Here is a 56,001-nt window from a genome sequence, read left to right as displayed (position 1 = left end):
GTCGTCGTCGCCGAGGGCGTGGGCCGCCGTCGCCTCCGCCAGCCGGATCCGACCGTGGGCGCGGACGTCGTCGGGGAGCGACTCGACGAGCGCGAGGGCCTCGCGCGGGCGGTCCGCCCGTTGGAGTGCGGCCAGGGTCTCGATCGTCAACTCCCGGAGCTCGGGGAGGAGTCGGTGCGCCTGGACAAGCAGCTCGGCCGCCTCCGCAGGCTCGGCGGCCAGGAAGGCGAGGGCGCGTAGGGCCCAGGGAGTCTCCCGCTCCGCGGCGGAGCGCTTCCACGCCTGCCGGGCGCCCTCCTCGTCGCCGTCGGCGAGGCGCAACAGCCCGAGCTGGTAGCTGGCGTGCCAGTCCGGTGCCTGCCGCTCCAGCCGTTCCAGCCGCTCGCGCCAGTGCGCTCCCGTGACCGGCGCTGCGGGCGGGTCGCACACCGGCAGGACTCCGGCAGTCAGCAGCTTGCGCCAGGGCTCCTGGGCCTCTCCGCACAGCCCGAACGGCAGCAGGGGCGAAGCGGGCAGCTCCCCTGCCGCGATCTCCAGCGCGGCCCAGCCGTCACCGGCCGAAAGCATCTCCTCGGGCTCCGGCAGAGCCGCGCCCCAGGCCAGCGCCTCGGTCAACACGCTCTCCGGGACGAGCCGGGCAAGGGCTTCGCCCGCTGCCGTGCGAGCCTGCTCCCACTCGCCGTGGACGGCGTCCGGGTCGGTCTCCAGCAGGCCGTAGGCCTCGGTCCACTCCCAGGTGGCGCCGCCGGGCATGGGCAGGTGCTCCAGTTGGGTGCGGGCGAGCCCGGCCTGGATCTCCAGGTAGGCGGCGTCCGGTCCGGAGAGCCACTCCTGCCAGTGCTTTCCGCCGGTCGAGGCGCCCCAGCAGAACAGCTTCCGCCCGCGCAGCAGTCGGGTCGACGCCTGCACCAGGCCCGCGCCGTTCGCGTCGAGCGCGGCGATCCAGCGGCGTTGACCGGCCGGAAGGTCGAGGAAGTAGTCGGCGGCCCGCCGCACCCGTCCCGGGTAACTCGCGTCGGCTCCCTCGACGTCAGGGAAGGGGACGTGCCGCAGGTCGCTGACGTAGTCGCAGTGGAAGGCGTGGTCGGCCGGGGCGAGCACGCGGGTGCCCGCGTCCTCGGGCACGGCGATGTTGGACCACCAGTACACCGGCGTCTCGGTGGGCGCGGGGTTGTGGATCGAGACGCGGACGAGGAGCACCGGCGACCCGGCCGGGAGCCAGGTGTCGATCCGCAGCACCAGACGGCGCAGCCGCTCGAAGGCGTACATGCGCAGCACCGGCGTGCCGTCCTCGGCGACGACGCGGGCGGCGTGCAGGGGTTCGCAGGTCAGCGGCCAGTGGCCGGTGGTGCCGAGGTTCCACTCCACTCCCCCGGCCAGCCAGGCGTCGCGCAGGGCGAGGTTGGCGGGCTGGAAGAGCCGGTTGCGGTGCAGGAGTTCACATCCGGAGGGCCGGTGGACGAGCGACCACAGGCGTCCGCCCTGGGAGGGCAGGAACGTGGCGGTCAGCGTCTCGTTCTCCAGCACGACGGTGGGGAGGTCGCGTTCAGCGCGCAGGCGGTCGTAGTCGCTCTGGCGGGTGTAGGGCAGCAGCGAGTGCGGCGCGCCGTAGGCGAGGCCGAAGCGCATCTCCTCGTCGGCGCCGACGCCTTCGGCGGTCTGCTTGGGGATGCCGTGCAGGATCGGCAGGACTCCGGGGGCCGGATGGCCGGTGCCCTCGATCCGCAACACGCCGGTGCGGAGCGTGGAGCCGTGCGTGGAACGGAGGGTGGAGGAGGTCAGAAGGCGTCCGGTGCGGGTCATTTGCCGATCCCTACGGTCATGCCCGAGATGATCCGCGAGCCCATCCAGGAGAAGAGCGCGATCATGGGGGCGAGGATGATGCAGACGCCGGCGAACATCGTTCCGTAGTCCATGCCGTTGTACTGCTGGGAGGCAACGAACTCGGCGAGCGCCACCGGGAGGGTGATCTTGTTCTGACTGTTCGTCAGGACGATGGCGAACAGCGTCTCGTTCCAGTTGGCGATGAACTGCAGCAGGAACGCGGTGATCAACCCGCCCCGCGCGACGGGCAGCACGACCTGCACGAAGCTCCGCAGCGGTCCGGCCCCGTCGAGGACCGCCGCCTCCTCCAACGCGCCTGGCACGGAGGCGAAGAAGCCGGTCAGCAGGAAGACGGTGAACGGCATCGCCAGACCGACGTAGACCAGGGCGAGGCCGAAGTCGTTGTCGGTCAGGTTGAGGTTCGCCATGCCGACGAAGAGCGGCACCACCAGCACCTGGCCGGGAACGCCCAGCCCCAGCGCGAAGGTCATCGTCAGCGCCGACGAGGTGCGCGAACGTCGCCGCGCCAGCGCGTACGCGGCCGGGGCGGCGAGTGCCACCGCGACGGCCGCAGCGGCGACGGAGACGAGCACGCTGTTGAGGGCGGCGCGGCCAAAACCGCCGTAGTCGAGCGCGGTGGTGTAGTTGCCGAGCTTCGGGCTGGTCGGCAGACCGAAGCCGTGCCGGAGGATGTCGGGTCCACTGCGCAGCGAGGTCAGGAAGACCCACAGCAGCAGCAGGAGGTCGGCGGCGACCAGGACCCACACGACGGCCGTGCCGATGCGTGTCGCCGGTCCCGGTGAGCTGCGTCTGCTTCGCACGGGTGATCGCCTTTCTGGTACGGGTAGTACGGGTGGTTCGAGGGCACGGCGGGCGTCGTGACGGTCGGTACGCGGCCGGCACGCGGCCAGTACGCGGTCAGTACTCGATCGGCTCACGGCGCAGCAGGCGGCGCAGCACGAGCGTGACGACGGTGACCATGAGCAGGCTGACCACCGCGGCGGCCGTGGCCATGCCCAGCCGGGGGACGCTCGCCTGCGGGAACGCCTCCGCGTACACGTACAGCGCGGTGTTCCAACTGCTGACCGGCGGATAGGCGTTGGTACTGCCGCCGAAGAGCAGGATCAGTTCGAAGATCTTGACGGAGCTGACCGTCCAGAGCACCGCGCAGACCGAGATCACGTCCCACGCGCACGGCAGGGTGATGTGCCGGAACCGCTGGAAGGCGTTCGCGCCGTCGAGTTCGGCGGCCTCGTAGAGGTAGGGCGGGATCTGGTCGACCGCGGCCATGATGATCGAGGTGTAGTAGCCCGTCGCCGTCCACACCAGGGTGCCGAGGATCATCGGCAGCAGGTTGTCCGTCGACAGCCACTTCGGCGGCGTGGTGACCCCGAGGAACTCCAGGGCGTGGTTGACCGGACCGGAGGGCGAGAAGAGGAATCCGGCCGCGATGCCGAACACCATGCCGTTGACCAGCGAGGGGAAGAACAGCACCGAGCGGGCGAAGAGCCGGGCCCGCATCTCCCGCAGCACCAGGGTCAGCGCGAAGGAGATGACGAAGGTGATCACGCCGCCGACGACCATCAGCTCAAGGGTGTTGACCAGCGAGCTGCGGAAGTCGGGGTCCAGGAACAGCATCTGGTAGTTCGTCAGGCCCCGCCACTGCATCGCGCTCATGCCGTCCCAGCGGTAGAGGCTGGTGTAGAAGGCGAAGGCGACCGGGGCGAGGAAGAGCGTCGCGTAGACGATGAGAGCGGGGGCGGTGAAGGGCCAGAACATCCGTCGGCGCTGACGCTCCATCGGACCGTCGGCCGATCGCTTGCGCTTCGGAACGCGGGGGGCTCCGCCCCGGACGGCGGCGGTCCGGGGCGGGCGCTGAAGGGTGACCATGTTCAGCCCTGCGTCTGCCAGTAGCTGACCTGTGCGGCCTTGCACGCGGCGACGAACTGCTGCGGCGTCAGCTGGCCGTGCCACAGGTTCAGGTAGTTCTCGTCCAGGACCTTGGGCGACCAGTCCCCGGCCATGCCGTCGAACGGAAGCCGGACGCTGGGGGCGCTCAGCAGCTTCTGCGCGTCGGCGAGGTCGGCGGGGGCCGGGATGTCGGTGCGCGGGGTGATGTTCAGCGCGGTCGTCGCGATGCCGGACATCTCCTTCTTCTGCATGAAGAAGTCGATGAACTGCTCAGCGGCGGAGACGTTCTTGGCCTGCCGGGGAATCGCGAAGCCGAACAGGCCCACGTCCGGGGTGGTCGCGGTGGGCGGCAGCATCGCGGACATCTGCCAGGTGGCCGGGACCTCCTTGGACACCTCGGAGGTGACGTAGTCACCGTCCATGTAGAAGGCGGCCTTGCCGGAGGCCCAGTTGGTCTCCTGCGCCGGGTACTTCGTCGCGTCGTAGCCCGGGATCAGGTCGCCGCCCTTGACCAACTGGTCGACCTCCTCGGCGGCCTTCAGCACGGCCGGGTTGTCCCACGCCGCGCCCGACTTGTCGTTCGCCAGCTGGTTGAAGTCGACCCCGGCCCCGTTGAGCAGGTAGTCGAAGTACAGCTCGTTGGTCCAGGGGTCCTCGCCCTCGGAGGCGATGCAGGAGGTGCCCTTGGCCTTGAGCGCGGAGCAGGCCTTGAGCAGGCCGTTCCAGTCGGTCGGCGCGGTCGGCATCGCCGCCTTGACCGCCGGGTCGGCCGAGTTGAAGAACATGCCGTTGACCGCGACCTCGTAGGGGATGAGGTAGTGGTTCGACCCGTTCGGGTCCTTCGGCAGCATGGCGAAGTACTTGGCCGGGATCACGCTGGAGACCGGCACGTTCTCCCCCGGCACCTGCTGGGACAGGACCGGGGAGAGGTCCAGCGCCTGGCCTGCGGAGGCCGTCGAGCCGTAGACCACGTCGTTGGACTCGTCCCACAGGTCCGGAGCCTGGTGCCCGGCGATCGCCGGTCCGATCTTCTTGGCGATGTCGCGGCCGATCCAGTCGACGTTGACCTTGATGCCGGTGGAGGCCGTGAAGTCGGCGATCGCGGCCTTGAGCACCTGCGCCTGCGGCTCGTCCGCACGCCACATCGACCAGTACGTGAAGCTGCTTCCGGCTTTGGCGACGCCTCCCGACGACGTCCCGCCGCCGCTGCCGCAGGCGCTCAGGCCCAGAACGAGCGCGGAAGCGGCGGCGATCCAGGCCGCGCGCCTGGCGGTGTACATGGCTCTACCCATCACGGGACTCCTCGGCTCCGGTGCGACCTGTCTGCCGCTGGCGGTGAACGGTAGTGGGCATTTGACCGCTAAAACAAGAGCAAAGGCGCGGCCAATCCGGAGCGAACCGGCGCGGCTCCGGCCGGATCAGTGGCTCCACCTGCACAGAGGGCCAACCGCCACCCCTCACTCGGACTTGACCCCACCCGGGCAGATGGTTAGCTTGCAGGGCAACTTCATTTGTCCGGTCAAACTCTGGGGCCCCATGGTGACCATGAAGGACGTCGCGGAACGCGCCGGCGTCACGAAGCAGACGGTGTCCAACGTGATCACCGGCAGGGTCCACGTCAGCCCGGCGACGGCGGCGCGCGTCCGCGCGGCCATCGACGAACTCGGCTACACGCCCAACCTGGTGGCCCGTTCCCTGGCGACCGGCAGCACCCGGACGGTCGGGCTGATCGTCCCGACGGTCACCGGATCCTTCTACTCGGAGCTGACCGAGGAGGTCGAGGACGTCCTCGCGGTCCACGGCTACCACCTGCTGCTGGGCACCACCCGGCTCGACGGCGAGCGGGCCAAGCAGCACCTGACCGGCCTGACCAGCCGTCTGGTGGACGCCCTGCTGGTGGCCGGCGACGTCGGCCTGACCGAGCACCTGCCGGTGCTCGCGGACGCGCGCTTCCCGGTCGTGCTGTGCGCGTGGGAGGGCGAGGCCCCCGACACGCTGCCCGTGGTCACCATCGACTACGAGCGGGCCGGCTTCCTCGCGGGCCGCCACCTGCGGGAGCTCGGGCACGAACGGGTGGCCGTCCTCGGACACCCGGCCCACGCGCCCCGCATCGCCGGCTTCCGGCGCGCGTTCGCCAAGGACGGCATCACCGTGCCCGACCGTGCCGTCCACTTCGCCCCCGAGCCGACCCCGGCCGGCGGAATCGCCGCAGCGAACGCCGCCTTCGCGGCCGATCCGGACCTGACGGCCCTCTTCACCACCGAGGACCTGCTGGCCCTCGGCGCCCTTGAGGCGGCGAGAGCCGCCGGTCGCTCGGTACCGGACGACCTCTCCGTCGTCGGGCACGACGACACCATGGAGGCACGGCAGCTCAGCCGCCCCGCACTCACCACGGTGTCCCTGCCCAAGCGGGAGATGGCCCGCCAGGCCATCGAGGTGCTGATGCGCGCGGTCACCACATCCGAGGCCCCGACCAACGCGCTCCAACTGCTGCGCCCGACCCTGATCGTCCGCGCCAGCACCGGCCCCGCGGCCCCGGCGGGGCGCGGCCAGTAGCGGCAGACGTCGAAGCCCAAGACCTGAGCAGCCGTTCATCTGCACCAGGCGATCCCTCATGCTTCCTCGACGCCCCGCCCTCCCGCCCTGGCTTGCGCCCGCCACGAACCCGATGATGTGACCCACGTCACGCCGGAACGATCGAACTTCCCCCGCTTCCTCTCGTCTTGGCGGTGCCGTAGGCCATCGACCAGAGGGAACAGAGGGAGCAGTCATGTCGTCTCCGCTTCGAAGCGAGACTGCCGGGACCGAGACCGGGACCGGGACCGAGACCGTGGAAACCGTGCGAGGGCCGGTTGCGGCCGAGGAGCTCGGCACGGTTCTCGCGCACGAGCACGTCTTCGTCCTCGACGGCGAGGTCCACCGCAACTACCCGGAGCTGTGGGACGAGGAGCAGATCGTCGCTCAGGCGGTCGAGAAGCTCGGTGAGTTGGCCCGGCTGGGAGTGTCGACGATCATGGATCCCACAGTGGTGGGCCTCGGCCGCGACGTCGCGCGTGTGGCCCGGGTCAACGCGCAGGTGGACATCCACGTCGTGGTTGCCACGGGCCTCTACACCCTCAACGATGTACCCAACCTCTTCCGTTACCACGGGCCGGGCACACTGCTGGGGGGCGAGGAGCCGATGGTCGCGATGTTCGTCAAGGACCTCACCGAAGGAATCGCGGGGACCGGCATCCGTGCGGCGTTCCTGAAGTGCGCGATCGAGGAGTCACTGACGCCCGGCGTGGAGCGCGTCATGCGGGCGGTCGCGCGGGCGCACCTGATCACCGGCGCGCCGATCATGGTGCACACCAGCGCCGCCCACCGGACCGGGCTGGTGGCCCAGGACGTCCTGCGCGAGGAGGGCGTCGATCTCGGCGCCGTGGTCCTGGGCCACAGCGGCGACACAGCCGATGTGGACTACGTCCGCAGGCTGGTCGACCGGGGGTCGTACGTGGGCATGGACCGGTTCGGTCTGGATCTGCTGCTGCCGGGCGACGCACGCGTCGCGACGGTCGCGCGGCTCGCGGAGGAGGGCCTGGCGGAGCGGATGATGCTCTCGCACGACGCCTCCTGTCACATCGACTGGTTCCCGCCGGGGGTGCGCGAGGCGATCGCCCCGAACTGGAACTACCGCTACATCCACCAGTCGGTCCTGCCCGCGCTGCGTGCGGCCGGCGTCGGCGAGAAGCAGATCGAGACGATGCTGGTCGACACCCCGCAGCGCTTCCTGACGGCCGGGCGCACGGGCGCGCAGCAGGCACGTGCAGAGGGGCAGGGCCGTGGAGCAGCCGGCCGGTGATCGTAGTTCGGCGGACGCCATGACGCCCCTCGGCTCGACCGCTGTCGGCGCCGAACCCCTTGTCGGCGCCGAACCCCTCTTCGGCCGCGAGCGGGACCTGGCCCGGGTCTTGGGACACCTCGCCCGGGGCCCGCTGCCGGTCGGCCCGCTCGTGCTGTTGGGAGAGCCAGGCCTGGGCAAGACCGCCTTGCTGGCGGAGGTGGGCCGAAAGCAGGCGGCAGCGGGCGGACGAGTGCTGTACACCTCCGGAGTGCCCTACCTGGCCCAGCCCGGCTACTGCGCCCTCGCGCAGTTGCTGCACTCGGTGGGCGGCGGGCAGGCCGACCGCGGCTTCGGCGGCTCTCTCGCGGTGGCGCTCGGTTCGGACACCGGCGCCTCGCCGGAGTACGAGGCGGTCGCCCGTGACGTGGCGTCACTGGTCACGGATCTGGCGCGGGTTCAGCCGGTGCTGCTGGTCGTCGACGACGTGCAGTGGCTGGACCGCGCCAGCGCGGTGGTCCTGGGTCTGGTGGCGCGTCGGCTGGCGGGCACGGAGGTCGGGATGCTCTGTGCGGCCCGGCCGGGCGCGGAGACCTTCTTCGATCACCGTGGCCTGCCTGTCCACGAGTTGGGGCCGCTCGCCGATGCCGCGTCCGAGGAACTGCTGGCGCACCGGTTCCCGGCGCTGGTCCCTCGGGTGCGGCGGCGGCTGATGGCCGAGGCGCAGGGCAATCCGTTGGCGCTGCTGGAGTTGCCGGTCTCCCTGACCGACTCCCAGTGCGCCGCCTCCCGGCCGCTGCCCGAGCGGCTTCCGCTCAGCCGCAGGCTTCAGGACGCGTTCGCCTCCCGCGTCACCGCGCTGCCGGCGGCCACGCGGCACCTGTTGCTGATCGTCGCACTGGAGGGGAGCGGTGATCTTCAGGTCCTTCGGCGAGCGGTCGCGGGGCGTTCCCACCTCAAGCAGCTCGCCCCGGCCGAGAGCGCGCGGCTGGTCCTGGTCGACGATGCCTCCGGGCGGGTGCACTTCCGGCACTCGCTCACCCGTGCCGCCGTGGTGGAGCTGTCCAGCAGTGACCAGCGGCGCAGCGCGCACCGCGCCTTGGCGGACGCGTGGGCGGCGGTCCCGGAGCGTCAGGCGCGCCACCTGGCGCAGGCCGCGACGGCGCCGGACGAGGGCATTGCCGTCCTGCTCGAAGGCGCCGCCGCTTCGGCCGGGCGGCGCGGGGACGGTCAGGAGGCGGTCACGGCGCTGCTGCGTGCCGCCGATCTGAGCCCCGAGCCGGGAGCCAGGGCGCGGCGGCTGGCGGAGGCGGCGTACCTGAGCGCGAACATCACCGGGGACCTTCGCGACGTGCCGCGGCTGCTCGACGATGCGCGCCGGGCCGCGCCCGGAGCGGGCTCGGCGGTCGCGGCGGTGGCCGGCTCCGCGTACCTCCTCAACGGATCCGGCGATCTGGACACCGCGCACCGACTGCTCTCCGGCACCGTCGCGTTGGCGCCCGAGCCGCTGGGACCGGACGGACCGCTAGGACCGCCCGGACCGCCCGGACCGGACGACGCGACGCTCTTCGAGGCCTTGTACACGCTGATGATGGTGTGCTTCTTCAGCGGAAGGCCCGACATGTGGTCGGCGTTCGACGAGGCGCTCGGCAGGTGTGCCGACCCGCCTGCCCTGCTCACGCTCTCGCGGAGCACGTTCGGCGACCCGGCACGCGCACGGCCGGGCGACCTGCGGCAGTTGGACGCGGCGATCGCGGAGCTGTCCGGGGAGGGTGATCCGATGCGGATCGTCAGGGTCGCCACGGCCGCGGCCTACCTCGACCGCCTGGACGGGTGCATGGAGCCGCTCGAACGCGTGGTCCGCTCGGCTCGGAGCGGGGAGGGGGTGGTACCCGCGATCAACGCCCTGTTCCTGGTGGGCAACCATCTGATGCACACCGGGCAGTGGGAGCGGCTGCGTGAGGTCGCGGGCGAGGGGCTGGAGCTGTGCGAGGAATACGACTACCCGATGCTCGCCTGGGTCGGGAGGTTCGTCCTGGCCTTCCCCGCTGCGGCGTGCGGCGACTGGTCGACGGCCCGTCAGCTGACCGATCAGATGGATCAGTGGGCCGGACCCCGGCGGGTCGAGGTGGTGCGCTCCTACGCCGCCCACGTGCGCGCCGTCGCCGCGCTCACCCAAGGGGATCCGGAGGAGGCATACCGGCAGGCGGCTCTCGTCGCGCCGGCCGGAAAGCTGCCGGCTCTGGTACCGCACGCGCTGTGGCTGGTCCTTGACCTGGTCGAGGCGGCGGTGCGCAGCGGACGCCAGCGGGAGGCGCGGGAGCATGTCGCCGCCGCGCAGGAGGCGCGCATCGAACAACTCTCGCCCCGGCTGCGGATGTTGCAGTCGGCTGCCTCCGCGTTTGCCTCCGGTGACGTGGACCACCCCGGCTTCACCGACGCCCTGACTGTCGACGGAGGCGCGCGCTGGCCGTTCGACCTTGCACGCATCCAGCTGTACTACGGCGAGCAGCTGCGCCGGAGCAAGGCCGTCGCCAGGGCACGCGACCAACTGACCGCGGCAGCAGAGGGTTTCGTCCGGTTGGGTGCCCGGCCCTGGGCGGAGCGCGCCCGGCAGGAACTGCGCGCCTGCGGTGGCCGAGGGCTTCCGTCGTCCGATCCGCGCCCGGCGCCGTTGACGCCGTTGACGCCGTTGACGCCGTTGACGCCGCAGCAATGGGAGATCGCGCGCCTCGCCGCAGCCGGCCTGTCCAACAAGCAGATCGGTGCACGGCTCTTCCTCTCGCCGCGCACCGTCTCCACCCATCTCTACCAGCTCTTCCCGAAGCTGGGGGTGACCTCCAGAGCCGCCCTGCGCGACGCACTGCAGGAACTGGAGCTCGGCTGAATGGATCTGGGGCTCGGTCGACGCGGATCGAGACTACGTCGAATGGCTCAATCCCCGGTGCCCGCACGTGTCCTACCGTTGGTCCTCGAGACCGTGCCGTGCAGCCGGCTTCCGGCCCTGGGAAGCAGCGGCAAGGCGGCGAGGAAGAGGGGGTGGCGATGCGCCAGAACTCGGGTGCGGGCACAGCGGATCAGGATTCGGCACTGACACGGGCGGCCCAGGCCGGCGATGTCGTGGCGCTGGGACTGCTCCTGGAGGAGCACCGGGCGGGGATGCGCGCGGTGGCGTTGAGCATCCTCGGTCCCGGCCCGGAGGCAGAGGACGCTCTCCAGGAAGCGGCACTGATCGCGCTGCGCAGCATCGCGACCGTACGCAACCCGGAGGCGGTGGGTGCGTGGCTTCGGGCCGTCGTGCGCAACCGGTGCCGCGACGCGCTCCGCGAGGCGCGACGGCACGTGCCGCTCGACACACTGGCGCCGCCGCCGGACCCCGGCGCGGGCCCGGAGCAACTGCTCGAACACCACGCGATGCGCGACTGGGTGTGGGCGGCCATCGAGGAACTGTCGCCCGCCCTGCGTCTGCCGATGGTCCTACGCTACTTCACCGAGGGCCTGACGGAGTACCAGCACATCGCCCAGGTGTGCGGGGTGCCGCTGGGAACGGTGCGCAGCCGTCTGAGCCAAGGGCGGGCCAAACTCGCCGAAGCCCTGGCGGCGACGGCCGCCACCGCGCACAGCGACGCCCGCATGCGCGCCGGAGCCAGCTGGGACGAGGCGTTCGACATGCTCTCCGCCGCCGAAGCCGGGCACTTCGGCAGAGTGGTCGACACGCACTGGTCCCCCGACGCGTCCCTGATGAGCGGCCTGACCCGGTTGGGCGACCGGGCGCTGGTCCGCGACGCCATGGACGGCTCCCTGGCTGCCGGGGTGCGCCAGAAGCCGGTCGGCGTGGCAGCCGGGAGTTCCGTGGTGGTGTGGGAGATGGACATGATCAACCCCGCCGACGCCCCGGACCACTGCCCGCCCGCCCTGGCCTGGGTCATGTCCCGGAAGGAAGGGCGGGTCGCCGAACTGCGTCTGTACCACCCCCTGCCGCTGGACAGCCCCTTCACGCCCGACCTCTACGCCCAGACCTGGCGCGATGTGGCCCACCCGGCACCGGTCGACTAGAACTCCCGGCCTGGATTAGGTCCGTTCAGCTGATCGCCTCGGCGGCCTCCACGATGAGATCGGCGACGATCCTCGGGTGGCTGATCATCGCGACGTGGGACGAGAGCGGCACCTCGACGACCTTGCGCGCGTTCGCGCGGCTGTACATCCAGCGCTCGCACGCCGGCGGGATCGCCTTGTCCTGTCCGGCGACCAGCCCCCACGACGGGATCGTCTTCCAGGCTGCCGCCGTGGTCGGGTAGACGAACGAGTCGGCGTCGAACGGCCGCTGCGTGGCCTGCAGGACCCGGAAGGCAGCGGTCGTGAGGTCGGCCGCGAAGGCCGCCTGGCCGTCCTTGCTCAGGTACAGATCGGTTCCGGTCGTGCCGTCGGCCTTCGTGTACGGGACCGGCACGCTGACCGGCTCGACCTCGCTGCCGGGGAACTTGGTGATGAGCTCCCCCTGCGTCTCGCCCACGTCGGGCACGAACGCGGCGATGTAGACCAACGCCTTCACGTTGGCCTTCCCTGCGGCGGCGTTCGTGATGACCGTGCCGCCCATGGAGTGTGCGACCAGCACGACCGGCCCGCTGATCGAGTCGAGCAGACTCCCGATGTACGGGGCGTCGGTCGGGATACCCCGCAGCGGATTCGACCCGCAGACCGTGGTGTAGCCCTGGTCCTGCAACTCCTGGATGGTGGCGTTCCAGCAGGACGAATCGGCGTAGCCGCCGTGCACCAGCACGACGGTCGGCTTCGCGGCGGGGCTGCCGCCACCACTGCGGGGTGCCTCGGCGGCGGAGGTGGCGGAGGCGGCAGAAGCCGCAGAAGCAGCGGCGAACTGCCCGATCACGGCGGCCGATCCGGCCAGCGCCGCGCCGGTGGCGAGCACTCTGCGGCGGGTGAGGTCGTCGGCCATCACTTGCCTCCCGCAGCACGGACGATGACCGCGGCCACGGTCGCCGGGTCGGAGACGTAGATCGCGTGGCTGCCGGGGGCCTCGCTGACGGTGGAGCCGGCACGCTCGGCCATGGCGCGCTGCGCGGGCGGCGGGATCATGCGGTCGTCGGCGGCGACCAGGTACCAGGACGGCTTGGTCCGCCAAGCCGGCTCGGAGACCACGCCACCCAGTGCCTCCAGGCCCCACGGCACTTGGGAGTCGGCCATGAACGCGGCCAGCCTCTCGGGGACGTCGGCGGCGAAAGAGGCGGCGAACTTCTCCCGGTCCAGGAAGAGGAAGCCGTCCTGCGGCGGCAGGATGGGCGGCACCGGCGCGCCTGGCGCGGGGTCGGCGATCAGCGTGTTCACCGACTCGCCCTTGTCGGGCGCGAACGCGGTGATGTAGGCGAGGGCGGCCACGTTGGGGTGGTTGCCGGCCTCGGAGATGACGGCCCCGCCGTAGGAGTGGCCGACCAGCACGGCGGGCCCGTCCAGACCGTCCAGCACCTGATGGGTGGCGGCGACGTCCCCGGCCAGCGAGACCGTCGCGTTCTGCACCACCGCCACCCGGTACCCCTGCTCGGCCAGCGCGTCGTAGACGCCCTGCCAGCCCGACCCGTCCACGAACCCGCCGTGCACCAGCACGACGTTCCTGGCTTCCTGACCTGCGCTCACAGCACTTCCTCCATCTGAGTGGGAGTCAGTGCCACGGTAGACAGCGGGACCTCGCCGTCGATTGCGTCAAATGACGTACTTCCAGGGCCGTTCCCGCGAACGTTCTCGACCGGGACGGCCACCGGTGGTGCGAGGCGGGGCGGGGCTTGTGCGGGTGTGGGTGCTACTCGTTGGTGTCCCAGTGGTCGAGGACACGCTGGCGGATGTGGGCGGGGTACGCCTCGGCGAACGAGCTCTGCGGCATGCGTCCCTGTCCGCGGGCGGGTTCGAGCCCGTCGTGGACGACGACGGGGCCGGTCGCGGCCTCCCGTTCGCTGTCGAGGTAGCAGTGCAGCAGCGGAAAGACGAAGCCGTTCCAGGTCTCGGCCCGCTGGGTGGGGTGGATGCGGGTGGCCAGGGCCCACAGCAGGTCGGCGTCGTCGGCCGGGTCGATGTCGTCGTCGAAGACGAAGATCCGCGAGTTGAGCCTTCCGGTGCGCGCCTCCTCGTTGACGACCTTCCCGATCCGGTGGGTGAACTCCTGGGAGTCGACGCCGGGGAGCAGCTCTCGCCAGTTCTCGGGGACGGTGACGACGAGCCAGTGGGTCGCCGCGCGCAGCGGGGACCAGGCGGTGGTGATCGGGAGGCCGGCGGCGCGCAGGTCGTGGAGGACCTCGGCGGCGATGCCGGTGCCGGTGACGGTGTGGTACTCGTCCACCGGGCGGCCCTCGGGGACGATCGGCCAGATCGGGTCGTCGCGGTGGGTGATGCACTCCACGGTGTAGACGGGCTGGAGAGCCGTCTCCAGGGGGATGTAGCCGGCGAACTCCCCGAAGGGGCCCTCGACGGCGGTACGTTCGACGGACAGGTGACCCTCGATCACGATCTCCGCGCTCGCGGGGACCTTGAGGTCGGACAGCTCGCACGTGACGACTTCGAGGGGCTCGCCGTACAGCGCGCCGATGTAGCCGGCATCGTCCATGCCCTCCGGGATCGAGATGCCGCCCACGACGGGGATCGCCGGGTCGCCGCCCTGGACGAGCGCGTACGGCATGGGCTTGCCGATCTTGACCCATTCCTGCCAGACGAGGGCGATGTGCTGGGGCAGCGTGACCATGCCGGTCATGTGCTTGCCGTCGATCATCATGACCCGGGCGATGGACCAGTTGGTCCACCCGCCGTCGGGAGTACGGGCGACCAGGACGCCCCAGGTGTTGGCGTAGCGGCCGCCGTCCTGCTCGTGCACGCGCGGCACGGGGAAGCGGTCCAGCGTGGCGTCGTCACCGGTCAGGACGTTCTGCTTGCACGGGGCCTCGTCCCGCGAGACCAGCTTCGGCGGCACCGGCGGCAGGTCGCGGGTCTCGACGAGGTGGTCCACCAGCTGAGCGGGGGTCAGGTCCGGGGACAGGCCCAGGGACAGGGCGACGCGCGCCAGCGGCTTTCCGGGGACGGAGCTGAGCGCCGCGGGCCCGCCCAACAGGCGGAAGCCCGGCTCGACGCCGGCGACGTTCTCGAACAACGAGGCGGGGGCGGTGCGCTCGCACCCCAGGCGGGTGATGGCGGCGGCCTCCAGGTCCCAACTGACCTCGCGCCGCACGCGCGTGAGGTCGCCGATGGCTTCGAGTGCCGCGATGTACTCGCGGAGATCCTTGTGGCGGTTCACCGTGAAACTTCCTCTCTGACGTTCCTTCCCTGCGCCGTGGGCCGGTGGGTGGCTGCGGAGCGCATGCCCTCCCAACGCCGGGCTCGGGAAGCCTTGATGTCGAACTGGTCCAGGACGCGCGCCACGATGTGGTCGACGATGTCGTCGACTGTCGCGGGGTGGTTGTAGAAGGCGGGCATGGGCGGCACGATCGAGGCGCCCATGCGGGCGAGCGCGAGCATGTTGTCCAGGTGGATCTCGCTGAGAGGGGTCTCGCGGGGCACGAGGACGAGCTTGCGGCGTTCCTTGAGCGTGACGTCCGCGGCGCGGGCGACCAGGCCGTCCGCGTACCCGGTGCGGATCCCGGCGAGCGTCTTCATGCTGCACGGGATGATCACCATCCCGTCCGTGCGGAACGAGCCGGACGAGATGGACGCCCCCTGGTCGTCCGGGGTGTGCACGACGTCGGCCAGTTCGGCCACGTCACGGGTGCTCAGACCCGTCTCCAGCTCGATGGTGGCCCGTGCCCAACGGGACAGCACCAGGTGGGTCTCCACATGGTCCTGGTCGCGCAACTCCTCCAGGAGCCGCACACCCAGCACGGCCCCCGTCGCCCCGGTCATCCCGACGATGAGCCGCATATTAGTCTCCTTCTACAACCTTCAGTGGACTGAGCGTCTGTGTACTGAATATAATCGGTTCATGGCTACGGAGACAACCCCGGACGGGACGAAGAACGAGATGAAGGTGGAGGACGCCCTGCCGCACCAGCTGCGGCGCGGCATGCAGGCGTGGACCACGATGTGGCAGCAGCACTTCCAGGAACTGACCACGCCCCAGTACGCGGTGCTGGCCCTGCTCGACGAGCACGGCTCGCTCGACCAGTCCGCTCTCGGCGCCCTCGCCGCCATGGACCGCTCGACCCTGAGCACCCTGCTCGACCGGCTGGAGACCCAGAAACTCGTCAGCAAGGCCGTCGAGCCGACCAACCGCCGCCGCCGTATCGTCACGCTGACGGACGCCGGGCGGGCACGCCTGAACGAGGCCACCCCCAAGATGGCCCGGCTCATCGAAGACCTTGAGCAACTCTTCGGCCCGGACGACATGCGCCGCCTCGTACTGCTTCTGCGCAGGCTCGGAGACGTGCCTTCGCTGCAGCCCGACTCCTGACGTGCGCCCCCGCGCAGCCGTCCCGCAGCAACGCGCGAGGGCCCCCTTCCGGAGCGGAAGGGGGCCCTCGCGACGAACGCAATCAGATCCGGGTGGTCATGGAGGTGGTGCCTGAGTCGCTACGGTTGAGCCGTGACCGCGAAGCCGGGCCCGCCGCCGCAGGAACCCTCCGGCCACGTCCCTGCACCGGCCACGACCGATCCTGACCACAGCCGAACCGAACAGGGGCCGGACGTGCACATCGAAGACGTCCTCGAATCCGCCGCAGAGCTACTGCCGAGCGGCCGAGCCGAAGTCGCCCGTGCCCTCGTCGCCAAGGGCGACCACGCTGCCGCCCTGAGTGCCCTCGCCGAAGCCGCGGACCAGTACCCCGCACCGTCGCGCTTCTGGGAGTTCCTCACCGACGCCGCCGAACAACTGCCCGGCGAACCCGACGCCGAGTGGTACCGCTGGCGCACCACCGAGGCGCTTCGCGGGCAACTGCGCATCGAGCTCACCCTCGTCACGGACGCCGGCATCGCGCCGATCCCACCGGGACGAGGGCTGCAACCCCAGTGGGACCTGGGCGAGCAGGCCGTCAGCAGCTACCGCGCGGTGCGCGTGGCGGCGCTGTGGCTGGAGGAGGGCGACGAGCCCCTTCGCAGCGGTGGCCGAGCCTTCGGACGGCTGCTCCCCCTGGACGAAGCGGACTGGCACAACCTGATGCCGGGCGATGTGATCACCATGCGCGACGGGGAACGAGCCGTCGGCAGCGCCACCGTGCTCGACGTGACCTGGCCCGATCCCCCCGCCGAGCAGGCACCCGCCCTGTTGCCGCCCGGCCTCGGCGACCTTCCCCTCCCGCCGCCGCCGACCCGTCGGGTCCGCACCAGGTCCCATACCGAGCACACCACCTGGCCCAACCCCGACTGCCCCGTCCAGGTCTCCGCCCTGATCCCGAACCTGCGGTATCGGTACGTCCGCGTCATGCGCGCGAACGGCTCCGTCGGCCAGCCCTACCCGTGCGCCACCCAGGCCGAGTTCGTCCGCCACGTGACCCAGGAGCGCCCCGACGTCGATCCCCAGAACCCGGCCGAGGTCCATTGGGACGACCACCCCGACATCTGGCCCGGGCAAGGTTCTCGGCGTGGTAGCGACTGAGCAGGCGCCCTTCCGGGCTCGGAAGGGCGCCTGTTCGACTGACGCAATCAGGCCACTGACCTGCTCTTTTATCCCTACGGCAGGTTGCGCGCCATGACGATGGGCTGGACCTGGTTGGTGCCCTCGTAGATCTGGGTGGTCTTCGAGGTGGGGTTCCTCGGCCCGGGCTTTTGGCCCAAGCCAAGGCCCTGACCAGCAGAAATGCCTCTCGCGGTCGTCTGTTGCTTCGACCCGCCGGCGAAAGACCCAGTCCTCCTCGTCGTGGCCGTCCCCCACCAGCGTCCAAGTCCCGGGCTACTTTGGCTGGCTCTTGGGTCCGCGACGGCACCTTCTACAAGCCCCGGCCTGCCTAATCAGCTTGATTCATCCAACTGCGGTGTGTGCTGGATGATCTGGCGTGCTGCGCGGATGAGGGCGGCGTTGCCTGAGGCGGAGGTGCCGTCGGGGAGATGGAGGACATCTTCCAAGCCGATACGGGCATCCAGGCGGCGGGAGGCTGCAAGTCGCAGGATCGGCCAGGCGCTGGCGTCTTCACCGTGCAAGAGAATCGGCACGGCAACCGCTTTGAGTTCATCCAGCAGGCCAGTTGCGGCGTGGAGCGCGTCCCGCGGGGGTGGCCTCGGTGCCCCGAGCGCCGCAATCGCCTAGCCGGACGCCGGGCCTGCGGAGATGCTCAGTCGGTCGTGACGCCAGTCGGACTTCATCGTCCAACGGCGCTGTGGGGAGCGCATCGCCCGAACGTTCGGGATCTCGCCTCGTGCGCTCCCGAGCAGAACGTCGACCATACCCATCTCGAACCGATAGGTAGTCACGAGCCCACGCGCCCACATCACCACCGGCCACCGATCGGGATCGCCATCCGAAGTGAGCCAGAAGTACAGGTCGCCCTGCTCGTTCTCGCCCCAGATCAGCAGGCCTTCGCGTTCCGGGAACATCCGGTACGCCGGCTTGGTGTCGTCTTCCTCGTCCAGCTCCGAGCCGAAGAGGTCGTCCATTTCCGAGGCATGCCACTCGACGTAGCCCTTGAAGCCGGTCTCGTGCCGTCCCGGAAGCAGACATGAGGTGGGTGCGTGCACGTGGCAGGCCAGAGAATCAGGCGTGCCGAACCCGCCCGCACCGTAGAGGTCGACGAAGGCCCGGTAGTCCGACGGAAAGTCCATGCCGATCTCTGCCCGGGACCGCTCCCACGGAGGGGAAGCCACCGGCACAGCAGGGGGCGGAAACAGCTTCGCGAGCTGGCTCAGGGCGTTCGGCATGCTGCCCTCCTGCTGGTCGCTCTCGGTCGAGGATGAGGCGACAGCGTACAAGGCCTTGGAAAGGCGAGATTGCCAGCCCAGGCCCGCCACCCATGGCCAACACGACGGACGTGGACATGCTGCGAGCCGCCCGCACCCGGTACGAGCACATGTATCGGTCCGCCGGCGGGGTCGCGACCAAGGGTCGTGTCGTCGGGTTCCTGACCGGGCACACTGCACCGCTGCTGCGTGGCTGCTACAGCGACCAGGTCGGCCGGGAGCTCTACCGCGCGTCCGGCGGGTTAGCCGCGATCGCCGGGATCTGCGCCTACGACAGTGACGCCCAGGGCCTGGCGCAACGCTACTTCCATCACGCGCTACGCCTCGCGAAGGCCTCCGGGGACCGGGCGTTCGGCGGCTACGTCATCGCGCTGCTCGTCAACCAGGCTGTCTTTCTCAAGGACTACCGCCAGGCTGTCGCGTTCGCCGAGGCAGGCCTGCGCACGGCGGGGGCCCACATCAGCCCGGCGCTGGCGACGGACCTACACGCCATGCAGGCGAAGGCGTTCGCCCGGATGGGCGACATCGGCAGCGCTCGCCGGGCCATGGAACGCGCCGAGCAGGCCGCCGCCCGTATCGGCACGCGTGAGGAGCCACCGGAGACGGGGTACGTGCAGCCGGGATTGGTCGAGGCGCAGTTCGCGGAGGCACTCATCAGCATGGAGGACTGGAGTCCCGCGCACACCTACGCCGCTGAGGCCGTCCGCACCCAGGCGCACGCCCGCGGGCGCGTGCACCGCCTCGCGACCCTGACCACGGTGGACCTCGGCCGAGGTGACGCCGAGCAGGCTGCGGCACACGCCGTCGAGGCCCTGGACGCCGCGGCGGGCATGGAGTCGCAGCGGCTCCGGGACCCGTTCCTCGCGCTGCGCCTCAAGCTGGTCCGCAACGGCGGCAGGGCGGCGACAGATGTCGTCGAGCAAATCGACGCTTCCCTGTCCGTACCCATGTAGCCGCAGGCGGCTGCGGTAGCGTCGGGGCCACCAGAACCGGGTGGCAAGGGCGGGAGCACGGGCGTGTCGGTGTGGAAGAACCTCGGCGAACAGACGGTTTACGCGAACCAGTGGTTCAAGATCAACCTTGCTGACGTTGAGCTCCCAGACGGACGCCACCTCGACCACTACCTGATGCGGCTACGCCCCGTCGCCTTGACCGCCGCGGTGAACGCGGACGACGAGGTGCTGCTCCTGTGGCGGCACAGGTTCATCACCGACTCCTGGGGCTGGGAGCTCCCGGCCGGTGTCGTCGACGACGGCGAGACCATCGAGCAGGCCGCCGCGCGTGAGCTCCTGGAAGAGACCGGCTGGCGCATCGGCCCTCTGCACCCGCTGCTCACTGTCGAGCCGTCGAACGGGCTCACCGACGCCCGGCACCACGTGTTCTGGGCCGAGGGCGCGGAGTACGTCGGTCACCCGCAGGACGACTTCGAATCCGAGCGCCGCGAGTGGGTTCCGCTGGCTCGGGTGCCGGAGATGGTCGAGAAGGGCGAGATCCGTTCCGCGAACGCGGTCGCCGCGCTGCTCCTGCTGCACAAGCGGCGGTGCCGCTGACGCTGGATCACGCGGGACTGCTGCCGGGAAACGTCCGGGTAGCACGTCGGCACCGTGATCGGGCCGTCGGCGGGACGAAACGGCAGGGTGGCGGTCCGGTTGGGGCCGCCCTTGCGTGGCAGGCGGCGGGGGCGCCTTGGCTTGCCCGAGCGGGCGCGGTGCCAACGCAGCATTCTGATACGCCGAGGGCCCGGCCGAGAGATCGGCAGGGCCCTCCTACGCATAGCTGCTGACGTGCTGTTACGGCAGGTTGCGCGCCATGACGATGCGCTGGACCTGGTTGGTGCCCTCGTAGATCTGGGTGATCTTCGCGTCGCGCATCATGCGCTCCAGCGGGTAGTCACGGGTGTAGCCGTAGCCGCCGAGGAGCTGGACCGCGTCGGTGGTGATCTCCATGGCGACGTCGGAGGCGAAGCACTTGGCCGCCGCGCCGAAGAAGGTCAGGTCGGAGTCGACGCGCTGGGACTTGGCCGCCGCCGCGTACGTGAGCTGACGGGCCGCCTCCAGCTTCATCGCCATGTCGGCGAGCATGAACTGGATGCCCTGGAACTCGGCGATCGCCTTGCCGAACTGCTTGCGCTCCTGGACGTAGCCCTTGGCGTAGTCCAGCGCGCCCTGGGCGACGCCGAGGGCCTGGGCGGCGATGGTGATGCGGGTGTGGTCGAGGGTCTTCATCGCGGTGGCGAAGCCGGTGCCCTCGGCGCCGATCATGCGGTCGGCCGGGATGCGGACGTTGTCGAAGTAGACCTCGCGGGTCGGCGAACCCTTGATGCCGAGCTTCTTCTCCGGCGCTCCGAAGGAGACGCCCTCGTCGCCCTTCTCGACCACGAAGGCGGAGATGCCCTTGGAGCGCTTCTCGGGGTCGGTGACGGCCATGACGGTGTAGTACTCCGACACGCCGGCGTTGGTGATCCAGCGCTTGACGCCGTTGAGCACCCAGAAGTCGCCGTCGCGCACCGCGCGGGTCTTCATGCCCGCGGCGTCGGAGCCCGCGTCCGGCTCGGAGAGGCAGTAGGAGAACATGCCCTCGCCCGCGGCCAGCGGGGAGAGGTACTTGCGCTTGAGCTCCTCGGAGCCGGACAGCACGACCGGCAGGGAGCCGAGCTTGTTGACGGCCGGGATCAGCGAGGAGGACACGCAGACGCGGGCCACCTCCTCGATCACCAGGACGGTGGCCAGCGCGTCGGCGCCGACGCCGCCGAACTCCTCCGGGACGTGCACGGCGTGCAGCTCGGCGGCGGTGAGCGCGTCGAGCGCCTCCTGCGGGAACCGGGCGTGCTCGTCGACATCCGCCGCGAACGGGGCGATCTTGGCCTCGGCCAGGGACCGGACCGTCTCGCGGAGCATCTGGTGCTCTTCGGAGATCTGGTACAGGTCGAAGTCTGCGCTCACGGTGGCTCCCGAGAAGGTGATGGCACTCAGTACCCTCGATTATGCACACTCAGTACCCCCCATGGGGAGCTCAGTGCCGGGTTCCAGTGTTACGTTCTGCACATGGGTGCAGCAGCAGCGGGAGCAGACGCGACCAAACCGGCTCCGACCATGCGGGATTCGCTGGTCAAGGCCGCCTTCCAGCTCTTCCTCGACCGGGGCTTCGAGCAGACCACCATCGACGACATCGTCGCCCTCGCGGGCGTCGGCCGACGCTCGTTCTTCCGCTACTTCCCCAGCAAGGAGGACGTGGTCTTCCCCGACCACGAGGGCTGCCTGGTCGAGATGACCGAGTACCTGCGCGACGCCCCCGCCGACGGCGATCCGGTGCAGCAAGTCTGCGAGGCGGCCCGGCTGGTGCTGCGGATGTACGCGGCCGACCCGCTCTTCTCGGTGCAGCGCTACCGGCTGACCCGCGAGGTCCCAGGGCTGCGCGCGCACGAACTCTCCGTCGTCTGGCGCTACGAGCTCGCGCTCGCCGAGCACCTGCGCGAGCGCGGCGCGGGACGTGCCGACGGCGCGCTGCGGGCGGACGTGGTGGCGGCGGCCGTGGTCGCCGCGCACAACCACGCCCTGCGCACGTGGCTGCGCGCGGACGGCGAGGGCGACGTGCAGGCGGCGATGAACGAGGCGCTCGGCTACGTCGCGCGCGCCTTCTCCGACACGGCGGAGCCGCGCGACGCGAGCGCTGATGCCGGCGGTGCGGCGAGCGTCAGCGGCGGCGGTGTCAGGGGCGAAAACCCGGACGAGGAGGTCGTGGTGCTGCTGGCCCGCAAGGGCACGCCGCTGTGGCGGGTGGTCCGCGACGTGGAGGATGCGCTCGGCGGCAGTTGAGCGAAGCACCCGAGAGCAAGGGAACGAACCGGGCGAAGCGGGCGAGGGCACTGAGTGCCTTTACGGGAGGCACTCAGTGCCATACAGTCGGCGTGGCATCAGCCGCTGAACGTCCTCCCCTCACCGTTCGCTGGAGCCCTCATGCCCGCAACCCTGACCCTGCCGTCCCTCGCGCCTCTCGCCGACCTGCCGTGCGACGAGCCGGAGCTGCGCTACCACCGCTGCCCCTGGTGCGGTTCGGCCACCGGACGGGCCGCGCTGCTCTGCCCGATCTGCGGCTGCCCGGAGCTGGTCGAGCGCGTCAGCGCCGGAACCGGCACCGTGCACCGGGTGCTGACGCCGCGTCACCGACAGTTCGGCTTCTACGAGACGCACTGCCTGGTCGTCATGGACGAGGGCTTCACCGTCCAGGCCTCCCTGGACGACGCGCTGCCCGGCACCGTGCCCGAGGGCACCCGGGTCCGCCTGGCCGACCCCGCTGACCAGGGACACCTGCCGATCTTCCGCGCCTGCGCCTGACGCGAGCCGCCGCGCCGCCCGGTTAAGCTCCTCACTCAATATCGGCGGAGATATCTGCGAGATATCGACGGAGATACCGGCGAAGCGCCGGCGGAGGCTGACGCGACGTGAGTTTCACGACCCTGGCGGTGATCTCGGCGGTCGCGCTGCTCGGCCCCCTGCTGGCGCTGCCGACGCAGTGGCGGTTGCCGGTGGTGCTGGGCGAACTGGTCGCCGGCGTGGTGCTGGGGCCGACGTTCCTCGGCTACCTGGACGCGAGCAACCCGACCTTCGCCTTCCTCGCCGACATCGGCTTCGCGCTGATCATGTTCGTGGCCGGGGCGCACGTCCCGGTCCGCGACCAGGCGCTGCGCAGCGGCCTGGGCAAGGGCTTCCTTCGGGCCGCGGCGATCGGCGCGATCGCGGTCGGCCCGGCCTTCGCCCTCTCGCGCGGCTTCCACACCGGGCACACCGCGATGTACGCGGTGCTGATCGCCTCGTCGTCGGCCGCGCTGATCCTACCGATCATCGACTCGCTCCGGCTCGGCGGCCCGCAGACGCTGGAGCTGCTGCCGCAGATCGCGCTCGCCGACACGCTCTGCATCGTCGCGCTGCCGCTGGCCGTGGACCCCGCGCACGCCGCACGCGCGGCGGTCGGTGCGGTGGCGGTCCTGGCCTGCGCGCTGGTGGTCTTCCTGATCCTGCGCCAGGGAGAGCGCTCGGGCCTGCGGCGGCGGATCCACCGGCTGTCCCAGCACCGCAAGTTCGCCCTGGAGCTGCGGATCAGCCTGACCATCCTGTTCGCGCTGGCGGCGCTGGCGACCCACACGCATGTGTCGATCATGCTGGCCGGGTTCTCCTTCGGCCTCGCCGTCGCGGGGACCGGCGAACCCCGGCGGCTGGCCAAGCAGTTGTTCGCGCTCTCGGAGGGCTTCCTCGGGCCGCTCTTCTTCGTCTGGCTCGGGGCCTCGCTCGACCTCAGCCAGCTCGTCGACCATCCGTCGGCGATCCTGCTCGGCGTGCTGCTGGGCGTCTCCTCCGTGGTCGCCCACGGACTGATGCGCCTCACCGGGCAGCCGGTGGCCTACGGCGTGCTGGCCTCCGCGCAACTCGGCGTCCCGGTCGCGGCGGCGACGCTCGGCACGCAGCTCCACCTGCTCGCGCCCGGCGAGGCCGCCGCCCTGCTGCTCGGCGCGCTGATCTGCATCGGCGCGGCGACCGTCGCAGGCGCCCTCGCCGCGCGCAAGGCCGGGAGCGCGGGAAGCGCGGCCGACTCGGGCAGCGGCTCAGGCGACCAGCCGAGTGCGCCCGCTCCTGCCTGACGGCCCGTCCGACCGCGAGTCCATCCCGTCCGTCAGTCCGCGTACTCCTCCGGCGTGCTGCGGGCGATGCGGAGCAGCGTGTCCAAGGCTTGCGCCAACACCGGCAGCTCCGGCGACGCGAGGCCGATCCGGACCGCCGCGGGTGCCGCGCGGTCGCCCGCGACGTAGGCCGCCGCGGGCGTGATGCCGATGCCCTCGCGCGCTGCCGCCGCGACGAAGGTCTCGGCCCGCCACAGCGACGGCAGCTCCCACCAGCAGAAGTACGAGCTCGGGTGCGCACGGAGCGTCTGCCCGGCGAGGTGCTCGCGCGCCAGCAGCTGGCGTGCCGTCGCGTCCGCCCGCTTGAGGTCGGCGATGCGGGCGAGCGTGCCGTCCCCGATCCAGCGCACCGCCGCGTCCAGGGCGAAGCCGCTCGGCATCCAGCCGCCCGAGCGGAGCGCGGTCGCCACCGACGGGCGCAACGCGTCCGGCACGACGGCGAAACCGGTGCTCAGGCCGGGGGCGAGGCGCTTGGAGAGGCTGTCGACGAGCACCACCCGCTCCGGCGCGAGCACGGCCAGCGGCGGGACGTCGGGCTCGAGGAAGGACCAGATCCCGTCCTCCACGGCGTACAGGTCCAGGCGGTCCAACTCCCCTGCCAGACACGCCCGTCGCTGCTCCGGCATGGTGACGCCGAGCGGGTTCTGCACGCGCGGCTGCAGGTAGACCGCGCGCAGCGGCGACGAGCGGTGGGTGGCGGACAGCGCCTCCGGCAGGATGCCGTGCTCGTCCATGGCCAGCGGCACCAACACAATGCCGAGCCGCTGCGCGATGGCCCTGACCAGCGGATACGTCTGCGCCTCGACGCCGAGCCGCTGGCCCGGCGCGACCAGCGCGGAGAGCACCGCCGAGATCGCCTGCCGCCCGCCGACCGCGAAGAGCAGCGACTCCGGATCGGGACGCCAACGCGCGCCTGTCCCCAGCAGCGTGGCGAAGGCCTCCCGCGCGGCGGGCGTCCCGGCCGCGCGGGCCGGACGCAGCGCGGCGTCCAGCGCGTCGGCGCGGAGCAGCGGGGTCAGGCCCTCCGCCAGCAACACGGACTGCCCAGGGACGACGGGGTAGTTGAGCTCCAGGTCGATCCGGGCCCGGGACGGCTCGCCGAGCGGAAGGCCCGCGCCCGGCACCGCGGGAGCCGCGCGGACGAAGGTGCCGCGTCCGACCTCACCGACCACCAGGCCGCGCCGGACCAGCTCCGCGTAGACGCGCCCGGCCGTCGAGGCGGCGACGCCGCGCCGCTTCGCGAAGATCCGCTGCGGCGGCAGCCGGTCCCCTGCGCGCAGGCGTCCGTCGGCGATGGCGGCGGCGAACTCGTCGGCGATCAGCCGGTAGTCGTCGCCCGCTCCCCCGTCCGTCATGCTGTGCTCTCCCTTCCCGGCTGAGCGCGGCACACGCGGCACAATCAGCCACTATTGCACCGAGGGCAAGATAATTATTGCACCGAGCTCTCGCCCCACCCTAGCCTCGGGCCATGGACGCAGTCGCCGCCTTGCACGCCGTCACCCTCCACGCCGAACTCGGCATCTCCGCAGTGGCCCTGGGCCTGGTGCTCACCCCCGGACCGAACATGATCTACCTGGTCTCCCGCTCGATCACCCAGGGCCGTCACGCCGCGCTGGTATCGCTGGCCGGGGTCGGCACCGCCTTCTTCGTCTACCTGGCCGCCGTGACGGCAGGGATCGCCACGGTCTTCGCCGTCGTCCCGCTCCTCTACACCGCGATCAAGCTGGCGGGCGCCGCCTATCTGCTCTGGCTGGCCTGGAGCGCGGTCCGTCCGGGCGGCACTGCCGTCTTCGCGCCCCAGGACCTGCCCGCCGACCCGCCGCGCCGCCTCTACGGGATGGGCTTCCTGACCTGCCTGCTCAACCCCAAGCTGGCGATCCTCTACATCTCGCTGCTCCCGCAGTTCGTGGACCCGTCCCGCGGCCACGTCCCCGAGCAGAGCCTGGTGTTGGGCCTGACCCAGATCGCCATCGCGATCACGGTCAACGGCCTGATCGCGCTCGGCGCGGGCGCCATCGCCGCGTTCTTCGTCCGGCGGCCGGCCTGGCTTCGCGTCCAGCGCTACGTGATGGGCACCGTGCTGGCCGCCCTCGCCGTGCACATCGCCGCCGACCGGGCGGGCGCGGCGGTCGCATAGGCGGTGGCGCAGTCGCCGCGCGAGCGGTCACACAGGTGGTCACACAGTCTCCGCACGGCCAGTCAACCCGCCGCCAGGCTCTTACGATCCGCTCTTACGATCTTCAGCTCCCCAGCCTCTGGACATTTGCCTCTCACTGAGAGGTAATTGAAGCGTGACCATCGAAGATCCCATCGCCGAACTGGCAGAGCTGCTGCCCGCGATCCAGCGGCAGGTCCGGCGCAGGCTCCAGTCCCAGACGCCGCACCCGCGGCTGCGCGGGGCGCAGACCGAACTGCTGCGCCTGGTCGTCGCACGTCCTGGCCTGCGCGTGAGCGAGGCCGCCCAGGAGCTGTTCCTCGCGGGCAACTCGGTGTCCACACTCGTCAACCAGCTGGTCAAGGCCGGTCTGCTGCGCCGCGAGCCCGACCCGCAGGACGGGCGCGCGGCACTGCTGCACCCCGAGCCGGAGGCGGTCGTCCGCCTGACCGACTGGGACCGGCGGCGCGGTGCGGTGTTGACCGAGCAGCTGGACCGCCTGGACGACTCGGACCACCAGGCGCTCACGGCGGCGCTGCCCGCGCTGCGCCGCCTGGCCGAGGGACTGCGTGAGGAGAGCGCGCCATGACCGAGACCGCGACCACCCTTCCCGAGCAGGGGCCGATACCCCCGCCCGACCCGGCGGCCGGTGCCGTGCCACCGGCCCTGCGCTGCACGGGACTCGACTACTCCTTCGGCACCACCAAGGCCGTCGACCACATCGACCTGCAGGTCGGCCAGGGCGAGGCCTTCGGGCTGCTCGGTCCGAACGGCGCGGGCAAGACGACGGCGATCCGCGCGATCACCACGCTGCTGCCGGTCCCGGCCGGGAAGATCGAGGTCTTCGGCCTCGACTGCGCGACCCAGAAGATGCGGGTCCGCCGGATGCTCGGCTACGTGCCGCAACAGCTCTCCGCCGACGGCGGCCTGACGGGCCGTGAGAACGTCGAGCTTTTCGCCCGCGTCTTCGACGTCTCCCGCTCCGAGCGCCGCGCCCGCGTCGCCGAGGCGCTGAGCGCCGTCGACCTGCTGGACGTCGCCGACCGGCTGGCCGCCACCTACTCCGGCGGCATGGTCCGTCGCCTCGAACTCGCCCAGGCCCTGGTCAGCGCACCGAAGTTGCTGATCCTGGACGAGCCGACGATCGGCCTTGACCCGCTGGCCCGCGCCAGCGTCTGGGAGTGCATCGGCCAGGTCCGTGCCGCGACCGGCATGACCGTGCTGGTCACCACGCACTACATGGACGAGGCCAACGAGCACTGCGACCGGATCGCCCTGATGCACAAGGGCACGATCCGCGCCGAGGGCACGCCCGAGCAGCTGCGCGCCGACCTGGCCGCCGAGACCGACGCGGACCTGGACCGGGTGAGCCTGGAAGACGTGTTCCGCCACCATGCCGGAGCCGGCCTGGTGGGCGGCGAACGCACCGACGAGGGAGGGAACTTCAAGGATGTCCGTCGCACCCGCGCCGCCGCGAACCGCGTCCGCTGAGCTCAGCCTGCTGCTCACCCCGCCGCCCGCGCGGCGGGCCTGGCGACTGCTGCTCGCCCGGGTGGGGGCGATGTGCATGGTCGAGCTGCAGAAGCTGCGGCACGACCGGAGCGAGCTCTACACCCGCGCCGTCCAGCCGGCCCTCTGGCTGCTGATCTACGGCGAGACCTTCACCCACATCCGGGCGATCCCTACCGGCGGCATCCCCTACCTGGACTACCTGGCACCGGGGATCATCGCCCAGTCGGCGATGTTCATCGCCATCTTCTACGGCATCATGATCATCTGGGAGCGCGACTCCGGCGTGCTCACCAAGCTGCTGGTCACGCCGACGCCACGGGCCGCGCTGGTCACCGGCAAGGCCTTCGCGGCCGGGGTGAAGGCCGTCGTCCAGGCGGTCGTGGTGATCCTGATCGCCGCCGTCCTCGGCGTCGCGCTGACCTGGAACCCGCTGAAGCTGATCGGCGTCGCGGCCGTGGTCATCCTCGGCTCGGCGTTCTTCTCCTGCCTCTCCATGACCATCGCCGGGATCGTCCGCACCCGCGACCGGCTGATGGGCATCGGGCAGGCGATCACCATGCCGCTCTTCTTCAGCTCCAACGCCCTCTACCCGGTCTCGGTGATGCCGGGCTGGCTGCAGCCGATCAGCCGCGCCAACCCGCTCAGCTACGAGGTCGACGCGCTGCGGGGCCTGCTGCTGGGCACGCCCGCCCACCTGCTGACGGACTTCGGAGTGCTGGCACTGGCCACCGCGCTGGGCGTCACCTGTGCCTCGATGCTGATGGGCCGCCTGGCGAAGTAGGCTCCCCTCAACTGTCCCTGCCTCTTCTCTCGGTTGCGGAGTCCTCGGTGACCCTCGTCTGGCGTGAACGACCGGCTCGACCGGGCGCCGTGCTGCTCGCCATGCACGGCGGCGAGGAGCATGACGAGCGTCCGCCGTCGTGGCTGAACCCGCCGATCCAGCGCCTGCGCCCGTTCGAACGCGCGGTGCGGCGGGCGCCGTTCGGCGAGACGATCGCCGTCGCCGAGGTCCGCTACCGGCACCGGGGCTGGAACGGCACACGTGCGGAGGCCGCAGTCGACGCGGAGCGGGCGCTGGAACTGGCAGTCCGCGACGTCGGCGCGGCCACGCCGGTGATCCTGCTCGGCCACTCCATGGGCGGGCGCGCGGCGCTGCGCGTCGGCGGCCATCCGTCGGTGGCGGGGATCGTCGCGCTGGCACCGTGGTGCCCGCACGGCGAGCCGGTCGAACAGCTCGCGGACCGACGGATCGTCATCATCCACTCCGACGTGGACCGCACCACGCCGCCGGACGAGTCGCTCGACCTCGCCCGGCGGGCGCGTGCGGCGGGCGCGTCGGTGGCGCGCTGCGTCATCCCCGGCAGCGACCACGCCATGCTGCGGCGTGCCAACGCCTGGCACCGGCTGACGGCGCTCACGGTCGGCGGACTGCTCGGCCACTGGCCACTGCCCGACCCGGTCGCCAAGGCGCTGGCCCGGACGGGCGACGACGGCGAGGGCCTCGACCTCGCCCTCCCGCTCTGGTCACCGAACCCGGGAAGCACGCGATGAGTGACTCCTCGGGTCCCCGCACTTCTCTCCAACTGCGCATCGAGGGCCACACCCTCCCCGGCCGCTCATGCGGTGTCGGCCCCGACTTCCCGGGCGCGCACGACATCCACGTCGCCGTCCAACGCCGGGACCGCCCGGCCGAACTGCTCGACCTGCAACCGGGTGACGCGCCGTCGGCCTCCTGGACGCTGCCGTGCAAGGTCACGCCGTCTGGCGAGATCTCCGGCCCCTACATCCAGAACCGGCTCGGCGGGCGGTTCGTCTACCTCTCCTGGGTCGACCGAATGCCGGACCCGCAGCCGCCGAAGCTGTTCCGGCGCGCGAAGATCATGCTGAGCGGCGTCCCGGCCGACGTGCTCGCCGATGCACTGCGCCGCGGCGCGTTGGTCGGCCGACTCCCCCTCACCGACCCCAAGGGCAACCCGCTCTGCGCCCGGGTCGTGCCACCGCTGATCGAATGGTCGGCGGCCGACCCGAGCGAGTGATCATCTGATCGCCCCAGCGATCGAACCAAGCGATCGAATCAGATGTCGCGGAAGGTCTCGATCCGCGCGCCGATCGAGTTGAGCCGGTCCGCAAGGTCCTCGTAACCGCGGTTGATCACATAGACGTTGCGCAGCACCGAGGTCCCCTCCGCCGCCAGCATCGCGAGCAGCACGACGACCGCCGGGCGCAGCGCGGGCGGGCACATCATCTCGGACGCGCGCCACCGCGTGGTCGGGCCCTGGACCAGCACCCGGTGCGGGTCGAGCAGCTTGACGTCCGCGCCGAGCCTGCCCAGCTCGGTCAGGTAGATGGCGCGGTTGTCGTAGACCCAGTCGTGGATCAGGGTGTCCCCGTGCGCGACCGCCGCGATCGCGGCGAAGAACGGCACGTTGTCGATGTTGATGCCGGGGAACGGCATCGGGTGGATCTTGTCCGCCGGGGCGGTCAGCTTGGACGGACGGACCGTCAGGTCGGTCAGCCGGGTGCGGCCGTTGCGGGCCAGGTACTCGTCGCCGCGGTCGTAGTCGAGGCCCATCTCCTCCAGGACGGTGAGCTCGATCTCCAGGAACTCGATCGGAACCCGACGGATCGTCAGCTCGGAGGAGGTCACCACGGCGGCGGCAAGCAGGCTCATCGCCTCGACCGGGTCCTCTGCGGGCGCGTAGTCGACGTCGCAGTCGATCCGCTCGACGCCGTGCACGGTCAGCGTCGTGGTGCCGACGCCCTCGACCTTGACGCCGAGGCGCTCCAGGTAGAAGCAGAGGTCCTGGACCATGTAGTTGGGGCTGGCGTTGCGGATCACCGTGACGCCGGGGTGCCGGGCCGCCGCCAGCAGCACGTTCTCGGTGACGGTGTCCCCGCGCTCGGTCAGCACGATGGCCCGGGTCGGCACGACGCCCGCCTCGACGTCGGCGTGGTAGTGCCCGTCGGTGGCGTTGACCCGCAGGCCGAACTGGCGCAGCGCGGCCAGGTGCGGGCCGACGGTCCGGGTGCCGAGGTCGCAGCCGCCCGCGTAGGGAAGCTTGAAGTGCGACTCCAGGTGCATCAGCGGGCCGAGCAGCATCAGCGCGCTGCGGGTGCGGCGGGCGGCGTCGGCGTCCATCGCGTCCAGGTCGAGCCGGGACGGCGGGGTCAGCTCCAGGTCGGTGCCGTCGTTGATCCAGCGGGCCTTGACACCGATGCTGGTGAGCACCTCCAGGATCCGGAAGATCTCCTCGATCCGGGCCACCCGGCGCAGCGTCGTCTTGCCGGTCGTGAGCAGGGACGCGCAGAGCAGCGCGACTCCGGCGTTCTTGCTGGTGCGCACGTCGATGGACCCGGTCAGCCGGCGTCCGCCGGTGACGCGCAGGTGCATCGGCCCGGCGTAGCCGAGCGAGACGATCTCACTGTCCAGGGCGTCGCCGATCCGGGCAATCATCTCAAGACTGAGATTCTGCTGGCCGCGCTCCATCCGCACGACCGCGCTCTGACTGGTGGTCAGTGCTTCTGCCAGCTGCGCCTGGGTCAACCCCTTGTGCTGGCGCGCGGTACGGATGAGCTTGCCGATACGGACGAGGTAGTCATCTGTCACACGGGTCACACTATCTCAGATCTGAGATAGCAACCACGCGCGCCCCGCTTGGGCCGCGTCAGCTGCCGCCACCAGTGTGAACCTTGACGGTCAGTACACGACCAGCTGAGGACGTGTGCGATCGGCCACTCGGGTGACAGGACGTCGAGGACAGCGAGGACGGACGGGTCAGCGGGGTCAGCGCGGCCACCGCTCGGCGAACTCGTGGGCAAGCAGACCCAGCACCACCAGGTCGCCGTGCCGCCCACCCTGGAACACCCGGTCCCGCATACGCCCTTCCTCGACGAAGCCCAGCCGCCGCTGGAGCGCCAGCGAGGCCTCGTTGTGCGCGAACACCCGTGCCTCGCACCGGTGGTAGCGCCGCTCGCCGAACATGAAGCGGAGCAGCAGAACGGCGGCCTCCCCGGCGTAGCCCTTCCCGCGGTGCGCCGCGGCGACGCTGATGCCGTATTCGAACCATCCGGCCCGCGGATCGGCCTGGTGCACCCCGATGACCCCGACCAGTGCTCCACCGTCGACCGCCTCGATCGCGAGCGGGAACCGCTCGGCGTCCGGCGAGGTCGCCGCCTCCTCCCTCGCCCGCCCACGGAAGTGCTCGGCGGAGCGCGGCGGGCCGATCAGATCCCCGAGCCCCTCCTCGTCCTGGGCGATGCGCATCAGTTCGCCCCCGTCCTCGGGCTCGATCCCGCGCAGCCGTACCCGTTCACCGATCCAGATCGAAGTCATCCCGCATTCGATCAAGAACGCGCACCCGACACAAGGGCGCCGCCCGGCCTGGGGAGGGGAGTCAGGCCGGGCGGCGCGGTGCCCTGCTGGTGCGAGCCGGGGCTCCAGCTACCGCAGCAGGGCTGCCTGTTCGAGGCTGCGCCGACGGCGCGCGCCCACGTGGTGGAAGAGCAGGTTGAGCGCGACGGCGGTCAGCGCGCCCGAGCTGATGCCGCTGCCGAGGATGGTCTGCGCCCACGACGGGAAGTCGTGGTAGATCCCCGGGGTGACCAGGTGCCCCTGGGCGTCGTAGACGTCCGGCGCGGCCAAGGGAATGACGCCGACGGCCAGGGAGACCGCGATGATGACGATGTTGGGCGCGTCGTCCAGGTTGATCTTGACGAGCGCACGGATGCCGCTGACCGCGATCGTCCCGAAGAGCACGATCCCCGCACCGCCCAGCACCGGCATCGGCACCAGCGAGACCGCCGCGCCCAGCTTGGGGAACAGCCCGAGCGTGACCAGCACCGCGCCCGCCATGGCGACGACGTAACGGCTGCGCACGCGCGTCAGCGACACGACTCCCACGTTCTGGGCGAACGCACTGGTCGCGCAGGAGCCGAACATCGAGCCGAGGAAGGTGGCCACACCGTCGGTGCGCAGCCCGCGGGTGATGGTGGCGCGGTCGACCGGGCGGTCGCAGATCTCCCCGATGGCGAGCATGCCGGCGGAGCTCTCGGTCATCAGGACCAGCATGACGATGATCATGGAGACGATCGCCGCGGGCTGGAACTCGGGTGTCCCGAAGCGGAACGGCGTCGGCAGCGCGAAGGTGGCGGCCGTGGTGAACGAGTGGGTGTCCACCTTGCCGAGCGGGATCGCGGCGAGCGTGCCGATCACCATGCCGAGCAGCAGCGCGATCTGCTTGAGGAAGCCGGTGAAGAACCGCTGCATGGTGACGATGACGATCAGCGTGAACGCGGCCAGCGCCAGATTGCTCGGCGAGTTGAAGCCGGGCACGCTCGCGCTGCCGCCGCGCGCCCACTCCACCGGGACCGGCATCAGCGTGACGCCGATCAGCGTGATCACCACGCCGATGACCTGGTGCGGGAAGAACCGCATCAGCCGCCCGAAGAACGGTCCGACCAGCAGGCAGAAGACACCCGCGATCATGACCGCGCCCAGGATGCTGGGCAGCCGGTGGGCGCCGTGGTTCTGCTCGGCGATCGCCAGCATCGGCCCGATCCCGGCCGAGGACGCTGCGTTGACGAACGGCAGGCGGTTGCCCACCAGGTTCTTCACCCCGAGCGTCTGCAACAGCGTGGCCGCACCCGCGATCAGCAGACTCGCCGCGATCAGGAAGGTCTCGTCCCGCGCGTTCAGACCGCAGGCCGGGCCGACGATCAGCGGCGGCGCGACAACTCCGGCGTACATGGCCGCGATGTGCTGCAACGCGGCGGGGACCATCTTCCGGAAGGAAAGCCTCTCGTCGACCGGATGGACGGCGATATCGAGGTGAGAATTGTTTTCCTCGGCCTGCCCGTCCTCTTTACCTTGTCCGATTTCCGGACTCTTCCCTGGCTGTGGGTCGTGCGACCGGGGTTGTGCGGGCATGCGGAATTCACCCTCCAGGCTCGGCGTGCCTTCCGGCACACAGGAGCGGAAGGGCGGCGCGGTGCGATGATGGTGGTGCGAAACGGCCTCGGCGGCAGAGGCCGGGCCGAAATGCGGCTGACGGTGCGTCAGTGCCCGCGCAGCAAAAACCGTGTGTGGGTGGCACGACCGGCTTCGCTGCTTTTGCTTGTCGCCTAGCTAAGCCTCCAAAGAACCTTGCGTCAACACTTTGTTTAATATTGCTTCCTCCAATGACGCGCGCCGCCGCGCACGCCCCTCGCCTGCGCCACACTGAGCGACGCCGGGCGTACAGTCGGTGTCCATGACAGACGCAGCGGACGCAGCCACCGACACGCAGCAGGACGCTCCCTCCATGCGTCCGGCGGTACGCGAGACCTACGGCCCCGTCGACCTGGGCAATCTCCCGATCTTCGCGGGAGGCTTCATCAACTTCGGCCACTGGCACGGCATCAACCTCACCCCCGACCGCCCGCTCACCGAGACCGACCGGATCCGCAGCCAGAAAGACCTCTACCGACTCGTCCTCGACGCCGCCGCGCTGCCCAAGGCGCCGACGGTCCTCGAGGTCGGCTGCGGGCTCGGCACGGGCTGCGCGCTGACCGTGCGTGAACACGACGGCGCAACGGTCACCGGGATGGACATCCACCCCGACCAGCTGACCCGCGCCCGCGCCGCACAGGCCGAGCTGCTGCGGGGCGAGCCGCTCGACGGCAATCCCCGGCATGACGGGCCCCGACCGCTGCGGTTCGTCCAGGGAGCAGCGGAGCGCATGCCGCTACCGGACGGCGGGTTCGACGCCGTCGTCAGCGTCGAGGCCGCCCAGCACTTCCCGGACCTCACCGCGTTCGCGCGGGAGACCGCACGGGTGCTTCGACCAGGCGGTCGGATGGCCGTGACCAGCTTCTTCACCACCGACGCCGCCCCCGGCCGCCCGGCGGAGCTCGCCGCGCTGCTGGACACCTTCGCCAACGGCCTGGACATCGCCCACCCGGTCACCGCCCTCACCGACGCCGCCACCGCGGCCGGGCTCACCGACGTGCGCGCCACGTCGATCGGCGCGGACGTCTGGCCCGGCTGGGACCGCTGGCTCTCGCGGTGGTGGGACCCGGGCACCTGGCCGCGCAACTTCCTGGCCGCCTACGAGCAGGGCATTCTCGACTACTACCTGGTCACCGCCGACAAGCGCGGCTGACGCCCCCTGTTACCGCCCTACCGCTCTGTTCGGAGTTCGGAGGGGATGCGCGCGCCAGGCCGCCTCGATCGTCCGCGCCTGCACGCTCAAGGCCTCGCGCAGCGTCTCGGCGGCGTCGGAGACCGTGGCGCGGAGCATCGCCACGCTGACCCGCCTCGCCAGCGCCGGCCCGGCGACGGGGCGGACGGCCAGGTCCAGCGCCGACTCCTGTCCGGTCAGCGCGAGTCGCGGGATCAGGGCGACCGCCGTGCCCGCCGCGACGAAGCCCTTGAGCATGCCGTAGTCGTCGGTGCGCATGACCCGGACGGGCTCGAAGCCCTCCTGCGCACAGGCCCAGCTGAGCACCCGGTCGCACGGATCCCAGTCGCTCGCGCCCATGATCCAGCCCTCGTCCCGCAGCTCCCCCAGCGGGACGCGGTCCAGAGCGGCCAGCGGATGGTCCGCGGGCAGGGCGAGCAGCAGCGGGTCGTCGAGGAGGTGGTGCAGCGCGAACTCCTCGCCCAGGTCGAGCGGTTCGCCCGGCTGGGAGTAGACCAGCGCGATCTGCACGGCCCCGGTGCGCAACGCCTCGACCACCGTGGGCAGTTCCCCCTCCACGAGCTGGACCCTGACGCCCTCCTGGGCCAACTCCCGTACGGCGGGCGGCAGCAGGAGTGCGCCTGCGGTCGGGAACGTGCCGACGTGCAGCGACCTCGCGCCCTGCTCGACCAAGGCCCGCACCTCCCGCTCGACCAACCCCACCCGGCCGAGCACGGCCTCCGCGTGCGGCAGTACCAGCCGTCCGGCCTCGGTGAGCCGCACGCCGCGCGGGCCTCGGTGCACCAGCGGGGCGCCGAAGTGCGACTCGATGGCCGCCAGATGGTGCGCGATCGTCGGCTGGCTGTAGTGCAGCGACCGTGCCGCCGCCGCGAGCGAGCCCTCGCGGGCGATCGCCCGCAGCACCTGGAACTGGCGCAGTTCCAGCACGTCGATCACCATACTCTCTATGGAGGGAGGCAGATCTTTCCAGTATTCCTCTGCCGATGACTCGGTGTCATTCTCGACCCGTGTCCACCGAGAACCGCGCCCGCACCCTGTCCATCGCCCAGCTCCTCGCCCAGCCCCTGGCCCAGTCCGCCGCGCCGTACGCCGACGCGTTGACCGCCCACGCGCGCACGCCCTGGCTCCGGCTCAACGTCCCCGGCCACGCCGCCGACCCGGACGCCTTCGCGCAACTCGCCGCCTTCACCGGCGACGCCCCACTGCGCCTGGACGTCCCACCGCTGCTCGACGGGATCGACAAGGGCGCGGACAACCCGCGCAGCCAGGCGCTGCGGCTCGCCGCCGAGGCCTGGGGCGCGCGACGGACCTGGTTCCTCACCAACGGCGCGTCCCAGGGCAACCGCATCGCCGTGCTCGCCCTCCGCGCGCTGAGCCGCCACACCGAGGACGCGCCGCTGGTCGTGCAGCGCAGCGTGCACTCCAGCGTCGTGGACGGGCTGGTGCTGTCCGGCTTCCGGGCCGCCTTCGTCCAGCCGAGCGTGGACCACGACCTCGGCATCGCCCACGGCGTCACCGCCCACGACCTGGCCGTCGCCCTCGCCGAGCACCCGGACGCGGCTGCGGCCTATGTGGTGACGCCCAGTTACTTCGGCGCGGTGGCCGACGTCCGCGCCCTGGCCGACGCCGCCCACGCGGCCGGCGTGCCGCTGGTGGTGGACGAGGCCTGGGGAGCCCACTTCGGATTCCATCCGTCGCTCCCGCAGAACGCCCTCGCCCTGGGCGCGGATCTGGTGATCTCCAGCACCCACAAGCTCGGCGGCAGCCTGACCCAGTCGGCCATGCTCCACCTCGGCGACGGACCGTTCGCCGACGCCCTCGAACCCGTGCTGGACCGGGCGTTCCACCTCACCCAGTCCACCAGCGAGAGCGCCCTGCTGATCGGCTCCCTGGACCTGACCCGCCGCCGCCTGGCGACCGACCCCGGACTCGTCGAGACGTCGCTGCGGGCGGCCGATCTGATGCGCGATCAGATACGGGCGCGCGGACGCTTCGCCGTGGTCGGCGACGGCTTCGGCCAGTTCCCCGACATCGCCGCCGCCGACCCGCTGCGCGTGGCCGTCGACACCCGCATCGGCGGCATCACCGGTCACGAGGCGCAGCAGCTTCTCATGACGGACCATCAGGTCCTGGTCGAGGTCGCCACCGACTCCGCGATCGTCGCCGTGGTCGGGGCCGGCGCGGCTCCGGACGCGCTCCGCTTCGTCGACGCGTTGCACGCGCTGCCGCCCCAGCCGGCACCCCGCCAGGAGCGTGAGCATCTCAAGCTCCCCGCTCCCGGCGAGATGCGGATGACACCGCGCGAGGCGTTCTTCGCGCCCAGCCGCGCCGTCCCGGCCGACGAGGCCGTCGGGCGGGTCTCGGCGGCCACCCTCGCCGCCTACCCGCCCGGCATCCCCAACGTCCTGCCCGGCGAGGTGGTCACCGCCGAACTGGTCGCCTTCCTGCGGGACACCGCCGCCACGCCGGGCGGCCACGTGCGCGGGGCCGAGGACCCCGGCGTGAGGCGACTGCGCGTCGTCGCTCCCGCCTGAGAGGCCGGCTGATTCAGCGGGTGTAGGGGCGGGTCAGGATCTCCATGTTGTGGCCGTCGGGGTCCTCGAAGTACGCCCCACGGCCGCCGAAGTAGGCGCTGAGCTCGCCCGGCCGGGTGTGCTGGGGGTCGCCGTAGTAGGTCACGTGCGCCGCCTCCAGGCGGGCGATCATGCCGTCGAACGCCTCGTCCGGCACCAGGAAGGCGTAGTGCTGGCTCTGGACGGGCTGGTCGCGCAGCTCGTAGTAGTCGAGCGTGACGCCGTTGCCGAGCTCGATCGGCAGGAACGGGCCGAACGGCGCGCCGACGGTGAGGCCGAGGATCTCGGCCAGGAACTCGGCGGACACCTGCCGGTCCTTGGCCAGGACCGCAGTGTGGTTGAGCTGGACCGTGGTGGTGCCAGTGCTGGTGGTGCCAGGGAATTGATCAGTCATCAGAGTGTGCTCTCCGGATCGAAGTTCGGACGGGCCCGAAGAAAGGGGCCCCGAAGGACGGGATCTCGAAGAAGCGGTGGGCCCCTGGCCCACCCTGCGCTCACGCCCTTGCCGGGCGCCTGTCTCGTGCATGGCCCATGGCCGACCCGGCAGTCACAGAACCGACGTTAGTACACGCCCCACGACTCCGGCAACGCGTTACCGGCCGGCCCCGGCCTGCCCCTCCGGCGGTCCCGACAGCACGCGGACCGCGTACGGCCGCAGGCTGTCCTGCCCGTGCTCACTGCGGTACCCGAGGGCGGCGAGCGTGCGGACCAGCGCCTCGGCCATGACGATCCGGACCGATCCGCCCGCCTCCGTCTCCGCGTCGACGTCCGGGTGCACCCGCCAGTGCAGCCACACGCCACCCACCGCGTCGTCGAACGCGTCGACCTCGACCTCGGCCCCGGCGCGGGTGGAGGGCGTCACCTCGTACGGCTTGGCCTCCAGACCGGCGGCCAACAGATCGCGTTCCACCCGCGCCGCCAGGCGCAGCAACGCGGCGGCTGCGGGCGGGTCGAGGCGCTTCGGCCCGATGCCGTCGACGCCGGGGTCTGCGGTGCTCGCCGGCGTGCCGTGCGCGTGCCCGTGCTCCAAGTCGCGGTCCATGCACGACAGCCTAGGCACAGCGCCCGTGTCGCTGGGCCGGGACACGTGAGGACGGGCATGATCGGGGAAGAGCACCGACGGAGATCGCGCAACAGAGAGCCTGAAGGAGCCCCAGCGCCGTGCAGATCAGCTACGCCTGCGAGCCGAGCCCGGACACCGCCGCCAACGAGGACTTCGTCATCGCCGGACCACTGTTCGCGCTCGTGCTGGACGGGGCAACCGCCAGTGGCCTGCCGACCGGCTGCGTCCACGACGTGGCGTGGTTCGTCCAGCGGCTGGGCGCGGAGCTGGCGGGCTTCCTGCTGTCGCATCCGGACGAGCCGCTGCCGGAGGTGCTGCGCCAGGCGATCCTGCGCACCCGGGACCTGCATCCGCAGTGCGACCTCGACAACCCTGACAGTCCGTCAGCGACGGTGGCACTGCTCCGCGTCGCCCCGGACGCGGACCGGCTGGACTGCCTGGTGCTGGCCGACTCCCCGATCGTGGTCCGCGGCGTGGACGGCCGCGTCGAGGTCCACGCCGACGACCGGATCGACCATCTGCCCGCCTACGACCGGGAGTCGGTGAGCCGCCTGCGCAACGCCCCCGGCGGCTTCTGGGTCGCCTCGGCCCGCCCCGAGGCGGCGGAGCAGGCGGTCACCGCCTCCCACTCCCTCTCCCGCGTCCGTGACGTGGCCGCGCTCTCCGACGGCATCGGCCGCCTGGTGGACCGCTTCGGCTGGACCTGGCCCGGACTCCTCGACGCGCTCGGCACGGACGGCCCGTCCCATCTCGTCGACGCCGTCCGCAAGCACGAACTCGACCTGGCCGAAGGCTCGTTCCGCGGCAAGCGCCACGACGACGCGACCGTCCTGTACGCGCAGTTCCACCCTTCCAGCGGCGGAGGCACCAGCGGCCGTACCACCGACGCGGCGGCGGCACAGTGAGCCCCAGGAGCGGTCGCTACCAGCGCAGTTCGAGCGTCAGCTCGTCGCGCAGCGGGATGCCGTACTCGCCGGTCACCGGGATGGACGGCTTGAAGCGCCGCGCCGCGTCCACCGCACCCGGCGCAACGCCGACGATCCGCAGGCCACGTCGCTGGTAGAACCGCAGCGCGTCGAGGTTGTCATTGGTGGTCACCAACCACGCACCGAGCAACTCGGCGATCCACGCGCGGTCCCCCGCACCGGCGGCGCGTACGCGGAAGTCCGTCACGGCACTCACTCCTCCGCGACGGCGGCCCGCCAGGTCCAGGAGGTCCGGCGCGGCAAGCCAGGAAGGGTCGTGCGCCCGGTGCACCAGAGCAGCGCCTGCCCCGGCGTGACCGCGCCCTCGGCGGTGCTCGGCGCGTCCGGGAACAGCCTGATCAGGGCCGCTGCGGCGGCATCGGCGGGCGGCTCCCAGACCAGGCCGAGACCGGTGGTGATGTCGTGGGTGTGGACCAGGGTCTCGGTCACGCCCATGGCCGCGAAGCCGGTCGGGTCCGTCGGACCCCAGTGCCAGGCCCGCGCCTCCGGCGGGGCTGCGGCCAACGCGGCGGACAGCAGCCCGCCGCAGGCCGAGACCGCCTGCAACACCTCCGTCAGGGAGGCGGACGGACGGACCGTCAGATCGAGCGGCAGGTAGGCGTCGTCCGGACGAGCCGTCAACTGGCAGGCGTAGGCGAACAGATCATGTGCCACATGCGCGGCCGTCTCGCGGCAGCTCCAGCTGAGCGTGCCCGCCGGGCCGGACCAGTCCTCGGACGTGTGCGGCCCCAGCACACGCAGCATCTCGGCGACCGCAGCGTCGACGTCCCGGTGATCCATCCGGCGCTGATCCATACGCCGATGCTACGGGCTCACCGTCGGGACGGCCGTCAGCTCTGGAAGCGCTTGGCCAGCTTTGGGTCGGCCTGCCACCAGAGGCCGTTCGGAGCCGCCTCGCCCGGATCGACGGCCTCGGCCGCAGCCTGCGACGGAGTTCCCTCGGCCACGACGCCCTGGGCGACGACGCGCATCAGCAGGCCCGGCACGAAGCCGAACACCACATACAGGAACGGCAGGATGCCGACCAGCAGCGACATGCCCGTGCTGGTGACCTGCACCCGGTACGCGCCCTCCTCGGGCATCTCGATCACGACGTCGTTGGACCGACCGCCCTTGGCCGTGACGCGCACGGTGTGCGATCCGGCGTCGAGCGGGAAGCGGGCCAGACTGCCCTGCTTGACCTCGCCCACGCGTTCGCCGTCGACGAGAACCCCGAGCACGCTCGCAGTCCGCAGCGGAGGCGCCTCCGCCCGGATCACCATCTCCCCGGCCACCGGCACATCCTCCTGCTGTACGCCGCGCTGCTGGACACCGCGCTGTCCCAGCGAGCATACGCGCGCTTCCTGGGCGCTCCCCGGGCGGGGGCGACCTACCGGATCGGACGCTTCGCACGCCGACGGCCTCCGACGATCAGCGCCCGAGCCGTTCAGCCCTCCAGCGCGGCGAATCCGGTCCGGAGCAACTCGACCGGGTCGACCGCCTCCCGCTCCGCCTCCGAGAGCCGCCCGTAGGCGAGCCGCACGGCCCGCAGCACCCCCACACCCGCGCGGCTCAGCACGCTCGCCCGAAACGCAGCCCCCTCGACCCCGGTACCCGTTCCCTCCGCTGCCCCCAGCCGCTCCCGGAACGCGGCGGCCACGGCCTCTTCGAGGTCGTAGAGCAGGAACCGGTCGCCACGGCCGGGGACGTCGAGGCGCCCCTGCGCCTCCAACTGCAACGGGCCGGGAACGGCGAGCAGAATCGCCGGATTGGTCTCGTGCCGCCGGGCCAGCTCCAGCAGTGCCTCACGCAGCGCGACCAGCGGGGGCTCGTCCGCCGGGCGGGCGCGGACCCCGGCCCCGAGCAGCGGGATCAGGTCCACGACCTGCTGCAGGACCAGGCTCTCCTTGCTGGGGAAGTAGCGGAAGAAGGTCCGCTCCCCCACCCCGGCCGCCGCCGCGATGTCGCGGACCGTCGTCGCCGCGAAGCCGCGCTCCTGGAACAGCTGCGCAGCGGCCTCGACGAGCGCCTCGTGGGTGCGCCGCTTGTTCTCCTCGCGTCGGCCCAAGGGCTCGGACGTCGCCTCGGTCGTCGCCTCTGTCGTCACTTCGGCCGTCGCTTCGGTCGCCGTCTCCTCCGCCGCGTGCGCGGTCGCTGCCGTGTCCACGGGACGAGTATCCCAGCCTCGGGCATCTCAGCCTCAGGGATGATTCTGGCAGTTCTGCCACTTTGCTATTTTGGCAGGACTGCCACTTCTTCGGCAGCCCAGGTCGGCAGGCCAAGGTGCCCCATGTGCCCTCGCCGCCTGCGCCCACACGCACGCACGCACCACGGAGCACCCTCATGCCCACCTACCTGCACCGTCTCGGCAGGTTCGCCTTCCGGCACCGACGAAGCGTGCTGGCGCTCTGGCTGGCGGCGGTCGCCGCCGTCGTCGCCTGCACCGTGGCCTTCGGCGGGTCCGGGAAGTTCGACAACACCTTCACCATCCCGGGCTCCGAGTCGCAGCAGGCGCTGGACCGGATGAAGACCGACTTCCCGGCCTCCTCGGGCACCAGCGCCCAACTCGTCTTCACCGCGCCGAACGGGCAGAAGGTCACCGACCCCACTGACGCCGCCGCCATCGACGCGGCGGTGACCGCCGCTCAGTCCGCACCGCAGGTCGCCAAGGTGATCAGCCCGTTCGCGGCGCACACGGTCTCGCCGGACGGCAGCACCGCCGTGGCCCAGGTCCAGTACGAGGTGCCCCAGAGCGGCCTCCAGTCGGACGCGCTGACCAGCCTCCAGTCGTCCGTCGACGCCGCGGTCGCACACGCCTCCCCGAACCCGGCCACAGGTGCCAGCAGCGTCGATGTCGTCGTCGGCGGCTCGGCGTTCGGCAACGCGCCGTCGAAGTCGAACTCCGACGTGATCGGCGTCGGCGTCGCGCTGCTCATCCTCACGCTCACCTTCGGCTCGCTGCTGACAGCCGGAGTGCCGATGGTGACCGCGATCTTCGGGGTGGCGACCGCCATCTTCGGGCTGCTCTCGCTGACCGGCGTCGCCTCGATCTCGTCCACCGCGCAGAGCCTGGCCCTGATGATCGGGCTGGCCGTCGGCATCGACTACGCGCTCTTCATCGTCAGCCGTCACCGTGCCCAACTCGCCCACGGCATGGACCCGGAGGAGTCGGCCGCACTGGCCGTCGGCACGGCCGGCAGCGCCGTGGTCTTCGCCGGGCTGACCGTGGTCATCGCCATGGCCGGGCTGACCGTGATCGGCATACCCTTCCTGACCGCGATGGGCCTGGCCGCCGCAGGCGCCGTGCTCACCGCCGTGCTGGTGGCGACGACCCTGCTGCCCGCGATCCTCGGCTTCGCCGGCCGCCGCCTCACCCCGAAGCCTGGCTCGCGCGCGGTCCGCCGCGACCAGGCCATCGCCGCGGCCGAGCGCGACACCGCGTCCGCCAACCTCGGCACCCCCGGCACCCCCGCCAAGTCGGCCAAGTCGGCCAACGCCGCCGAGCGTTGGTTCCGACTGGTCACCCGCAAGCCGCTGTTGACCCTGCTCGTCGTCGTCGCGGCACTTGGCGCGCTGGCCTGGCCCGCGCACAGCATGCGGCTGGCCCTGCCGGACAACTCCACCGCCCCGGCGGGCTCTTCGCAGCGCGTCGCCTACGACGAGATCAGCTCCGCCTTCGGCCCCGGCTTCAACGGCCCACTGCTCGTCCTGGCCGACACCGGCGCGAGCAGCGACCCGACCGCCGCGACCCAGCAGATCGCCACGACGCTGCGCACGCTCCCCGACGTCGCCGCGGTCGGCAAGCCGGTCACGAACCCGGCGACGCACACCTCCCTGATCCAGGTGATCCCCAAGAGCGCGCCCAGCGACGAGGCGACGAAGACGCTGGTCAACACCATCCGCGCGGACAAGGGCACGATCCAGCAGCAGACCGGCGCGAGCATCCAGGTCACCGGCAGCACCGCCGTCAGCATCGACGTCGCCGCCAAGCTCAACGCCGCGCTGGTGCCGTTCACGGCCGTCGTGGTCGGACTCTCGCTGCTCCTGCTGCTGCTCGTGTTCCGCTCGTTGGTGGTGCCGCTCAAGGCCGCGGCGGGCTTCCTGCTGTCGATCGGGGCGACCCTCGGCGCGGTCGTCGGCGTCTTCCAACTCGGCCATCTGGGCGGCCTCTTCGGCCTGGACACGACGGGCCCGGTGAGCAGCTTCCTGCCGATCCTGCTGCTCGCGGTGCTGTTCGGGCTCGCGATGGACTACGAGGTCTTCCTGGTCTCCCGGATGCGCGAGGCCTACGTCCGCAGCCGTGACCCACTCGGTTCGGTGCACAGCGGCGCGCGGCACAGCGGACGAGTCGTCACCGCCGCCGCACTGATCATGATCTCGGTGTTCGCGTCCTTCCTCGGCACCGACAGCATGATCCTCAAGCAGATCGCGTTCGCCCTGGCGGTCGGGGTCCTGATCGACGCCTTCGTGATCCGGATGACCTTCGTCCCAGCGGTCCTTGCCCTGACCGGCCGTGCCGCATGGTGGCTCCCCAAGTGGCTCGCCCGCACCCTGCCCGACCTCGACATCGAGGGCGAGCGCCTCCAACAGCACACCCACCCGTCGGAGCCCGAGGACGCCACCCGCGCGGCTGAACCCGTCGCCTAGCCTGACGGCACGTCAGCGTCAGTCCGCCCTCCCCGTGCCCCCGCCCGGAACATCGGCCGGATCATGTGCCTGGACGCCGTCCAGCACCCCGGCCGCCGGGCTCGGCGACGAGATCGCGATCCGGCACGAAGCGGCGCGCGCGGTCCGGCACGAGCGGCTCTCGGTCGCGGGCCGCGGCCCGCCGCGCCGGTCACCGCTCGCGCCCGCCACGAGGGAGGCGGAGGCTGGAGGAGGGGTCGGCTTCACTGCGTCCCGGGAGGCGCGATGCATCCGGGTTCGGGCGGACGTTCCGACGAAGCGAGGCCCGGCCTGGGCCTCCTCCTGCTGCGGAACTGGAACGCGGCCATCGGCGTGGTGGTCTGCGCGCTGCTTGCCATGGGGGTGCTCGGGGCACTCGGTCTCTGGCTGGCCAAGGCGAACACGCTGCCCGGGGACTCGTTCGGGTCGGTGCTCGCGGCGACCATGCTGATGGCGTTGGGCGCGCCGGCGAGCGTGCAAGGGTCGGCCGGGTTCATCGCGAGCGGCAGCGCGGGCGTGGCGGCGATGCCGCTGTCGCTCAGCCTGGCCGGAGCCCTGGTCGCGGGGTACGCCTTCCTACGGCCGCTGCGCCGGCGTGCCGACCAGAACGGGCAGGACCGGCAGGACCGGCAGGCCGCCGTGCAGGGGCGGGAGCTGCTCGGCCGGGTGCTGTTGACCGCCGCGCTGTGGGCGGGCGCGGTCGCGCTGCTGGCGTGGGCCGCCCGGCACAGCTTCGTGGTCTCGACCGGGAACTCGATCACCGACCAGATCACCGGCGCGCTCGGGGCCTCGCCCACGGTCGGGTTCCGGGTCGACTTCGGGTCGGCCATCGGGTACGGGCTGCTCTGGCTGGCCGTCGTCCTGCTGCTCGCGTTCGCGGTCTCCCGCGCCGCGCCGCTGCCCGCGCGGCTGCTGCGGATCCAGGGCGCGGTGCGTCCGCCGGTGTCGGCGATGGTGGTGCTGCTGGTCGGGTACGTGCTGGTCGCACTGGTCGCGGGGGTCGTGACGGCCGTGGTGCACGGCCCGGCCAGGGACACCTTCGCCGTGATCCTGCTGGCCCTGCCCAACCTCGCCTGGCTGGCCTTCGGCCTGGGCCTCGGGGCGACCTGGCACGGGCACCTGAACGCCACGATCGGGCTGCCGATGCCGAAGGTCCTGTCGGAGGTGCTCCGGTCCGCGGGCACCCAGGACCGGACGGTCAGCCTCGGCACGCTCGCCCAGCAGGACGGCCGCGTCTGGTGGCTACCGGTCCTCGCGGGCCTTGCCCTGCTCTGCTGCGGCATCGCCATGGGCCGGACCGGCGGCAGGACGACGGCGTGGCGGCACGCGGTCGGTCTGGGGCTGACGACGGCGCTGACGATGCTGCTGGTCGGCCTGCTCACCCGGGTCTCGGCCGCCTACGGCCTCTCCCTCCTCGGCGTCGGCGGCACCGGCGGAATCTCCGGCCTGCTCGGCAACCTGATCGGCGGCACCGGCATCCCCAAGGCCCTGACCGGCAGCGTCACCCTGATCCCCGACCTCCTCCGCGGCGTCCTCCTGGGCGCCCTCTGGGGCGCACTGGCAGGCGTGATCGGCGGCTGGATCGGCGCCCACCTGCGCCGCAACCCCGCGCGACCACCCGTGAGCGCCCCCTGACGACGTAGCCGCACCGAACGCTGTCAGTGCGGCCCGCTACGTTGCCGCACATGAGCGACACCTTCGAACTCATCGTCACCGCCGACCTGCGCGACGAACTCTCCGAACCGGAGCTGGCCGAGCTGCGCTGGCATCTCGGCCTCGGCCCGCAACCGGAGCAGCTGACCATCGTCCGCGAGTTCCCCGTCGTGGTCCTCGACGACGCGGGGAACCCCGCCGTCGAGAACGCGCCCGAGCCGCTGCTGGCCGGGCACGGCCCGGCCCAGGACGTGGGCGGCGCGCTCTGCGCGGCGCTGGAGCGTCGCGACGACGACCGACGGCCCAGCTGGGCGCTGACGTCCCGCCGGGAGATACATCCGGACGAGTTCGAGAAGGCCGGCGAGCTGCTCTGCTGGCTGGCCGACCGCCTCGAAGCCCACCACCGCCTCACGGACGGTGCGGTCTGGATGGGCTACTTCCGGTTCCACGAGGAGCTGCTGCCGCACGTGCTCGAGGTCACCGACGGCCACGTCAACTGGGACGACTGACCACCGGGCACCCCTGCCACGGCGGAGTCGCCCGGCTCACCAGCTCCAGCCGTGCCCGCCGGTGTTGTGGAAGAGGGCCAGCCCCAGGGTGAACCACGTCAGCAGCAGGTCCGCGCGGCGGCGCGACGGCAGGACCGCGGCCAGGGGCCAGACCAGCGCGGCGTACCAGGGCATGCACCAGGGCGCGGCCAGCAGCCAGCCCAGGGCCAGCGCGTAGGCGCCGCGCGGCTGTTCCAGGCCGAGCTCGGCCGGGTGGCCGACCGTGCGGCGGTAGAAGATCCAGCCCATCGCCAGCATGGCCACCGGCCAGGCCAGGGTGATGACGGCCTCGGTGACGCCCTGGCCCACGGTCACGCGGCCGAGCAGGTCGACCAGCGCCCAGACCGACGGGGACGAGACGAGCTGTGAGGCCTGGGAGAGCGGGTCCAGCCCGTGGATGCCGATCGGTACGTACATCACCGCCAGCGGCACCAGGCAGCTGACCGTGCGGACGATCAGCCGCTTCCACTCGCGCTCGCGCAGCAGCGGCCAGGAGAGGCCGACGGCGACCAGTGCGGCGCTGATCTTGACGCCGCAGGCCATGCCGAGGAGCGCGCCGACCACCATCTCGTGGCTGGCCGGCGACTCGCGCACCCGCAGCGCGGCGTACGCGGCGCAGGCGCTGAACAGGGCGATGTAGGTGTCCAGGTGTCCGCCGCCGACGAGCAGGCACAGCAGCAGCGGGTTGGCCGCCCAGAGCAGCGCCGCCCGGCTGCGGTCGCGCGCCATCCGGACCAGGACCAGCCCGGTCAGCACATAGGCCGCCGCGTTGGCGAGCATCAGCACGGTGATGGTGAGCGTGAGGCGGCTGCCGCCGATGTCGGCGGCCAGCTGCTGGACGAACGTGGCGAGCGGTCCGTAGACGGACGGCGTGAAGAGCCAGTTGTTGCCGACCAGGTGCGCGTACGAGCCGCCGAGCTCACCCGGCAGCGTGCGGTAGGGGTCCAGCCCGAGGGACGCGATCCGCCCGTACGCCGCGTAACTGGCGGTGTCGGCCGAACCGACCGGGGTCCCGACGGCGAGGAGCAGCGCGCCGAACGCGCCCAGCCCCACCAGCCGCTTCGGCGACGGCGACCAGCCGCGCCTGTTGGCGGCCAGCATCCGTATCAGCCCCGCGCCCTGAGCAGCTATGGCCGCACAGGTCAGGTAGGTCGAGGCGGGACCGGGCAGCTTCGGCAGCCGTAGCGAGCTGACGGCGATGTCGAGGGTGTGGTCGTTGGGGGCGGCGAAGGCCACGAAGGCCATCAGCAGGACACCCGCGACGGAGAGGCTTATGGCCCCCCAGGGTGTCGCTGTGGCCTCGGCGGCCCCGGTACTGCCGGAGCCTCCCGAGCCGTCGGAACCGCTCCGGCTGTCGGCGACGCCGTCCCGCGTCGCCGACTGCTCTCCTGATCTGGGTGACACCACGCGCGCATCCGGCGGCGCGACGGCATCGACTATGGGTGCTGACACGCCCGCTCGCCCTCCCGCGATGGTCTGCGTCGAAGTAGGCCCCCAAAGGGGCCTTGTCTCGGCACGCCAAGGCGACGAGCTGTTGGTGGACCGTCCCCGCCCCGGATAGTGCGCTGGCAGATCATATCCACGCGCGCGCGAACCGTGCTGGGCGGGTCACAGGATCTCCACGTGGTCGAAGCCGATCGGCCCCGATCCGGACAGTGACGGATGGTCACCGTCCATCAACGAGGCGTGTTCGACGACAGTCGACCACCAGGCGCCGCCGCGTCCCTGACTGTGGGTCAGCGGTCAGGGCGTCAGCGATTGGGGCGCAGGGTCCACGTGATGGTCATCTCACCGGTGATTGCGCCGTCGGCGCGTCGGATGGTCACCTCGACCGGGAACTCGGGACGCTGCCCGGCGTCCAGCTCGGCGACGACGTCGGCGGCGGGACGGCCGAGCTCGGCGGTCGCGGTGACCTCGCCCATGGCGAGCTTGCGGTAGGCGATCTTCGCGTCGACCGCGAGCGGCACGGCGCGCGTCAGCTGGTCACCGAAGGCGGACAGGACGATCGCGCCGCTCGCCGACTCGGCGAGGGTGAACATCGCGCCGGCGTGCGGGCCGCCGACGTGGTTGTGGAACTCGGCCTGATCGGGCAGGCGCAGCACCGCGCGGGTCGCGGTGCACTCGTCGAAGGTGAGGTTGAGGGTCCGGACCATGGGAACGGTCTGGGGGAGCAGTTCGGCGATCGACGGCATGGCGTTGGTCATGGACCGGATATTACTCGCCAGTAGCTTCGTTGCCAACGACGGGTCGGTATCAGGCGGAGCCCGCCGTGCCGTCCGGCTCCTGCCGCCCCTGGCCCCGCTCCGCCTCGTCCTTGGCCAGCTGCGCCGCGGCGACCGCCGCCTCGCGCTTGCTGACGACGGCAGCGGCGGCTGCGGCCGCAGCGCCGAAGGCCAGCACGACCATGCCCGGACGGTTCAGGCAGTTGCCGCTGATGTGGTCGAACGAGAAGACTCCCGGCCCGGCGAGACCGAGGCCCGCCGCCACATACCCGAGGTAGGCCGGGTACTCGTAGCCGCCCGACTGGGCGAAGAAACCGGCGGGCCGGTGCACCGCGACCGCGCCCGCCATGGCACCCGCCGCAGCCGCACCGGCGGCCGGAGTGGCCACGCCGAGGGCCAGCAGCACCCCGCCACCGGCCTCACCGAGCCCGGCCGCGAGCGCGCTCTGGCGGCCGGGGTGGAAGCCCATCGCCTCCATCGCCTGCGCGGTCCGGTCCAGACCGGCGCCGCCGAACCACCCGAACAGCTTCTGGGCGCCGTGCGCGAAGAGCACGCCGCCGGTCCCGACGCGCAGCACCAGCAGTCCCAGATCCTTGCGAGGCAGGCACGGCATGAGGAAGTCCTTCCGGCGAGGGAGCGTTCGTCCAGTTCGTCCAGCACCAGTCTTCGCCGAAACCCCTGGCCCGGCCCCTCCTGGTTAGCCCACCCGTGGGAGCGGTGCGGCGCGCGACCTGGGCGAGGCGCGAACTGACCGGCGCGCGACGTCACCGCAGCGCTCCCGGAGGCCTCAGGCCAGGGCCTTGCCCAGGCAGATCGAGGAGTCGTACTCGCGGTAGAAGCCGAACTTCGGGACTGGCTCGTAGCCCTCGGACTTGTACAGCGCCAGGGCCTCCGGCTGCTGGTCACCGGTCTCCAGGATCATCCGGCGGCGTCCCGCCCGCCGGGCGTCCTCCTCCAGGAACCGGAGCATCCGCCGGGCCAGGCCGCGTCCGCGCGCGGCGGCACGCGTGTACATCCGCTTGATCTCGGCGTCCCCGTCGGCCAGGCCGATCTCGCCTGACTCCTGCGCCCGCCACGCGCCGGTCCCCACCGGCGACCCGTCCAGGTCGTAGAGCACGGCGAAGGCCCCCAGCGGCGGCGCGAAATCGTCCTCGACGAGGTCCGTCTCGTCGGGGCCGCCGTAGCGCCGCACGTACTCCTGCTGGACCTCGGCCATCAACAGCTGCGCGTCCGGGTGCCCGTACCCGACGACTCGTATCCGCTCCACGCGTGCTCCGCCTCCGCTCTGACCGATCTGCTCTTCCGAACGCCTCCGCCACCGGCCTGACCTGCGACGGCAGCGGCGACGGCAGCCTTCGAGTCTACGCAGCGCCCGCGCCCTTCCGGACGGGCGCCCGGAGCCACGTCCGCAGCCACCCCCGGACGCGCCTCCGCCGCCGGCGGGAAGACCCGGCCGACGGCGGAGGCATGGGACCAAGGCCGGGCTACTGCCCGAGCAGCTCCGTGCGGCCGAACATCTGGGCCGTCTGGCGGGCCGAGGGCTGGCCCGCGTCGGGGTCGGCGCCGGCGGCGAGGAGGGCGGTGATCACGTCGGCAGAGCCCTTGAAGACCGCGCCCGCCAGCGGGGTCTGACCCCGGTCGTTGGGGCGGTCGGCGTCCGCGCCGCGTTCGACGAGGGTGCGGACGGCCTCGGCGTGGCCGTGGTACGCGGCCAGCATGAGCAGCGTGTCGCCCTTCTCGTTGGTCAGGTTCGCCGGAACGCCCGCGTCGATATAGGCGGCGAGCCCGGCGGCGTCGCCCGCGCGGGCGAGGTCGAAGACCTTGCCCGCGAGCGCGGCGACCTCGGGGTCGACGGCGTCGGCGCCGCCCGTGGCGTCGTTCTGATCAGTCATAGGTGTCTTCGTTCGCTTTCTCGACGGCCGCGCCGACCCGACTGGGGTCGGCGAGCGCGAGCGTACGCCGTCGGGCCACCCGCACGAAGGGTGACGCGGCAGCGTTCCACTCCCCGGACAGGTCCCCGGACAGCTCCCCGGACGGTCCCTCAGGTCGCCCTGACGGGTGCGACACCCGTCCCCGACCGGGTGTCAGCCATCCGGGCGAATCACCCGCGCGCCGCCGCGTGGTGGCGGGCCATCGGAGACACGATCACGGGCGAGGCGGGTGCGCACCCGGCAAAACCACCCATTTGCTGCTATTCATTGGTTATTACTTTTTGTCACGATGGTTCAACATTGCGTGACGAGTAAGTAAGGAAGGCCTGTCCCACCAGGCCCACCACAGCCCGCTGTCCCTACTACGAGGAGACCCTCGTGATCCTCTCCGTCTCCGGAGTCGTCCTGCTGGGAATCATCGTGTTCCTGTTCTTCCGCAAGGACGGCCTGAAGCTCTCCCATGCTCTGGTCTGCGCGCTGTTCGGTTTCTATCTCGCCGGAACCGCGATCGCCCCCAGCATCAAGGCCGGTGGCGCGAGCCTCGCCAGCCTGCTCGGCGGCATCAAGTTCTGACGCCCCCGAACCTGCCCCGGAGCACATCGATGACCTTCACCGAGCACCTGACCCGAGGGCGCGACCTGGCACGTACCGCGAGTGACCACGCGGCCGACATGTTCGGCCCGCTGATCACCATCGGCCGTGGTCTGCGCGCCCACGCACAGTGGACGAAGAACTGGTGGGCGAACACCCCCAAGGACAAGCGCGGGCCCGCGCTCTTCCTGGTGGTGGCCGTCGTGGCCGCCGTGGCCCTGCTGCCCTACGGCCCGCTGCTGGCCCTGCTCGCCCTGATGGGCAGCGCCGCCTGGGCGGGACGTTCGCGCACCGAGCCCGCGCCGCCCGCGCCCGACACCAGCCAGCTCAAACTCGCCGCCGTGTACACCGCGCTGACGCCGTATCTGGTCCACGAGTCGGACCCGAGCCCGCTCTACGCGCACGGCGGCGACTTCAAGGACGCGTTCACCGGCTGGGAGTTCGACGAGGAGGGCCGGCTGACCTCGCTGGACCTGCGCTACCCCGCCTACTTCACCGACACCGAGCCCCACTCGCGGGCCCGGATCGAGCAGGTGATCCACGGCAAGGTCGGCCGCAGCCGCGAGTACCGGTTCACCTGGGACCAGGAGGTCAACCGCCTCCAGGTCAGCGCGCTGCCGCCGCTGCCGGGTGACATCGCCGCACAGACCTTCGTCACCGCCGCAGGCGAACTGGTGCTGGGGTTCACCGACACCACCAGTACCAACCGGATGATCCCGGTCCGTCAGGCCGGCGGTCAGGCGCACCAGCCGCCGGTGCTCTGGCGCACCGGTCCGCGCTCCGCCGAGCCGCACCTGCTGGCTCTGGGCGCGCACGGCTACGGCACCTCGACGCTGCTGCGCTCGCTCGCGCTCCAGGCGCTGCAGTACGGCGACATCGCCGTCATCGACGGCGCGGGCACTGGGGAACACGCCTGCCTGGTGGGCCGTCCGGGCGTGCACACGGTGGAGACCAGCCTGCACGGCGCGCTCGCCGCGCTGGAGTGGGCGGCCAACGAGACGCAGCGCCGTCTCGACGCGCACAACCTGGCCAAGCGCTCCGGCGGCGTCCCACCCGCGGACACCCTGCGTCCGCTCTGGCTGCTGCTCGACCACCCCTCGGAGCTGACCGAGCTGGCCCAGGCGGAGGGACGCACCGACCCGCAGGAGCTGCTGGAGGTGCCACTGCGTCACGGCCGCACCGCGCACGTGACGGTGGTGGTCGTCGACCGACTGGAGGCGCTGGACCGGATCCGGCCCGGGGTCAGGACCGCGTGCCGGGCACGGGTCGTGCTCGGTCCGATCGGCCAGGAGACGGCGCTGGAGGCGCTGGGCGCGCCGCTGGACATCACCCCGTCCAGCCACACCCCGCCCGGCCGCGGCTACGCCCGGCTCGGCAACTCCGCACCGATCCGGCTCCAGGTCCCGGCGACGCCCGACCCGCTGGACGAGGACGCGCCGACCGACCAGCGCGACGCGGTCATCGCCCTGCTCCCCCACGCGGACACCCGCACCGAGACGACGACGGAGCTGAACCTCGGCACGGACCTGCTCGGCAAGGACCTGTTGAGCAAGGACCGCTCCAACAGCCACTCCAGGGACATGGCCCCCGTCGACCTGCCCCCGGTCGAACTGCCGCCGGACCTCCCGCCGATGCCGACGCTGCCCCCGCTGCCGACCGAGGCCCCCCGCTTCTCCTGAGCCCTTCCTTGCTGAGCCCTTGCTTGCTGAACCGTTGCTTCGGGAACCGTCGCCGCGCAAGCCGACCGCACGCCCCCTGTCCGAACAGGCAGGGGGCGTCGTCGTGTCCGCATTCCTGACGACCCCTTGACGGCACCACCGGAACCAGTGCTCAATGGTGCGCCAATGGACTGCCTTCATACCATTGAGCGGTCCGCACCCACACACCAGAGGTGCGCATGTCGTCCCCAGAGCCCTCAGCCCTCGCCCCGGACGCAACCGCTCCGGGATCGACCAGTGACGAGCAACGCCTCCACGAGCTCGGCTATGCACAGGAGTTGGCCCGCACCATGTCGGGCTTCTCCAATTTCGCTGTCTCCTTCACCATCATCTCCATCCTGTCCGGCTGCCTGACGCTCTACGGGACGGGCATGGGCACCGGCGGCCCGGCCGTCATCGTCTGGGGCTGGCCGGTGGTCGGCCTGATGACGCTGCTGGTCGGCCTGGCCATGGCCGAGGTCTGTTCCAGCTATCCGACGGCGGGCGGCCTCTACTACTGGGCGGCCAAGCTCTCCCCGCGCAACGGCCCGCTGTTCTCCTGGTTCACGGGCTGGTTCAACTTCCTCGGCCAGGTCGCCGTGACCGCCGGGATCGACTTCGGCGCGGCGCAGTTCATCAACGCGCTGCTGGACCTGCAGGGTTGGTTCTCGGCGACGCAGGCCCACACCGTGATCATCTTCGGGCTGATCCTGCTGCTCCACGGCGCGCTCAACACCTTCGGCGTGCGGCTGGTCGCGATGCTCAACAACGTCAGCGTCTGGTGGCACGTGCTGGGCGTGGTGGTGATCGTCGCGGTCCTCGGCATCGTGCCGTCCAAGCACGAGTCGGCGGGCTTCGTCTTCGGACACTTCGTCAACACCACCGGCTGGGGCAGCTCCCTCTACGTCGCCGCGCTGGGGCTGCTGCTCGCCCAGTACACCTTCACCGGGTACGACGCCTCCGCGCACATGACGGAGGAGACCCGCGACGCCGCTCGGACCGGGCCGCGCGGGATCATCATCTCGATCCTGGTGTCGCTCGTCGCGGGCTGGGTGCTGCTGATCGGCATCACCTTCGCCATCCAGGACTACAACGGCGAGATGAACACCCCCACCCACGTCGCACCCGCGCAGATCTTCATCGACGCGGTCGGCTCGACCGGCGGCAAGCTGCTGCTGCTCATCGCCATCGGCGCGCAGCTGTTCTGCGGGATGAGCTCCGTCACCGCCAACTCCCGCATGATCTACGCCTTCTCGCGTGACGGCGCGCTGCCGGGCTCGGCCCTGTGGCACCGGATCAACCCGCGGACCAGGACGCCCACCAACGGCGTCTGGCTGGCCGCGGGCGGCGCGTTCGTGCTGGGGCTGCCGGCGCTGTGGAACAACACCGCGTACACGGCGGTGACGTCGATCTCGGTCATCGGGCTCTACATCGCCTACGTCATCCCCACCTTCCTGCGGCTGCGGCTGGGCTCGGCGTTCCGGCCGGGTCCGTGGCAACTCGGGCGCTGGAGCCGCCCGGTGGGGACGGTGGCCGTGGTCTGGGTCGCGATCATCACCGTGCTGTTCATGCTGCCGACCGCCAACCCGATCACCCGGGACACCTTCAACTACGCGCCGATCGCGGTACTGGTGGTGCTGGGCTTCGCGGGCGGCTGGTGGCTGCTGTCCGCGCGCAGGTGGTTCGTCGGGCCCAAGGTCCAGGGCTCGGTGGAGGAACTCGCGGCGGTCGAGCGCGAGCTCGGCGGCGCGTGACCCGACCGGCGGGAGCGGGTACCAACCGCTGCGGGGACACCTCCCCGCGACGCCCGCTCCCGCCGGAAGGACCCGCATGACCCCGCTCCCCACCGGCCTCGCCGCCCCGGCCCGCGAGGCGCTCGACCGGGCCGGCTACCGTTGTCTCGAGGATTTGGACGGCATCCCCGAGGCGTCCCTGCGCCACCTGCCGGGCGTCGGGCCGAAGGCCCTGCGCCTGCTCCGCCTGGCCCTGGCCGGGAAGGGCCTGGCGCTGGGGGCCGACACCCGCTTCTGAGCACGGACGATCAGCGGTAGCGGTGCAGCGCGGCGAGAATCTGACGCAGCAGCGGCTCCCCCACCATCACCGCCGGACGGGCGGCCATGGATCCCGGGAGCTGCTGCCCGGGGAGTCGCTGGGGCAGTAGCTCCGGCTCGACCACGTCGCCCTGCGGCAGGCAGTCCTCCGTCGCGTCCGCGTCCGCCGACTCCCGCGCGGCGGCGGTCCGGCACTCGTGCTCGACGACGCCCGGCAGGCACTCCGCGATCGCGCGCAGGTCCAGCCGGGCCATCGCGAGGTTGGCCAGCGAGCGGTCGAGCGAGACCTGGATGAAGGCGTGCGAGATCCCGCCGGGCGGACGGACGGCCTGGAGCATGCAGAAATATCTCCGGCCGGTGATGATGACCTCTTCGACGGTCTGCCGTTCGCCGGATTCCGCGAATTCCTCCCACGAGCCCGCACCGAGCGCGACCGCCGCTTTTCCGCAGAGCTGCGGAAATTGCGAGGCCAGTGCCGGTCGGGCGGTGGAACCGAGCACGCGACCGGTGACCAGGTCGCCGAATTCCACGGCCACCGCACCGGGAATCCGCATCGCACTCTCCAGTGCCCCGGGCGCCACCACCGCGCCCGACGGAGCGGAACTCATGCGCCGCTCGCGCGCGGAACCCCGCGTGGCATCGACGGGACCACCGGCGGAACAATAGCGTCCGCTTCCCCCGTGGCCGTCGGGCCGCCTCCCGGCTGCCGCGCCGACACCCCCGACGTGCCCGGACTCCCGACGGCGACCGCACTCGCCGGCGCCCGGGATTCATGCTCTCGATCTGACATTTACCTATCATTTTCGATCAGACGATGCGCAGAGCCGTCCTAAAAAACGGCATGCGAAATACGCGTCGACGACAGGACGGAACGCCTGGCCGACAACCCCCTGACGCGGACCAGTGGCATTCATTTCAGCCTTTCGGACTATGCCAGTCAACCGATTGCCGTGAATTGGCGCCACACACGTCCCTTCGCGCCACAGCCGCCACAGGGCATACTTCTCCGCGTGACCCGCAGCCTGACCAGCCGACTCGTCCGCCACCCCTACCTCGACCACCCCGGTCCGCTGGCCTTCGCCCACCGGGGCGG

General features: G+C 71.5%; 56 protein-coding genes and 1 pseudogene (2 of these 57 cut by a window edge). 29 read left to right on the top strand and 28 right to left on the bottom strand.

All coding sequences use genetic code 11. The features are described from left to right. The 4 genes from I2501_RS36060 to I2501_RS36045 form a co-directional block, all read right to left on the bottom strand. Positions 1-1,803: the 5' portion of a DUF5107 domain-containing protein gene (locus tag I2501_RS36060; RefSeq protein ID WP_196194103.1), read on the bottom strand. Its footprint begins 141 nt before the window's first position; only the first 1,803 of its 1,944 coding nucleotides appear in the window; its start codon is at positions 1,801-1,803; its stop codon lies off the left edge, out of view. After that, entirely contained in the window at positions 1,800-2,645 is an 846-nt protein-coding gene (locus I2501_RS39995; RefSeq protein WP_196194102.1) for a carbohydrate ABC transporter permease, read from the bottom strand. Before I2501_RS39995 ends, I2501_RS36060 begins: the two co-directional genes overlap by 4 nt. A gap of 97 nt (positions 2,646-2,742) precedes the next feature. Continuing rightward, the gene (locus tag I2501_RS36050) at positions 2,743-3,714 is read right to left on the bottom strand and encodes a carbohydrate ABC transporter permease (RefSeq protein WP_196194101.1); all 972 of its coding nucleotides are present in this window, start codon (positions 3,712-3,714) and stop codon (positions 2,743-2,745) included. Between the two features lie 2 nt (positions 3,715-3,716). Next, positions 3,717-5,027 (bottom strand): ABC transporter substrate-binding protein, encoded by a 1,311-nt coding sequence (locus I2501_RS36045; protein ID WP_196194100.1) that lies wholly within the window; start codon positions 5,025-5,027, stop codon positions 3,717-3,719. Positions 5,028-5,271: 244 nt separating this feature from the next. Between I2501_RS36045 and I2501_RS36040 the strand changes: the two genes are divergently transcribed. The 4 genes from I2501_RS36040 to I2501_RS36025 all read left to right on the top strand — a co-directional run bounded on the left by I2501_RS36040 (position 5,272) and on the right by I2501_RS36025 (position 11,611). Continuing rightward, positions 5,272-6,291, top strand: a complete 1,020-nt coding sequence (locus I2501_RS36040) for a LacI family DNA-binding transcriptional regulator (protein WP_196194099.1) — start codon at positions 5,272-5,274, stop codon at positions 6,289-6,291. 283 nt (positions 6,292-6,574) lie between these two features. Then, complete coding sequence (locus I2501_RS36035) at positions 6,575-7,576, top strand: phosphotriesterase family protein (protein WP_328806348.1); 1,002 nt, start codon at positions 6,575-6,577, stop codon at positions 7,574-7,576. After that, positions 7,557-10,442: a helix-turn-helix transcriptional regulator gene (locus I2501_RS36030; protein ID WP_196194097.1), complete on the top strand. Its 2,886-nt coding sequence runs from the start codon at positions 7,557-7,559 to the stop codon at positions 10,440-10,442. The genes I2501_RS36035 and I2501_RS36030 overlap by 20 nt, the downstream gene beginning before the upstream one ends. 158 nt (positions 10,443-10,600) lie before the next feature. Beyond that, positions 10,601-11,611 carry an RNA polymerase sigma factor gene (locus I2501_RS36025; RefSeq protein ID WP_196194096.1) on the top strand — a complete coding sequence of 337 codons (1,011 nt, stop codon included), beginning with the start codon at positions 10,601-10,603 and terminating at the stop codon, positions 11,609-11,611. A 25-nt stretch (positions 11,612-11,636) separates the two neighbouring features. Here the strand turns inward: I2501_RS36025 and I2501_RS36020 are convergent, their stop codons facing one another. From I2501_RS36020 to I2501_RS36005, 4 genes are all read right to left on the bottom strand, one after another. Then, the gene (locus I2501_RS36020; protein ID WP_196194095.1) at positions 11,637-12,509 is read right to left on the bottom strand and encodes an alpha/beta fold hydrolase; all 873 of its coding nucleotides are present in this window, start codon (positions 12,507-12,509) and stop codon (positions 11,637-11,639) included. Beyond that, the gene (locus I2501_RS36015; RefSeq protein WP_328806347.1) at positions 12,509-13,204 is read right to left on the bottom strand and encodes an alpha/beta fold hydrolase; all 696 of its coding nucleotides are present in this window, start codon (positions 13,202-13,204) and stop codon (positions 12,509-12,511) included. The genes I2501_RS36020 and I2501_RS36015 overlap by 1 nt, the downstream gene beginning before the upstream one ends. Before the next feature lie 163 nt (positions 13,205-13,367). After that, on the bottom strand, positions 13,368-14,846 hold the full coding sequence (locus I2501_RS36010) for a UbiD family decarboxylase (RefSeq protein ID WP_196194094.1): 1,479 nt from the start codon (positions 14,844-14,846) through the stop codon (positions 13,368-13,370). Then, positions 14,843-15,466, bottom strand: a complete 624-nt coding sequence (locus tag I2501_RS36005; protein WP_196194093.1) for a non-oxidative hydroxyarylic acid decarboxylases subunit B — start codon at positions 15,464-15,466, stop codon at positions 14,843-14,845. Before I2501_RS36005 ends, I2501_RS36010 begins: the two co-directional genes overlap by 4 nt. A gap of 61 nt (positions 15,467-15,527) precedes the next feature. On the opposite strand from I2501_RS36005, the gene I2501_RS36000 reads away from it, so the two are divergent. Together I2501_RS36000 and I2501_RS35995 are read left to right on the top strand one after the other, a co-directional pair. Continuing rightward, positions 15,528-15,995, top strand: coding sequence for a MarR family transcriptional regulator (locus I2501_RS36000; protein WP_196194092.1), 468 nt, complete (start codon positions 15,528-15,530; stop codon positions 15,993-15,995). Positions 15,996-16,127: 132 nt separating this feature from the next. After that, entirely contained in the window at positions 16,128-17,135 is a 1,008-nt protein-coding gene (locus I2501_RS35995; protein ID WP_196194091.1) for a hypothetical protein, read from the top strand. Between the two features lie 353 nt (positions 17,136-17,488). Here the strand turns inward: I2501_RS35995 and I2501_RS35990 are convergent, their stop codons facing one another. Then, complete coding sequence (locus I2501_RS35990) at positions 17,489-17,689, bottom strand: 3-keto-5-aminohexanoate cleavage protein (protein ID WP_408022729.1); 201 nt, start codon at positions 17,687-17,689, stop codon at positions 17,489-17,491. 90 nt (positions 17,690-17,779) lie between these two features. Then, positions 17,780-18,391: an SMI1/KNR4 family protein gene (locus tag I2501_RS35985; protein WP_196194090.1), complete on the bottom strand. Its 612-nt coding sequence runs from the start codon at positions 18,389-18,391 to the stop codon at positions 17,780-17,782. 74 nt (positions 18,392-18,465) lie between these two features. Between I2501_RS35985 and I2501_RS35980 the strand changes: the two are divergent. Both I2501_RS35980 and I2501_RS35975 read left to right on the top strand, forming a co-directional pair. Further along, a pseudogene (locus tag I2501_RS35980) lies at positions 18,466-19,383 on the top strand (transcriptional regulator); the annotation flags it as partial. A 63-nt stretch (positions 19,384-19,446) separates the two neighbouring features. Then, positions 19,447-19,980, top strand: a complete 534-nt coding sequence (locus I2501_RS35975) for an NUDIX hydrolase (RefSeq protein ID WP_408022728.1) — start codon at positions 19,447-19,449, stop codon at positions 19,978-19,980. A 240-nt stretch (positions 19,981-20,220) separates the two neighbouring features. Here the strand turns inward: I2501_RS35975 and I2501_RS35970 are convergent, their stop codons facing one another. Continuing rightward, complete coding sequence (locus I2501_RS35970; protein ID WP_328806346.1) at positions 20,221-21,372, bottom strand: acyl-CoA dehydrogenase family protein; 1,152 nt, start codon at positions 21,370-21,372, stop codon at positions 20,221-20,223. 102 nt (positions 21,373-21,474) lie between these two features. Between I2501_RS35970 and I2501_RS35965 the strand changes: the two genes are divergently transcribed. The 3 genes from I2501_RS35965 (at position 21,475) to I2501_RS35955 (ending at position 24,065) form a co-directional block, all read left to right on the top strand. Further along, positions 21,475-22,245 (top strand): TetR family transcriptional regulator, encoded by a 771-nt coding sequence (locus I2501_RS35965; protein WP_236046172.1) that lies wholly within the window; start codon positions 21,475-21,477, stop codon positions 22,243-22,245. Between the two features lie 141 nt (positions 22,246-22,386). Beyond that, complete coding sequence (locus tag I2501_RS35960; RefSeq protein WP_196194088.1) at positions 22,387-22,764, top strand: Zn-ribbon domain-containing OB-fold protein; 378 nt, start codon at positions 22,387-22,389, stop codon at positions 22,762-22,764. A 107-nt stretch (positions 22,765-22,871) separates the two neighbouring features. Continuing rightward, on the top strand, positions 22,872-24,065 hold the full coding sequence (locus I2501_RS35955) for a cation:proton antiporter (protein ID WP_196194087.1): 1,194 nt from the start codon (positions 22,872-22,874) through the stop codon (positions 24,063-24,065). Between the two features lie 32 nt (positions 24,066-24,097). On the opposite strand, the gene I2501_RS35950 is transcribed toward I2501_RS35955, so the two are convergent. Then, a complete protein-coding gene (locus tag I2501_RS35950) occupies positions 24,098-25,459 on the bottom strand; it encodes an aminotransferase-like domain-containing protein (RefSeq protein WP_196194086.1) in 1,362 nt (453 codons plus the stop codon). A 113-nt stretch (positions 25,460-25,572) separates the two neighbouring features. On the opposite strand from I2501_RS35950, the gene I2501_RS35945 reads away from it, so the two are divergent. The 6 genes from I2501_RS35945 (at position 25,573) to I2501_RS35920 (ending at position 29,807) form a co-directional block, all read left to right on the top strand. After that, the gene (locus tag I2501_RS35945) at positions 25,573-26,241 is read left to right on the top strand and encodes a LysE family translocator (protein ID WP_196194085.1); all 669 of its coding nucleotides are present in this window, start codon (positions 25,573-25,575) and stop codon (positions 26,239-26,241) included. Positions 26,242-26,395: 154 nt separating this feature from the next. Further along, positions 26,396-26,848 carry a MarR family winged helix-turn-helix transcriptional regulator gene (locus tag I2501_RS35940; RefSeq protein ID WP_196194084.1) on the top strand — a complete coding sequence of 151 codons (453 nt, stop codon included), beginning with the start codon at positions 26,396-26,398 and terminating at the stop codon, positions 26,846-26,848. After that, on the top strand, positions 26,845-27,750 hold the full coding sequence (locus tag I2501_RS35935) for an ABC transporter ATP-binding protein (protein ID WP_196194083.1): 906 nt from the start codon (positions 26,845-26,847) through the stop codon (positions 27,748-27,750). The genes I2501_RS35940 and I2501_RS35935 overlap by 4 nt, the downstream gene beginning before the upstream one ends. After that, positions 27,710-28,552, top strand: a complete 843-nt coding sequence (locus I2501_RS35930; RefSeq protein WP_196194082.1) for an ABC transporter permease — start codon at positions 27,710-27,712, stop codon at positions 28,550-28,552. Before I2501_RS35935 ends, I2501_RS35930 begins: the two co-directional genes overlap by 41 nt. A gap of 47 nt (positions 28,553-28,599) precedes the next feature. Next, positions 28,600-29,322, top strand: a complete 723-nt coding sequence (locus I2501_RS35925; RefSeq protein WP_328806345.1) for an alpha/beta hydrolase — start codon at positions 28,600-28,602, stop codon at positions 29,320-29,322. After that, positions 29,319-29,807: a DUF5990 family protein gene (locus I2501_RS35920; protein ID WP_196194081.1), complete on the top strand. Its 489-nt coding sequence runs from the start codon at positions 29,319-29,321 to the stop codon at positions 29,805-29,807. Before I2501_RS35925 ends, I2501_RS35920 begins: the two co-directional genes overlap by 4 nt. A gap of 38 nt (positions 29,808-29,845) precedes the next feature. Here the strand turns inward: I2501_RS35920 and I2501_RS35915 are convergent, their stop codons facing one another. The 3 genes from I2501_RS35915 to I2501_RS35905 all read right to left on the bottom strand — a co-directional run bounded on the left by I2501_RS35915 (position 29,846) and on the right by I2501_RS35905 (position 33,646). After that, positions 29,846-31,378, bottom strand: a complete 1,533-nt coding sequence (locus tag I2501_RS35915; RefSeq protein WP_196194080.1) for a helix-turn-helix domain-containing protein — start codon at positions 31,376-31,378, stop codon at positions 29,846-29,848. 177 nt (positions 31,379-31,555) lie between these two features. After that, positions 31,556-32,104, bottom strand: a complete 549-nt coding sequence (locus I2501_RS35910; RefSeq protein WP_196194079.1) for a GNAT family N-acetyltransferase — start codon at positions 32,102-32,104, stop codon at positions 31,556-31,558. A 108-nt stretch (positions 32,105-32,212) separates the two neighbouring features. Then, positions 32,213-33,646 carry a uracil-xanthine permease family protein gene (locus I2501_RS35905; RefSeq protein WP_328806350.1) on the bottom strand — a complete coding sequence of 478 codons (1,434 nt, stop codon included), beginning with the start codon at positions 33,644-33,646 and terminating at the stop codon, positions 32,213-32,215. On the opposite strand from I2501_RS35905, the gene I2501_RS35900 reads away from it, so the two are divergent. After that, positions 33,581-33,895: a hypothetical protein gene (locus I2501_RS35900; protein ID WP_196194182.1), complete on the top strand. Its 315-nt coding sequence runs from the start codon at positions 33,581-33,583 to the stop codon at positions 33,893-33,895. The two genes, I2501_RS35905 and I2501_RS35900, sit on opposite strands and share 66 nt — an antisense overlap. A gap of 124 nt (positions 33,896-34,019) precedes the next feature. Further along, entirely contained in the window at positions 34,020-34,910 is an 891-nt protein-coding gene (locus tag I2501_RS35895) for a class I SAM-dependent methyltransferase (protein ID WP_236046170.1), read from the top strand. A gap of 9 nt (positions 34,911-34,919) precedes the next feature. Here I2501_RS35895 and I2501_RS35890 read toward each other — a convergent pair whose 3' ends face one another. Continuing rightward, positions 34,920-35,888, bottom strand: a complete 969-nt coding sequence (locus tag I2501_RS35890; RefSeq protein WP_215909534.1) for a LysR family transcriptional regulator — start codon at positions 35,886-35,888, stop codon at positions 34,920-34,922. A 68-nt stretch (positions 35,889-35,956) separates the two neighbouring features. On the opposite strand from I2501_RS35890, the gene I2501_RS35885 reads away from it, so the two are divergent. Further along, positions 35,957-37,483: an aminotransferase class I/II-fold pyridoxal phosphate-dependent enzyme gene (locus I2501_RS35885; protein WP_328806344.1), complete on the top strand. Its 1,527-nt coding sequence runs from the start codon at positions 35,957-35,959 to the stop codon at positions 37,481-37,483. A 13-nt stretch (positions 37,484-37,496) separates the two neighbouring features. On the opposite strand, the gene I2501_RS35880 is transcribed toward I2501_RS35885, so the two are convergent. Together I2501_RS35880 and I2501_RS35875 are read right to left on the bottom strand one after the other, a co-directional pair. Further along, the gene (locus I2501_RS35880) at positions 37,497-37,916 is read right to left on the bottom strand and encodes a VOC family protein (RefSeq protein WP_196194076.1); all 420 of its coding nucleotides are present in this window, start codon (positions 37,914-37,916) and stop codon (positions 37,497-37,499) included. 198 nt (positions 37,917-38,114) lie between these two features. After that, positions 38,115-38,564: a hypothetical protein gene (locus I2501_RS35875; RefSeq protein WP_196194075.1), complete on the bottom strand. Its 450-nt coding sequence runs from the start codon at positions 38,562-38,564 to the stop codon at positions 38,115-38,117. 119 nt (positions 38,565-38,683) lie between these two features. Between I2501_RS35875 and I2501_RS35870 the strand changes: the two genes are divergently transcribed. Then, the gene (locus I2501_RS35870; protein ID WP_196194074.1) at positions 38,684-39,490 is read left to right on the top strand and encodes a protein phosphatase 2C domain-containing protein; all 807 of its coding nucleotides are present in this window, start codon (positions 38,684-38,686) and stop codon (positions 39,488-39,490) included. Positions 39,491-39,506: 16 nt separating this feature from the next. Here the strand turns inward: I2501_RS35870 and I2501_RS35865 are convergent, their stop codons facing one another. From I2501_RS35865 to I2501_RS35850, 4 genes are all read right to left on the bottom strand, one after another. Then, on the bottom strand, positions 39,507-39,758 hold the full coding sequence (locus tag I2501_RS35865) for a hypothetical protein (RefSeq protein ID WP_215909533.1): 252 nt from the start codon (positions 39,756-39,758) through the stop codon (positions 39,507-39,509). A 5-nt stretch (positions 39,759-39,763) separates the two neighbouring features. After that, the gene (locus I2501_RS35860) at positions 39,764-40,366 is read right to left on the bottom strand and encodes a maleylpyruvate isomerase N-terminal domain-containing protein (RefSeq protein ID WP_236046169.1); all 603 of its coding nucleotides are present in this window, start codon (positions 40,364-40,366) and stop codon (positions 39,764-39,766) included. Between the two features lie 35 nt (positions 40,367-40,401). After that, the gene (locus I2501_RS35855; RefSeq protein ID WP_196194073.1) at positions 40,402-40,845 is read right to left on the bottom strand and encodes a hypothetical protein; all 444 of its coding nucleotides are present in this window, start codon (positions 40,843-40,845) and stop codon (positions 40,402-40,404) included. Positions 40,846-40,997: 152 nt separating this feature from the next. Continuing rightward, positions 40,998-41,717 (bottom strand): TetR family transcriptional regulator, encoded by a 720-nt coding sequence (locus I2501_RS35850; protein WP_196194072.1) that lies wholly within the window; start codon positions 41,715-41,717, stop codon positions 40,998-41,000. Between the two features lie 176 nt (positions 41,718-41,893). Between I2501_RS35850 and I2501_RS35845 the strand changes: the two genes are divergently transcribed. The 3 genes from I2501_RS35845 (at position 41,894) to I2501_RS35835 (ending at position 46,377) form a co-directional block, all read left to right on the top strand. Then, on the top strand, positions 41,894-44,197 hold the full coding sequence (locus tag I2501_RS35845; protein ID WP_196194071.1) for an MMPL family transporter: 2,304 nt from the start codon (positions 41,894-41,896) through the stop codon (positions 44,195-44,197). A gap of 264 nt (positions 44,198-44,461) precedes the next feature. Further along, a complete protein-coding gene (locus I2501_RS35840; protein ID WP_215909532.1) occupies positions 44,462-45,850 on the top strand; it encodes a streptophobe family protein in 1,389 nt (462 codons plus the stop codon). A gap of 50 nt (positions 45,851-45,900) precedes the next feature. After that, complete coding sequence (locus I2501_RS35835) at positions 45,901-46,377, top strand: hypothetical protein (protein ID WP_196194070.1); 477 nt, start codon at positions 45,901-45,903, stop codon at positions 46,375-46,377. 36 nt (positions 46,378-46,413) lie between these two features. On the opposite strand, the gene I2501_RS35830 is transcribed toward I2501_RS35835, so the two are convergent. The 5 genes from I2501_RS35830 to I2501_RS35810 form a co-directional block, all read right to left on the bottom strand. After that, positions 46,414-47,868: a hypothetical protein gene (locus tag I2501_RS35830; RefSeq protein WP_196194069.1), complete on the bottom strand. Its 1,455-nt coding sequence runs from the start codon at positions 47,866-47,868 to the stop codon at positions 46,414-46,416. A 299-nt stretch (positions 47,869-48,167) separates the two neighbouring features. Next, positions 48,168-48,620: a DUF4442 domain-containing protein gene (locus I2501_RS35825; RefSeq protein WP_236046168.1), complete on the bottom strand. Its 453-nt coding sequence runs from the start codon at positions 48,618-48,620 to the stop codon at positions 48,168-48,170. A gap of 49 nt (positions 48,621-48,669) precedes the next feature. Continuing rightward, entirely contained in the window at positions 48,670-49,251 is a 582-nt protein-coding gene (locus tag I2501_RS35820; RefSeq protein ID WP_196194068.1) for a DoxX family protein, read from the bottom strand. Between the two features lie 174 nt (positions 49,252-49,425). Further along, entirely contained in the window at positions 49,426-49,854 is a 429-nt protein-coding gene (locus I2501_RS35815; RefSeq protein WP_196194168.1) for a GNAT family N-acetyltransferase, read from the bottom strand. Positions 49,855-50,122: 268 nt separating this feature from the next. Continuing rightward, a complete protein-coding gene (locus tag I2501_RS35810) occupies positions 50,123-50,530 on the bottom strand; it encodes an ankyrin repeat domain-containing protein (RefSeq protein WP_196194067.1) in 408 nt (135 codons plus the stop codon). A 417-nt stretch (positions 50,531-50,947) separates the two neighbouring features. Here I2501_RS35810 and I2501_RS35805 point away from each other — a divergent pair, with 417 nt between their 5' ends. The 4 genes from I2501_RS35805 (at position 50,948) to I2501_RS35790 (ending at position 54,888) form a co-directional block, all read left to right on the top strand. Beyond that, positions 50,948-51,142 carry a hypothetical protein gene (locus tag I2501_RS35805; RefSeq protein WP_037606139.1) on the top strand — a complete coding sequence of 65 codons (195 nt, stop codon included), beginning with the start codon at positions 50,948-50,950 and terminating at the stop codon, positions 51,140-51,142. Positions 51,143-51,171: 29 nt separating this feature from the next. Continuing rightward, positions 51,172-52,839 (top strand): hypothetical protein, encoded by a 1,668-nt coding sequence (locus I2501_RS35800; RefSeq protein WP_196194066.1) that lies wholly within the window; start codon positions 51,172-51,174, stop codon positions 52,837-52,839. 218 nt (positions 52,840-53,057) lie between these two features. After that, positions 53,058-54,611 (top strand): amino acid permease, encoded by a 1,554-nt coding sequence (locus I2501_RS35795; RefSeq protein ID WP_236046167.1) that lies wholly within the window; start codon positions 53,058-53,060, stop codon positions 54,609-54,611. Between the two features lie 76 nt (positions 54,612-54,687). Next, on the top strand, positions 54,688-54,888 hold the full coding sequence (locus tag I2501_RS35790; RefSeq protein WP_196194065.1) for a DNA-binding protein: 201 nt from the start codon (positions 54,688-54,690) through the stop codon (positions 54,886-54,888). A 10-nt stretch (positions 54,889-54,898) separates the two neighbouring features. Here the strand turns inward: I2501_RS35790 and I2501_RS35785 are convergent, their stop codons facing one another. After that, complete coding sequence (locus I2501_RS35785; RefSeq protein WP_196194064.1) at positions 54,899-55,516, bottom strand: hypothetical protein; 618 nt, start codon at positions 55,514-55,516, stop codon at positions 54,899-54,901. Between the two features lie 402 nt (positions 55,517-55,918). Between I2501_RS35785 and I2501_RS35780 the strand changes: the two genes are divergently transcribed. Further along, a protein-coding gene (locus tag I2501_RS35780; RefSeq protein ID WP_328806342.1) for a glycerophosphodiester phosphodiesterase crosses the window boundary here: on the top strand, positions 55,919-56,001 show its 5' end (the start). It continues 721 nt past the right edge of the window; the window shows 83 of its 804 coding nt (coding positions 1-83); the start codon lies at positions 55,919-55,921; the stop codon falls past the right edge of the window.

It is taken from the genome of Streptacidiphilus fuscans, assembly GCF_015690355.1.
GTDB classification, from domain to species: Bacteria; Actinomycetota; Actinomycetes; order Streptomycetales; family Streptomycetaceae; genus Streptacidiphilus; species Streptacidiphilus fuscans.
The sequence above is the reverse complement of the archived record's forward strand: the minus strand, read 5'-3'. Positions and strand labels throughout refer to the sequence as shown.

Excerpts from the sequence above, each read along its gene's own strand:
- I2501_RS35790 (WP_196194065.1), top strand. The coding sequence starts at position 54,688 with ATGACCCCGCTCCCCACCGGCCTCGCCGCCCCGGCCCGCGAGGCGCTC.
- I2501_RS35965 (WP_236046172.1), top strand. The coding sequence starts at position 21,475 with ATGGGTGCAGCAGCAGCGGGAGCAGACGCGACCAAACCGGCTCCGACC.
- I2501_RS36050 (WP_196194101.1), bottom strand. The coding sequence starts at position 3,714 with ATGGTCACCCTTCAGCGCCCGCCCCGGACCGCCGCCGTCCGGGGCGGA.
- I2501_RS35835 (WP_196194070.1), top strand. The coding sequence starts at position 45,901 with ATGAGCGACACCTTCGAACTCATCGTCACCGCCGACCTGCGCGACGAA.
- I2501_RS35910 (WP_196194079.1), bottom strand. The coding sequence starts at position 32,104 with ATGACTTCGATCTGGATCGGTGAACGGGTACGGCTGCGCGGGATCGAG.
- I2501_RS35795 (WP_236046167.1), top strand. The coding sequence starts at position 53,058 with ATGTCGTCCCCAGAGCCCTCAGCCCTCGCCCCGGACGCAACCGCTCCG.
- I2501_RS35920 (WP_196194081.1), top strand. The coding sequence starts at position 29,319 with ATGAGTGACTCCTCGGGTCCCCGCACTTCTCTCCAACTGCGCATCGAG.
- I2501_RS35875 (WP_196194075.1), bottom strand. The coding sequence starts at position 38,564 with ATGGACCGCGACTTGGAGCACGGGCACGCGCACGGCACGCCGGCGAGC.
- I2501_RS35890 (WP_215909534.1), bottom strand. The coding sequence starts at position 35,888 with ATGGTGATCGACGTGCTGGAACTGCGCCAGTTCCAGGTGCTGCGGGCG.
- I2501_RS35840 (WP_215909532.1), top strand. The coding sequence starts at position 44,462 with ATGCATCCGGGTTCGGGCGGACGTTCCGACGAAGCGAGGCCCGGCCTG.
- I2501_RS35950 (WP_196194086.1), bottom strand. The coding sequence starts at position 25,459 with ATGACGGACGGGGGAGCGGGCGACGACTACCGGCTGATCGCCGACGAG.
- I2501_RS35820 (WP_196194068.1), bottom strand. The coding sequence starts at position 49,251 with ATGCCGTGCCTGCCTCGCAAGGATCTGGGACTGCTGGTGCTGCGCGTC.
- I2501_RS36020 (WP_196194095.1), bottom strand. The coding sequence starts at position 12,509 with ATGGCCGACGACCTCACCCGCCGCAGAGTGCTCGCCACCGGCGCGGCG.
- I2501_RS35810 (WP_196194067.1), bottom strand. The coding sequence starts at position 50,530 with ATGACTGATCAGAACGACGCCACGGGCGGCGCCGACGCCGTCGACCCC.
- I2501_RS36000 (WP_196194092.1), top strand. The coding sequence starts at position 15,528 with ATGGCTACGGAGACAACCCCGGACGGGACGAAGAACGAGATGAAGGTG.
- I2501_RS35785 (WP_196194064.1), bottom strand. The coding sequence starts at position 55,516 with ATGAGTTCCGCTCCGTCGGGCGCGGTGGTGGCGCCCGGGGCACTGGAG.
- I2501_RS35900 (WP_196194182.1), top strand. The coding sequence starts at position 33,581 with ATGGACGGCGATATCGAGGTGAGAATTGTTTTCCTCGGCCTGCCCGTC.
- I2501_RS35935 (WP_196194083.1), top strand. The coding sequence starts at position 26,845 with ATGACCGAGACCGCGACCACCCTTCCCGAGCAGGGGCCGATACCCCCG.
- I2501_RS35960 (WP_196194088.1), top strand. The coding sequence starts at position 22,387 with ATGCCCGCAACCCTGACCCTGCCGTCCCTCGCGCCTCTCGCCGACCTG.
- I2501_RS35860 (WP_236046169.1), bottom strand. The coding sequence starts at position 40,366 with ATGGATCAGCGCCGGATGGATCACCGGGACGTCGACGCTGCGGTCGCC.
- I2501_RS35945 (WP_196194085.1), top strand. The coding sequence starts at position 25,573 with ATGGACGCAGTCGCCGCCTTGCACGCCGTCACCCTCCACGCCGAACTC.
- I2501_RS36040 (WP_196194099.1), top strand. The coding sequence starts at position 5,272 with ATGGTGACCATGAAGGACGTCGCGGAACGCGCCGGCGTCACGAAGCAG.
- I2501_RS35895 (WP_236046170.1), top strand. The coding sequence starts at position 34,020 with ATGACAGACGCAGCGGACGCAGCCACCGACACGCAGCAGGACGCTCCC.
- I2501_RS35985 (WP_196194090.1), bottom strand. The coding sequence starts at position 18,391 with ATGCCGAACGCCCTGAGCCAGCTCGCGAAGCTGTTTCCGCCCCCTGCT.
- I2501_RS35800 (WP_196194066.1), top strand. The coding sequence starts at position 51,172 with ATGACCTTCACCGAGCACCTGACCCGAGGGCGCGACCTGGCACGTACC.
- I2501_RS35815 (WP_196194168.1), bottom strand. The coding sequence starts at position 49,854 with ATGGCCGAGGTCCAGCAGGAGTACGTGCGGCGCTACGGCGGCCCCGAC.
- I2501_RS36045 (WP_196194100.1), bottom strand. The coding sequence starts at position 5,027 with ATGGGTAGAGCCATGTACACCGCCAGGCGCGCGGCCTGGATCGCCGCC.
- I2501_RS35845 (WP_196194071.1), top strand. The coding sequence starts at position 41,894 with ATGCCCACCTACCTGCACCGTCTCGGCAGGTTCGCCTTCCGGCACCGA.
- I2501_RS35930 (WP_196194082.1), top strand. The coding sequence starts at position 27,710 with ATGTCCGTCGCACCCGCGCCGCCGCGAACCGCGTCCGCTGAGCTCAGC.
- I2501_RS35825 (WP_236046168.1), bottom strand. The coding sequence starts at position 48,620 with ATGACCAACGCCATGCCGTCGATCGCCGAACTGCTCCCCCAGACCGTT.
- I2501_RS36005 (WP_196194093.1), bottom strand. The coding sequence starts at position 15,466 with ATGCGGCTCATCGTCGGGATGACCGGGGCGACGGGGGCCGTGCTGGGT.
- I2501_RS35880 (WP_196194076.1), bottom strand. The coding sequence starts at position 37,916 with ATGACTGATCAATTCCCTGGCACCACCAGCACTGGCACCACCACGGTC.
- I2501_RS36025 (WP_196194096.1), top strand. The coding sequence starts at position 10,601 with ATGCGCCAGAACTCGGGTGCGGGCACAGCGGATCAGGATTCGGCACTG.